This is a genomic window from Rhodococcus cercidiphylli (genome assembly GCF_033042225.1).
Lineage (GTDB): Bacteria > Actinomycetota > Actinomycetes > Mycobacteriales > Mycobacteriaceae > Rhodococcoides.
Window position 1 is genome coordinate 109436 of record NZ_JAWLKE010000006.1, and the last position, 56919, is coordinate 166354.

Annotated in this window: 58 protein-coding genes and 1 pseudogene (2 of these 59 only partly in view); 27 read left to right on the forward strand and 32 right to left on the reverse strand. The window is 65.8% G+C overall.

Annotated features, from left to right (window positions below; all coding sequences use genetic code 11):
* Nucleotides 1-246, reverse strand: the beginning of a protein-coding gene (locus R3P95_RS16365; RefSeq protein ID WP_037186611.1) for a DUF6474 family protein. 405 nt of this gene lie to the left of the window's left edge; the window shows 246 of its 651 coding nt (coding positions 1-246); it begins with the start codon at nucleotides 244-246; its stop codon lies off the left edge, out of view.
* A 107-nt stretch (nucleotides 247-353) separates the two neighbouring features.
* Between R3P95_RS16365 and R3P95_RS16370 the strand changes: the two genes are divergently transcribed.
* Nucleotides 354-1967 carry a TM0106 family RecB-like putative nuclease gene (locus tag R3P95_RS16370; RefSeq protein ID WP_394855431.1) on the forward strand — a complete coding sequence of 538 codons (1614 nt, stop codon included), beginning with the start codon at nucleotides 354-356 and terminating at the stop codon, nucleotides 1965-1967.
* A gap of 41 nt (nucleotides 1968-2008) precedes the next feature.
* Here R3P95_RS16370 and R3P95_RS16375 read toward each other — a convergent pair whose 3' ends face one another.
* The 9 genes from R3P95_RS16375 to R3P95_RS16415 form a co-directional block, all read right to left on the reverse strand.
* On the reverse strand, nucleotides 2009-2776 hold the full coding sequence (locus tag R3P95_RS16375) for an SDR family NAD(P)-dependent oxidoreductase (RefSeq protein WP_068045041.1): 768 nt from the start codon (nucleotides 2774-2776) through the stop codon (nucleotides 2009-2011).
* A 117-nt stretch (nucleotides 2777-2893) separates the two neighbouring features.
* Nucleotides 2894-3733, reverse strand: a complete 840-nt coding sequence (locus R3P95_RS16380; RefSeq protein WP_317548859.1) for a carbohydrate ABC transporter permease — start codon at nucleotides 3731-3733, stop codon at nucleotides 2894-2896.
* A complete protein-coding gene (locus tag R3P95_RS16385) occupies nucleotides 3730-4635 on the reverse strand; it encodes a carbohydrate ABC transporter permease (protein WP_068045035.1) in 906 nt (301 codons plus the stop codon). Before R3P95_RS16385 ends, R3P95_RS16380 begins: the two co-directional genes overlap by 4 nt.
* Nucleotides 4632-5927, reverse strand: a complete 1296-nt coding sequence (locus R3P95_RS16390) for an ABC transporter substrate-binding protein (RefSeq protein ID WP_149407690.1) — start codon at nucleotides 5925-5927, stop codon at nucleotides 4632-4634. The genes R3P95_RS16385 and R3P95_RS16390 overlap by 4 nt, the downstream gene beginning before the upstream one ends.
* Before the next feature lie 86 nt (nucleotides 5928-6013).
* The gene (locus tag R3P95_RS16395; protein ID WP_317548861.1) at nucleotides 6014-7030 is read right to left on the reverse strand and encodes a hypothetical protein; all 1017 of its coding nucleotides are present in this window, start codon (nucleotides 7028-7030) and stop codon (nucleotides 6014-6016) included.
* Nucleotides 7027-8211, reverse strand: a complete 1185-nt coding sequence (locus R3P95_RS16400) for a sensor histidine kinase (RefSeq protein ID WP_317548862.1) — start codon at nucleotides 8209-8211, stop codon at nucleotides 7027-7029. Before R3P95_RS16400 ends, R3P95_RS16395 begins: the two co-directional genes overlap by 4 nt.
* A gap of 33 nt (nucleotides 8212-8244) precedes the next feature.
* Entirely contained in the window at nucleotides 8245-8949 is a 705-nt protein-coding gene (locus R3P95_RS16405) for a TMEM165/GDT1 family protein (RefSeq protein ID WP_149407693.1), read from the reverse strand.
* Between the two features lie 208 nt (nucleotides 8950-9157).
* On the reverse strand, nucleotides 9158-9685 hold the full coding sequence (locus R3P95_RS16410) for a peptidase (RefSeq protein ID WP_094638518.1): 528 nt from the start codon (nucleotides 9683-9685) through the stop codon (nucleotides 9158-9160).
* A 202-nt stretch (nucleotides 9686-9887) separates the two neighbouring features.
* A complete protein-coding gene (locus R3P95_RS16415) occupies nucleotides 9888-10511 on the reverse strand; it encodes a superoxide dismutase (protein WP_045197953.1) in 624 nt (207 codons plus the stop codon).
* Between the two features lie 260 nt (nucleotides 10512-10771).
* Here R3P95_RS16415 and R3P95_RS16420 point away from each other — a divergent pair, with 260 nt between their 5' ends.
* The gene (locus R3P95_RS16420) at nucleotides 10772-11911 is read left to right on the forward strand and encodes an acyltransferase family protein (protein WP_068045010.1); all 1140 of its coding nucleotides are present in this window, start codon (nucleotides 10772-10774) and stop codon (nucleotides 11909-11911) included.
* Nucleotides 11912-12005: 94 nt separating this feature from the next.
* Here R3P95_RS16420 and R3P95_RS16425 read toward each other — a convergent pair whose 3' ends face one another.
* Nucleotides 12006-12932 (reverse strand): LLM class F420-dependent oxidoreductase, encoded by a 927-nt coding sequence (locus R3P95_RS16425; RefSeq protein ID WP_317549075.1) that lies wholly within the window; start codon nucleotides 12930-12932, stop codon nucleotides 12006-12008.
* 322 nt (nucleotides 12933-13254) lie between these two features.
* Between R3P95_RS16425 and R3P95_RS16430 the strand changes: the two genes are divergently transcribed.
* The 4 genes from R3P95_RS16430 to R3P95_RS16445 are packed head-to-tail and all read left to right on the forward strand — an operon-like array spanning nucleotide 13255 to nucleotide 16356.
* The gene (locus tag R3P95_RS16430) at nucleotides 13255-13605 is read left to right on the forward strand and encodes a rhodanese-like domain-containing protein (RefSeq protein WP_223145667.1); all 351 of its coding nucleotides are present in this window, start codon (nucleotides 13255-13257) and stop codon (nucleotides 13603-13605) included.
* A complete protein-coding gene (locus R3P95_RS16435) occupies nucleotides 13606-14664 on the forward strand; it encodes a DUF4328 domain-containing protein (RefSeq protein ID WP_317548863.1) in 1059 nt (352 codons plus the stop codon).
* Nucleotides 14661-15434 carry a glycerophosphodiester phosphodiesterase gene (locus R3P95_RS16440; RefSeq protein WP_068045617.1) on the forward strand — a complete coding sequence of 258 codons (774 nt, stop codon included), beginning with the start codon at nucleotides 14661-14663 and terminating at the stop codon, nucleotides 15432-15434. Before R3P95_RS16435 ends, R3P95_RS16440 begins: the two co-directional genes overlap by 4 nt.
* Before the next feature lie 10 nt (nucleotides 15435-15444).
* The gene (locus R3P95_RS16445; RefSeq protein ID WP_317548864.1) at nucleotides 15445-16356 is read left to right on the forward strand and encodes a DUF5926 family protein; all 912 of its coding nucleotides are present in this window, start codon (nucleotides 15445-15447) and stop codon (nucleotides 16354-16356) included.
* A gap of 91 nt (nucleotides 16357-16447) precedes the next feature.
* On the opposite strand, the gene R3P95_RS16450 is transcribed toward R3P95_RS16445, so the two are convergent.
* The 5 genes and pseudogenes from R3P95_RS16450 to R3P95_RS16470 form a co-directional block, all read right to left on the reverse strand.
* The gene (locus R3P95_RS16450) at nucleotides 16448-17002 is read right to left on the reverse strand and encodes a ferritin (protein ID WP_032396487.1); all 555 of its coding nucleotides are present in this window, start codon (nucleotides 17000-17002) and stop codon (nucleotides 16448-16450) included.
* A gap of 112 nt (nucleotides 17003-17114) precedes the next feature.
* Nucleotides 17115-17675 (reverse strand): annotated as a pseudogene (locus tag R3P95_RS16455) (ferritin).
* Between the two features lie 64 nt (nucleotides 17676-17739).
* Nucleotides 17740-18996, reverse strand: coding sequence for an LCP family protein (locus R3P95_RS16460; protein WP_394855434.1), 1257 nt, complete (start codon nucleotides 18994-18996; stop codon nucleotides 17740-17742).
* Between the two features lie 493 nt (nucleotides 18997-19489).
* Nucleotides 19490-20299 (reverse strand): CPBP family intramembrane glutamic endopeptidase, encoded by an 810-nt coding sequence (locus R3P95_RS16465; RefSeq protein ID WP_032396467.1) that lies wholly within the window; start codon nucleotides 20297-20299, stop codon nucleotides 19490-19492.
* Nucleotides 20300-20333: 34 nt separating this feature from the next.
* Nucleotides 20334-21104, reverse strand: a complete 771-nt coding sequence (locus R3P95_RS16470; RefSeq protein ID WP_317548867.1) for a DUF2470 domain-containing protein — start codon at nucleotides 21102-21104, stop codon at nucleotides 20334-20336.
* A 133-nt stretch (nucleotides 21105-21237) separates the two neighbouring features.
* Here R3P95_RS16470 and R3P95_RS16475 point away from each other — a divergent pair, with 133 nt between their 5' ends.
* Genes R3P95_RS16475 through R3P95_RS16485 form a run of 3 tightly spaced genes read left to right on the forward strand, consistent with a single transcriptional unit; the run spans nucleotide 21238 to nucleotide 23564 of the window.
* Nucleotides 21238-21945 carry a hypothetical protein gene (locus R3P95_RS16475; RefSeq protein ID WP_149407699.1) on the forward strand — a complete coding sequence of 236 codons (708 nt, stop codon included), beginning with the start codon at nucleotides 21238-21240 and terminating at the stop codon, nucleotides 21943-21945.
* A gap of 24 nt (nucleotides 21946-21969) precedes the next feature.
* On the forward strand, nucleotides 21970-22902 hold the full coding sequence (pheA, locus tag R3P95_RS16480) for a prephenate dehydratase (protein WP_149407700.1): 933 nt from the start codon (nucleotides 21970-21972) through the stop codon (nucleotides 22900-22902).
* Nucleotides 22899-23564: a histidine phosphatase family protein gene (locus tag R3P95_RS16485; protein ID WP_149407701.1), complete on the forward strand. Its 666-nt coding sequence runs from the start codon at nucleotides 22899-22901 to the stop codon at nucleotides 23562-23564. Before pheA ends, R3P95_RS16485 begins: the two co-directional genes overlap by 4 nt.
* On the opposite strand, the gene R3P95_RS16490 is transcribed toward R3P95_RS16485, so the two are convergent.
* From R3P95_RS16490 to R3P95_RS16505, 4 genes are all read right to left on the reverse strand, one after another.
* Nucleotides 23561-24385, reverse strand: a complete 825-nt coding sequence (locus R3P95_RS16490) for an ESX secretion-associated protein EspG (RefSeq protein ID WP_317548868.1) — start codon at nucleotides 24383-24385, stop codon at nucleotides 23561-23563. The two genes, R3P95_RS16485 and R3P95_RS16490, sit on opposite strands and share 4 nt — an antisense overlap.
* A complete protein-coding gene (locus R3P95_RS16495; protein ID WP_149407703.1) occupies nucleotides 24382-25563 on the reverse strand; it encodes a PPE domain-containing protein in 1182 nt (393 codons plus the stop codon). Before R3P95_RS16495 ends, R3P95_RS16490 begins: the two co-directional genes overlap by 4 nt.
* Before the next feature lie 76 nt (nucleotides 25564-25639).
* A complete protein-coding gene (locus tag R3P95_RS16500) occupies nucleotides 25640-25951 on the reverse strand; it encodes a PE family protein (RefSeq protein WP_032381057.1) in 312 nt (103 codons plus the stop codon).
* Between the two features lie 88 nt (nucleotides 25952-26039).
* Entirely contained in the window at nucleotides 26040-26606 is a 567-nt protein-coding gene (locus R3P95_RS16505; protein ID WP_317548869.1) for a histidine phosphatase family protein, read from the reverse strand.
* Nucleotides 26607-26867: 261 nt separating this feature from the next.
* On the opposite strand from R3P95_RS16505, the gene R3P95_RS16510 reads away from it, so the two are divergent.
* The gene (locus tag R3P95_RS16510) at nucleotides 26868-27062 is read left to right on the forward strand and encodes a CbtB domain-containing protein (protein WP_032396459.1); all 195 of its coding nucleotides are present in this window, start codon (nucleotides 26868-26870) and stop codon (nucleotides 27060-27062) included.
* A complete protein-coding gene (locus R3P95_RS16515) occupies nucleotides 27053-27844 on the forward strand; it encodes a CbtA family protein (protein ID WP_317548870.1) in 792 nt (263 codons plus the stop codon). The genes R3P95_RS16510 and R3P95_RS16515 overlap by 10 nt, the downstream gene beginning before the upstream one ends.
* A 166-nt stretch (nucleotides 27845-28010) precedes the next feature.
* Here R3P95_RS16515 and R3P95_RS16520 read toward each other — a convergent pair whose 3' ends face one another.
* Both R3P95_RS16520 and R3P95_RS16525 read right to left on the reverse strand, forming a co-directional pair.
* Nucleotides 28011-28343 carry a metallopeptidase family protein gene (locus tag R3P95_RS16520; RefSeq protein ID WP_082073870.1) on the reverse strand — a complete coding sequence of 111 codons (333 nt, stop codon included), beginning with the start codon at nucleotides 28341-28343 and terminating at the stop codon, nucleotides 28011-28013.
* Between the two features lie 13 nt (nucleotides 28344-28356).
* On the reverse strand, nucleotides 28357-29442 hold the full coding sequence (locus tag R3P95_RS16525) for a septum formation family protein (protein WP_317548871.1): 1086 nt from the start codon (nucleotides 29440-29442) through the stop codon (nucleotides 28357-28359).
* 34 nt (nucleotides 29443-29476) lie between these two features.
* Here R3P95_RS16525 and R3P95_RS16530 point away from each other — a divergent pair, with 34 nt between their 5' ends.
* Nucleotides 29477-29869 carry an ankyrin repeat domain-containing protein gene (locus R3P95_RS16530; RefSeq protein WP_317548872.1) on the forward strand — a complete coding sequence of 131 codons (393 nt, stop codon included), beginning with the start codon at nucleotides 29477-29479 and terminating at the stop codon, nucleotides 29867-29869.
* A gap of 11 nt (nucleotides 29870-29880) precedes the next feature.
* A complete protein-coding gene (gene serS / locus R3P95_RS16535) occupies nucleotides 29881-31134 on the forward strand; it encodes a serine--tRNA ligase (RefSeq protein ID WP_317548873.1) in 1254 nt (417 codons plus the stop codon).
* Between the two features lie 7 nt (nucleotides 31135-31141).
* Here serS and R3P95_RS16540 read toward each other — a convergent pair whose 3' ends face one another.
* The gene (locus R3P95_RS16540) at nucleotides 31142-32020 is read right to left on the reverse strand and encodes a hypothetical protein (protein ID WP_149407708.1); all 879 of its coding nucleotides are present in this window, start codon (nucleotides 32018-32020) and stop codon (nucleotides 31142-31144) included.
* 82 nt (nucleotides 32021-32102) lie between these two features.
* On the opposite strand from R3P95_RS16540, the gene R3P95_RS16545 reads away from it, so the two are divergent.
* Both R3P95_RS16545 and R3P95_RS16550 read left to right on the forward strand, forming a co-directional pair.
* Entirely contained in the window at nucleotides 32103-32843 is a 741-nt protein-coding gene (locus R3P95_RS16545; RefSeq protein WP_068045361.1) for a lysophospholipid acyltransferase family protein, read from the forward strand.
* A 9-nt stretch (nucleotides 32844-32852) separates the two neighbouring features.
* Entirely contained in the window at nucleotides 32853-33338 is a 486-nt protein-coding gene (locus R3P95_RS16550; protein WP_317548875.1) for a GNAT family N-acetyltransferase, read from the forward strand.
* Here R3P95_RS16550 and R3P95_RS16555 read toward each other — a convergent pair whose 3' ends face one another.
* Both R3P95_RS16555 and R3P95_RS16560 read right to left on the reverse strand, forming a co-directional pair.
* Complete coding sequence (locus tag R3P95_RS16555; RefSeq protein WP_317548876.1) at nucleotides 33339-34757, reverse strand: sensor histidine kinase; 1419 nt, start codon at nucleotides 34755-34757, stop codon at nucleotides 33339-33341.
* Nucleotides 34754-35437: a response regulator transcription factor gene (locus tag R3P95_RS16560; protein WP_068045007.1), complete on the reverse strand. Its 684-nt coding sequence runs from the start codon at nucleotides 35435-35437 to the stop codon at nucleotides 34754-34756. The genes R3P95_RS16555 and R3P95_RS16560 overlap by 4 nt, the downstream gene beginning before the upstream one ends.
* Before the next feature lie 127 nt (nucleotides 35438-35564).
* Here R3P95_RS16560 and R3P95_RS16565 point away from each other — a divergent pair, with 127 nt between their 5' ends.
* On the forward strand, nucleotides 35565-36152 hold the full coding sequence (locus R3P95_RS16565) for a hypothetical protein (protein WP_317548877.1): 588 nt from the start codon (nucleotides 35565-35567) through the stop codon (nucleotides 36150-36152).
* A gap of 72 nt (nucleotides 36153-36224) precedes the next feature.
* Here R3P95_RS16565 and R3P95_RS16570 read toward each other — a convergent pair whose 3' ends face one another.
* The 6 genes from R3P95_RS16570 to R3P95_RS16595 form a co-directional block, all read right to left on the reverse strand.
* On the reverse strand, nucleotides 36225-37685 hold the full coding sequence (locus R3P95_RS16570; RefSeq protein WP_317548878.1) for an HNH endonuclease signature motif containing protein: 1461 nt from the start codon (nucleotides 37683-37685) through the stop codon (nucleotides 36225-36227).
* Nucleotides 37686-37825: 140 nt separating this feature from the next.
* Nucleotides 37826-38401, reverse strand: a complete 576-nt coding sequence (locus R3P95_RS16575) for a DinB family protein (RefSeq protein ID WP_317548879.1) — start codon at nucleotides 38399-38401, stop codon at nucleotides 37826-37828.
* Between the two features lie 5 nt (nucleotides 38402-38406).
* On the reverse strand, nucleotides 38407-39150 hold the full coding sequence (locus R3P95_RS16580; RefSeq protein WP_149407714.1) for a CPBP family intramembrane glutamic endopeptidase: 744 nt from the start codon (nucleotides 39148-39150) through the stop codon (nucleotides 38407-38409).
* Between the two features lie 19 nt (nucleotides 39151-39169).
* Nucleotides 39170-40441 carry a YhgE/Pip domain-containing protein gene (locus R3P95_RS16585; protein WP_317549076.1) on the reverse strand — a complete coding sequence of 424 codons (1272 nt, stop codon included), beginning with the start codon at nucleotides 40439-40441 and terminating at the stop codon, nucleotides 39170-39172.
* Nucleotides 40442-40554: 113 nt separating this feature from the next.
* Nucleotides 40555-41067, reverse strand: a complete 513-nt coding sequence (gene msrA / locus R3P95_RS16590; RefSeq protein WP_068054290.1) for a peptide-methionine (S)-S-oxide reductase MsrA — start codon at nucleotides 41065-41067, stop codon at nucleotides 40555-40557.
* Between the two features lie 57 nt (nucleotides 41068-41124).
* Nucleotides 41125-42156, reverse strand: a complete 1032-nt coding sequence (locus R3P95_RS16595; RefSeq protein ID WP_068054293.1) for an NADP-dependent oxidoreductase — start codon at nucleotides 42154-42156, stop codon at nucleotides 41125-41127.
* A gap of 75 nt (nucleotides 42157-42231) precedes the next feature.
* Here R3P95_RS16595 and R3P95_RS16600 point away from each other — a divergent pair, with 75 nt between their 5' ends.
* Nucleotides 42232-43068 carry a Cof-type HAD-IIB family hydrolase gene (locus R3P95_RS16600; RefSeq protein WP_068054295.1) on the forward strand — a complete coding sequence of 279 codons (837 nt, stop codon included), beginning with the start codon at nucleotides 42232-42234 and terminating at the stop codon, nucleotides 43066-43068.
* 79 nt (nucleotides 43069-43147) lie between these two features.
* On the opposite strand, the gene R3P95_RS16605 is transcribed toward R3P95_RS16600, so the two are convergent.
* Nucleotides 43148-45370 carry an N-acetylmuramoyl-L-alanine amidase gene (locus R3P95_RS16605; protein WP_317548883.1) on the reverse strand — a complete coding sequence of 741 codons (2223 nt, stop codon included), beginning with the start codon at nucleotides 45368-45370 and terminating at the stop codon, nucleotides 43148-43150.
* Nucleotides 45371-45549: 179 nt separating this feature from the next.
* Here R3P95_RS16605 and cobM point away from each other — a divergent pair, with 179 nt between their 5' ends.
* The 10 genes from cobM to R3P95_RS16655 all read left to right on the forward strand — a co-directional run.
* Complete coding sequence (gene cobM / locus R3P95_RS16610; protein WP_317548884.1) at nucleotides 45550-46293, forward strand: precorrin-4 C(11)-methyltransferase; 744 nt, start codon at nucleotides 45550-45552, stop codon at nucleotides 46291-46293.
* Nucleotides 46290-47039: a precorrin-6A synthase (deacetylating) gene (gene cobF, locus R3P95_RS16615; protein WP_317548885.1), complete on the forward strand. Its 750-nt coding sequence runs from the start codon at nucleotides 46290-46292 to the stop codon at nucleotides 47037-47039. Before cobM ends, cobF begins: the two co-directional genes overlap by 4 nt.
* Nucleotides 47040-47106: 67 nt before the next feature.
* Nucleotides 47107-48336: a UDP-galactopyranose mutase gene (gene glf, locus R3P95_RS16620; RefSeq protein WP_317548886.1), complete on the forward strand. Its 1230-nt coding sequence runs from the start codon at nucleotides 47107-47109 to the stop codon at nucleotides 48334-48336.
* Nucleotides 48333-50240, forward strand: coding sequence for a glycosyltransferase (locus R3P95_RS16625; protein ID WP_317548887.1), 1908 nt, complete (start codon nucleotides 48333-48335; stop codon nucleotides 50238-50240). The genes glf and R3P95_RS16625 overlap by 4 nt, the downstream gene beginning before the upstream one ends.
* A complete protein-coding gene (locus R3P95_RS16630) occupies nucleotides 50218-50754 on the forward strand; it encodes a phosphatase PAP2 family protein (protein WP_052047296.1) in 537 nt (178 codons plus the stop codon). The genes R3P95_RS16625 and R3P95_RS16630 overlap by 23 nt, the downstream gene beginning before the upstream one ends.
* On the forward strand, nucleotides 50751-51656 hold the full coding sequence (locus tag R3P95_RS16635; protein WP_068054311.1) for a decaprenyl-phosphate phosphoribosyltransferase: 906 nt from the start codon (nucleotides 50751-50753) through the stop codon (nucleotides 51654-51656). Before R3P95_RS16630 ends, R3P95_RS16635 begins: the two co-directional genes overlap by 4 nt.
* Nucleotides 51634-53499 carry a flagellar motor control protein ZomB gene (gene zomB / locus R3P95_RS16640; RefSeq protein WP_317548888.1) on the forward strand — a complete coding sequence of 622 codons (1866 nt, stop codon included), beginning with the start codon at nucleotides 51634-51636 and terminating at the stop codon, nucleotides 53497-53499. Before R3P95_RS16635 ends, zomB begins: the two co-directional genes overlap by 23 nt.
* A 219-nt stretch (nucleotides 53500-53718) precedes the next feature.
* Complete coding sequence (locus tag R3P95_RS16645; RefSeq protein WP_176460222.1) at nucleotides 53719-54729, forward strand: alpha/beta hydrolase; 1011 nt, start codon at nucleotides 53719-53721, stop codon at nucleotides 54727-54729.
* A 336-nt stretch (nucleotides 54730-55065) separates the two neighbouring features.
* On the forward strand, nucleotides 55066-56079 hold the full coding sequence (locus R3P95_RS16650) for an alpha/beta hydrolase (RefSeq protein WP_068054320.1): 1014 nt from the start codon (nucleotides 55066-55068) through the stop codon (nucleotides 56077-56079).
* Between the two features lie 216 nt (nucleotides 56080-56295).
* Nucleotides 56296-56919, forward strand: partial view of an alpha/beta hydrolase-fold protein gene (locus R3P95_RS16655; protein ID WP_149407722.1) — the beginning only. 1278 nt of this gene lie beyond the right edge of the window; the window shows 624 of its 1902 coding nt (coding positions 1-624); it begins with the start codon at nucleotides 56296-56298; its stop codon lies beyond the right edge, outside the window.

A 56919-nucleotide genomic window follows, 5' to 3' on the forward strand; every position in this document is an offset into this window, starting at 1 on the left:
CACGCTGAGCGTTCCCTGTACCGCGGCCTTCTGCTGCGCCTTGAGAGCGGAGACCTGGGCCTTCTCGACGTTCTTCTGCGACTTCGCCTCCACCGCGCTGAGCTTGCGCTGTGCCTTGGCGATCGACTTCAACTGCTTGCGCTCGTTCTTCGCGCCCAGCTTCGCTTCGAGTGTTGCCTTGTGCTTGAGCGCCTTGGCCTCTGCCTTGCGAGTGGCTCGACCCTTACGCTTGCGGAACAAACCCATCGAAAAGGCTCCTGACGTGTGCTGCTAGGCGGGACAGTGCGTTACCCACACCCTATCGGGCGCTGATCTGTGCAGGCTGTCGGAGGGCTGACCTAGTGTCTAACAGTGTGAACGGTCAACGAGGCGCGGCAGCCACATCACCTGTGCCCGTGCTGCTCGATGCCGGATCGTTGACGCGGTGCAGGCATCGGCTCTATCTCGACACCGCGTATGGATCGTTGCTGCGCGGTGAACCCGAGAACCCAGGGGTGCGGCAGCGTCGAGAAGCAGCTCAGGCGCACCGCGAGAACGTCCGCGCGCAGCTGGCCGTGGACGATTCGATGCGGTGGATCGAGATCGACGAACCCACCGCCCGAGGGGCCGCCGACGCGACCGTCGCCGCCTGCCGGGCCGGCGTGGAACGCATCTGGAACGCGGTACTGCCCCTCGAACGCGATACCGGTCGACGCGGGCGGAGCGAATTGCTCATCCGTGACGCGGCGGGCGGATACATCCCGGTGATCGTGGTCAACCACAAGGTCACCGACCCCGGCCGTGGGGCGCGCACCACCCCGCTCGACCAGTGGTCTCCGGCGATCGACGAGACTCGAAAGGTGCGCAGTCAGCTGCGCGATCAACTCCGGCTCGCGCACCTGTATCGGATGCTCGCGCACGAGGGCCTGGCCACGGCCACACCCGTCGGCGGCGCAGTGGGCTACAAGGGTGAATGCATGCTGGTGCACGATCTCACGACGGTCCTCGACGAGTACGACACCCGCTTCGCGGACCGGCTCGCGGTGGCCCAGGGCGTCGCGTTCACCGTGCCCTCCCAGGTGAGCGAATGTCGTTCGTGTGCATGGTGGTTCGACTGCAAGCCGCAACTCGAAGCCGTTCGGGACGTGTCGCTTGTCGCCTCCGGGTCCCGCGCCGAGGTGTTGCGCAGCGCGGGCGTGCGCACCATCGACGAGTTGGCGCAGTGGACCGGCCCGGCCCCCGAGGAGTGGCCGTTCGGAAACTTCGACGACGCCGTGTCCGCCGCGCTGGCCTGGCGAGCGGACGTGCCGCTGCTCCGGCGCTCGGAGACCGTCTCGGTGCATCGCGCCGACGTCGAGGTGGACGTGGACATGGAGAGCTACCAGGAACACGGCGCGTATCTGTGGGGCACGCTGCTCACCGAGGCAGGCGGCCCGCCGCCGTCGTATCGGGGTTTCGTCACCTGGGATCCGCTACCGACCGTCGACGAGGGTCGCTCGTTCGCGGTGTTCTGGAACTGGTTGATGGATACCAGGGCCGACGCGGCTGCGCGCGGCAAAACCTTTGCCGCGTACTGCTATTCGCGGCAGGCGGAAGACAAGTGGCTGCTCGACTCGGCACGCCGTTTCGCGGACGTTCCCGGGGTTCCCACCGAGGCGCAGATTCGCGAGTTCATCGACAGCGAGCAGTGGGTGGACATCTACCAGGCCGTGAGCGATCAGTTCATCTGCCCGAACGGCAAGGGACTGAAGAAGATTGCGCCGGTCGCAGGATTCGCTTGGCGTGACGACGAAGCCGGCGGCGAGGCGTCGATGGGGTGGTACCGGGAAGCCGTCGGATACGACGCCGAGCCCGACCACACGCAGCGCGAGCGACTGCTCGTCTACAACGAGGACGACGTTCTGGCGACGAAAGTGTTGCGCGAGTGGATGTCCGACCGCGCCGAGAAGGAAATCCCGACGGTAGCGGATCTGCGCGCTCGCGCGTGACCCCGCCTCGATCGGCGGGGCCACGCGCCGGTGGTCAGAGGTTAACGCGGAGCCATGCGGATCGCGCCGTCCATGCGGATGGTCTCACCGTTGAGGTAGTCGTGCTCGGCGATCATCTGGACCAGCTGCGCGTACTCGCTGGGCTGAGCCAGGCGCGACGGGAACGGCACCGAGGCCTCGAGGCCCTGACGGTATTCCTCGGTGACGCCTGCCAGCATCGGGGTGTCGACGATGCCGGGGGCGATGGTGTTGACTCGAATGCCCACCTGGGCCAGGTCGCGAGCGGCGGTGATGGTCATCGCGTGTACTCCGCCCTTGGAAGCGGTGTAGGCGATCTGGCCGATCTGGCCCTCGAACGCCGCGACCGAGGCGGTGTTGATGACGACGCCGCGCTGGCCCGCATCGTCGACGGTCGACTGCGACTGCATCCGGTTCGCGGCCAGGCGCATCACGTTGAACGTGCCGAGCAGGTTGATGGTGATGACGGTGCGGAACAGCTCGAGATCGTGCGGCCCCTTCTTGGACAGAATGCGGCCCGCCCAGCCCACGCCCGCGCAGTTGACGACGATGCGCAGCGGCACACCGGATTCGACGATGGTGTCCAGTGCCGCCTCGACCTCGGCCTCGCTGGTGACGTCTGCCGGAATGAGAGTCACCCCGGCCGGGACGCTGTCTCCGGCCCGCTCGATGGACTGCGGCAGATCGAGACCGAAGACGGTGACGCCCGCGGCGGCCAGACGTGCGGCCGTTGCGGCTCCGAGGCCGGATGCCCCGCCGGTGACAAGTGCTGCTGTTCCTGAAATCTCCACGTCGTACGATCCCCTTCGCTCACGGTGGCGGGCCGCGGCACAGGCTGCGACCTCGTAGTCGCTTGCACCATAACCGGCGGGGCACCTCACCCGCCCTCAGGCACCCTGGAGTGGGGCCTACTTGATTCCGCTGCGCGCGAATCCGGCGATGAAGTATTTCTGGAAGAACAGAAACAGCAACGCCATCGGCACGACGTTGATCAGCGCGAACGCCATCGTGGCACCGTAATCGCTGTTGGCCTGGCCCTGCAGGTACAGCAGGCCGATGGGGAGGGTGAACAACTCGTTCTCCCGCAGTGCGATCAGCGGCCACGCGAAGTCGTTCCACGATTGCAGCAGGCTCATGAAGGCGAGGACGGCGATCAGTGGCCCGGACAGCGGCAGCACGACGCGTCGGAAGATCTGCCAATGCCCGGCACCGTCGAGTCGGGCCGCCTCGAGCAGCTCACGGGGAATGCCGAGCATGAACTGACGCGCGAGGAACAGCCCGAACGCCGTCGCCGAACTCGGCAGGATCACCGCCCAGTACGTGCCGTACAGACCGAGTCCGACGACGATGCGGAACAGCGCCACCATGATCACCTGCACGGGCAGTACCAACGTTGCCAGCGCGATGAAGAACAGCGGCGTCGAGAATCGGAACTTCAAGTGCGCGAACGCATATCCCGCGAGCAGACTTGTCACCACGGTGATGATCGTGACCACGACGGCAATGGCGATCGAGTTGCCCAGCCACGTCGCGACCGGGAACGAGTCGAACACGCGGGTGACGTTCTCCCACGTCACCTGGCGCGGCCACAGCCGTAGCTCACCCCCGCCCAGCAACTCCCCGCGAGTCGAGAACGCCACGGCCAGCATCCAATACAGCGGTGCGACGGTGATCAGGCCGATGACGGCGATGATCACGGTGCGCAGCACCAGTGCGCGGCGAGCCGACGCGTTTCTGGGCCCGCTCATTCGACCAGATCCTTCGTTCGGCTCGCGCGCCACTGCGCGGCGGCGAAGGTGAGGGCGAACAGGAACAGCACCATGCCGATCGATGCGGCATAGCCCTGATCGCGGGTGACGAAGCCCGTCTCGTAGGCGTAGGTGACAAGCACCGACGTCGCCCCGCCCGGTCCGCCGCCGGTGAGGACGAAGACCAGATCGAACACCTGGAACGAGTAGATGACGTTGAGCACCAGCAGGAAGAACGACGTGGGACCCAGCAGCGGCACCGTCACGTTGCGGAAGCGCTGAAATGCGTTCGCGCCGTCCAGCCGGGCCGCCTCGTACAGATCGGGACCGAGACCTTGGAGCCCGGCCAGGTAGATCAGCATGTTCAACCCGGTGCGCCACCACACCGTGGCGATGACGATCGACGCGAAAGCGGGCCCGGGAGAAGACTGCCAATCGATGGCAGGCAGCCCGAGGAAACCGATCAGATTGTTCAGCACGCCCGAGTTCTGGTCGAACACCAGAATGCCGATCAGGCCGGTCGCCACGCCCGAGACGGCCATCGGCAGGATCACCAGTGAGCGCCACAGCGGCCGCGCCGGCAACGCGGAGTTGAGGAGGACGGCCGCGATCAGACCGAACAGCATCGACAGCGGAGTGACCAACGCCGTGAACAGCAGGGTGTTGATCAGCGCCCGCCAGAACAGCGGATCATCCACCAGGCGTGCGTAATTGGCTGCCCCGACGAACTCACCTGCACCGAAGCCGTCTGTCTGCTGCAGGCTGACGACAAACGCGGCGACGAGAGGAACGAGGACGAACACGGCCAACAGTGCGTAACTGGGGGCCAGGAATCCGGCGGCCGCGAACGCTTCCTTCCTGGCCCCGGCGCGTTTGGTCTTCGCTCGTACTACAGCCGTCATGCGCCGGTGACCCCGGCGATTCCGCTCTGCAACGCCGAGACGGTGGCAGCGGCATCCTGCGAACCGGCGAACGCAAGATCGAGTTGTTCCTTCAGAACCGGAATGATCGCCGACATCGACGGCGACGCCACCTGAGCGGCATCCTGCGGCTGCACCGTAGTGGCCTGAGCTGCGAAGATCGGTGCCAGCTCCGACCGGATATCGAACTCGAGGTCGGAGTTGAGCAGATCGGTACGCGTCGGCAGCAACGAGGCGGCCCTGCAGAAGTTGCGCATCTGTTCCTGCTGGGTGACGAACTCGAGGAACGACGCCGCCAGTTCCGGCTGCGAGGTCTGCGACGTCGCGACAAGTGCGTTGCCGCCGAAGTCTCCGCCGCCCCGGCGATCTCGGGGAGCGTAGGTGGCCGTCCAATCGAAACTGGCCGTCGCATCGGCGTCGGGCAATTGGAACGCACCCGACCACACCATCGCCACCGATTGCGAGAACCACGCCTCGCTGGCGTAACTCGACGACGCGATGGTGTTGTTCGCCGGCACGTAGCCGTTCGAGAAGAAGGACGACGAGAATTCGACGGCTCGGCGCGCCTCGTCGGAGTCGATCAGTGGAGTCTTCTGGTCCTCGGCCAGGAAGGACCCGCCGGCCTGGAACAGCAGACTCAACCAGCGGGTGACACCGTTGCCCTGCCAGTTGTAGGCCCACGGGTACTTGTCGGCCGGCAGCGAGGAACGCAGTCGGTCGCCGATCGACGCCAGCTCGTCCCACGTCCAGGCGTCGTCCAGGCTTGTCGGAACCGAGTCGATACCGGCCTGCGACAACAGGTTTCGGTTCACCAGAATTGCCGAGGTGTCGGTGTGGTGCGGTAGGCCGTAGGGGATTCCGCCGTTCTGCACTGCGGCCCACGCTGTGGGCGTGAACTGATCCCGCGTGTCCGACGCCAACAGCGGCGACAGATCCAGCAGTTGGCCTCGGCCGGCATATGCACCGAACGTGTAATACGGGACGCGGAAGATGTCGGGTGGATTGCCCGCCTGCAGCTGGGCGTCGATGTTGGTGAACATCTGCTCGTACGGCACCGCGTTGAGTGTGATCGTCGACCCGGGATTGGCCGCCTCGAACGCGCTGATCGAGTCTCGGAAGCCGGCCAGCTCGGCATCGGTACCCCAGGTGGTGAACGTGAGTGTGCCCTCGGTCTGCTGCGACGGGCTGGATCTGACGAAGCCGCATCCGGCCAACAGCAACGGTACTGCGGCAGCACCGGATCCGATCAGAAACGAGCGACGATCGAGTGCCATGAAAGATCTCCGTTCACCGGCTGCAGCTGTACAGACCGACTGGTCCGCCGCAGAGTAGCCAGGGGAGCAGCGGTCCAAACCACTGTTCAGCGCCGGACGTGACCGGCTTCGTCGTACTCGACGCGGTGCGCACCGTCGCCCAGGTCGTCGAGCAGAATCGTCGCCGCCGCCGTCCGACCGGGCGGTAGAAGGCGGACCGTGACCGCGCCCGCCTCGGCGGCATCGAGAGCACCCGACGCGGCGGCCACGATGCGTTCACGCGCGTCGTCGTCGAGTACGTCCGGGGATCGGTCGTCGAGCATCATCACCTCCACCCCGCGGGCCCGAGCGGACCTGGCGGCGCGAGCGAGATCGGGTCGCACCAGACCTCGGGCGCGGAGGGAATCGCGGAGCTCGGCTTCGAGGAGTCGACACGCGAGGACTTCCTCCTCGGTGGGATCGGGGCCGTCGGCGATGCGCTGCAGCAGCGGCCGGGCCAACGCGTCGAGACTGGCCAGGCGAGCGTCGCGTTCCTCGAGCACGGCCGCCGCCGCGGCCTGGGACGCGATACGCACCGTCGACTGCTTGCGCAGCTCGAAAATTGCGGCGGCCAAGGGACGAATGGTGAAGGCGAAGAACGTCGCCATCAACAGCGGCGCGATGTTGATCGCGCTGAACGAGAGCCCGTACAGAAATCCCTGACCCGTCACCACCGCCCACCCGATGGCCACCGACATGGTCAGTGCCAGCCCGAGCCACGCGGCGAGTGTGCGACCGCGCACACACATGAAGGTGTAGATCACCAGCGGCATGCCCAAGGGCCACGTTTGCAGGCTTCCGGCAAGCGGTACCGGCACCACTGCGAAGACCAGCGCGGCTGCCACCGGACCCGATGCGGCCATCAGTGCGGTCGACCGCACGCTCGGCGGGTCACCCGGCGCTCGGAGCAACAGGATGACCGCAGCGGAGAGCACGAGCACCGCTACGTACTCGGGCCACACCGCGGACACCCCGGTCAGGGTCGAGGTTGCGCACACCAGGCACGCGAGGACGAAGAAACCGGCAACCCCGTACGATGCCGTCGACTTCATCGACAGCAAATCGCGAACGTCCTCGCCGTTCATCGCTTCCACCCCAATCGCACGGTGGTGCCTGCGGTGGAGGATTCGATCTCGGCCGACCCGCCGTCGAGTTGACGCATCCGGCCTTCGATGCTGACGGCGACGCCGAGTCGGTGGGGCGGCACCGAACGTCGATCGAAGCCGACGCCGTTGTCCTGAACGGTGACCTGCAACGTCGACGGTGCCAGCCGGGCGGAGACCGACCGTTCCGATGCCTGTGCGTGAATCAGACTGTTGCGCAGCGCTTCTGCCAGTGCCGCGGCGATGGCGCGTACCGTCTCGGCCGGATATTGCTCTGTCCGCTCGAGCGCGCCCTCGTGCACGGTGAAGTCGATCGACTCGTCGACTGTCGTTGCGGCAGAACGAAGCTGAGCCAAAGCCTCGTCGGCCGAGAACGTTTCCGAGACGGTGCCGGTGGTCAGGTCATCGAGATGCCGCAGAGCCGAGCGGGCTTGACGCGCCAGACTGGGCGTGCGGCCATGGCGGGCAACAGCGAGGAGAGAAGACATGACCTCGTCGTGGATCAACGCGTCGAACCGCTCGCGCTCGACCTCACGCGCGGTGGCCGCAGCCGCCCGGGCGGCGTCGTTCTGAGCCGAGGAGATCGTGGCGTCGAGAATGCGTCCGGTGCGCACCGCGGCGAGTGTCGCGGCAACGAACACCGTGCAGAACATCATCGCGAAGACTATGTCCGCGAACACATTGCTGCGGGGGAACGGTTCTCGCACAGCCTGATTGGTCAACTGCACGATGACGACAGATGTGGTCATGTGCGCGAACGCCGGAACTGAATGCCACACCGTCGCAGCGGCGAGTGCCGCCAGGCCGGGAAATGCCGCAAGAAATGTCCCGGCTTGATCGAACGTCTCGCCGTCCCAGGCAATCCACCACAGCACCGCCATGATCGGGAACGCCAACGCGGCGACGGAACCGGCAATGCGGATGACCCCGATGCTCGGGTGAAAGGTGGAGGCCGCGAACGCGAAACCGGTGCCGAACACGATGGCAACGGTGACCGGAGTCCACCATCCGGGAACGACGTTGCTGGTGCGTGCGATATCGGGGATCAACAGCAGCAGGTACGCCCCGTAGCCGACACCGACGAATCGGCCGATGATTCTGATCAGCCGGTCGGTCGAGTGGTGCGCCGCGTCGGTCGTACTCACCTGCTGCTCGTTGTTCATGCACCCCTCCCGGGAGAGGAGTGTAAACCAAGGTCAGGCGTGTTCGGTGCTGCTCTGCTGCGCCGATTCCCGCGCTGCCCTGATGCGGGAGCGTCGAACGAACACGGCGACGACGACGGCAGAGATCGCGACGACTGCTCCGGCAGCAATGTAGGGAGCTGCGGTGCCGGGCATCAGGCCCTCGAAGAACAGGACGGCACCGAAGACGAAGAACAGGATGGCCGCGCCATACTGGATCATGCGCTCCGGCAGGTGCTTTCCGAGTACCGCGCCGACCACGATGGCGAGAGCATCGGCCGCGACCATGCCGATGGTAGAGCCGATCCACACGCCCACCCAGTCGTTGTCGGCGGCGAGAGTGACGGTGGCCAGCATCGTCTTGTCGCCGAGCTCGGCCAGGAAGAACGCCGACGCGATCGCGAGGAATGCGGATTTGGTGACCCGGGAGGCCTTCGCGCCCTCGTCGTCGGACAGGGAGTCGCCGCGTAGCGTCCAGAGGCCGAAGATGACGAACGCGATACCGCCGACGATGGAGATCGCCTCGGTGGGGATCGATACACCGAGGAAGTGGCCGACCGCGACCGAGACCAGGTGCACCACGGTGGTGGCAACGGTGATGCCGCCGATGACGACGTACCACTTGTAGCGCAGGGCGAACGTCATGGCCATGAGCTGGGACTTGTCACCCAGCTCGGCGACGAAAATGACAGCGAAACTCAACAGTAATGCGGACAGCACAGCGGACTCCTCGGTCGTCGATAGGACCGAAGGTCTCGCCCACCGGAACTGGCCGGTTCAGGTGCCGGGTTGCATTCGAGCAACCAGTATGTCGACACGGTGATTGGGGGCTACTCCCCTTCGCTGCACACGACTGTAAGGGTGTCGTCGCGAAATGTCCAATGCGACAATAAGTTTGGGTTCCCGAAAATTCGTGTGCGGACAGCGGTCAGGATGCGAGGAGCATCGCCAAAACTGCGGTGTCGGGATCGCTGATGGGATCGAGACCGACCCGGCTGACCATCGAGGTCACGGTGCCGTCGGATTCGGCCTCCACCCAGGCCGCCCGATGGTCGAGTCCGAGATGCGGAAGGCCGGGGAGCAGAACGCAGCCGGACGCCGCGCCGACGCATTCCGGGAGCGTCGGTGTCGTCTCCGACGGTGGATGCAGCATCAGCAAGGCGGCAGGTTGATGCGCGGCGAACCGTCCGGGAGCCAACGCGAAGTCACCGATCACCGGACCCTCGGCGACGACCAAGCCGACCGTCCCCGGGGCGGGGTCGTCGGGCAATTCCTCACGCACCCCGAACACCGTCGACGTCGCCAACAGGCCCGGCATCGAGGCCACCCGCACAGCGAGGGCCAGAAACTGGGCCCATTCCTTGGTGGTGTCCGGCCAGCGGCCGGAAACAACGAATCCGCGCAGCAGACCGGCGGCATGAAACGGTGAAACACCGATGAGATCTCGCTCGTCCATCTCGATCGTTCCTCCCAGACAGGTACAGGGCTCGAAGCCGGGTACACGACGTTGGGTAGGAAGAGAATGACGCGAAAACGGCTGGCACACAAGATGGGGAGAGTGCCAGCGAACTCCCTTCGAAGCGTGAATGGACCACTGCACCCGTCTGAGCGGGGCAGTGGTCCATCGACGCTGTCGGTGAAGCGGGTGGTGCGAGGACCTACGGGAAGATCAGACCCGGGGTCTTCGACGTCGCGGCCTCGAAACGAGCCTGGACGTCGGCCCAGTTGACGACGTTCCAGAACGCCTTCACGTAATCGGCCTTGACGTTCTTGTACTGCAGGTAGAAGGCGTGCTCCCACATGTCGACCTGGAGCAGCGGGATGATGCCGAGCGGCACGTTGGCCTGCTGATCGTAGAGCTGGAAGGTGAGCAGCTTCTTGCCCAGCGAGTCGTAGCCCAGAACTGCCCAGCCGGAGCCCTGCAGGCCGTTGGCGGCAGCGGTGAACTGCGCGCGGAACTTGTCGAACGAACCGAACTGGTCGTCGATTGCGGCAGCGAGCTCACCCTCGGGCTTGTCGCCACCGTTGGGCGAGAGGTTCTTCCACCAGATGGAGTGGTTGACGTGGCCACCGAGGTGGAACGCGAGGTTCTTCTCCAGCAGGAAAATGGCTGCATGATCGTCGTTGTCACGCGCGGCGGCGAGCTTTTCGACCGCGGTGTTCGCGCCTGCGACGTAGGTCGCGTGATGCTTGGAATGGTGAAGCTCGTTGATCTCGCCCGAGATGTGCGGCTCGAGGGCGGAGTAATCGAAATCAAGGTCGGGCAAGGTGTACTCGGACACGTGGTTCCCTTCTCTAACGACGCCGTACCCATCGTGTGATGCGGGCACGTTCGTCCTACTGCGGATCTTTCGTAGGGTTCAACCCAATCTCATTCCTACCCCCAGTGCAACAGTTGTAACCGAGATGCTTTTCTCGGAATAAATTCGTGTGAACGAGACAAGCAAATAATTCGGCTGTGAATCTGCTCCGAATATCACGAATCAGTTGCGGAGCGGCGGCGGATTGGTCCTACAGATGAACGGAACCTAAACTCGCGGGTGTGGAAGGGGACCGACCGAGCCAGAATACGGTCGACAAGTCCGCCGCCACGCAGCCGGTCGACGCGCCCCGAGTCCAGATGGACGGTGCCGACCTCCTCCGCGTCATCGCCGTCCTCGCGGTGCTGTACTCACACATCTCGTTCTATCTGCTCGACGACATCGGCGGTGGCTGGTGGATGATCGACGTCGTCAACACCGTCCTCATCGAGGACGCGGGCCTCAACATGCACCTCTCGTTCGTCGGAGTCAGCATCTTCATGCTGCTCACCGGCCTGCTGATCACCCGATCCGCCATGCGGCAATCGCGTCGGGACTTCATGGTCGCGCGCCTCGCCCGCCTCGTCCCGGCGCTCTGGTTCGCCGTCGCCATGGCCGTCATCCTGGTCAAACTCGGCCTCAACGGAATGTTCAGCGGTCAACCCGGCATCACCAACGGCGAAGCGTTCCTCAGCTTCTTCCTCGGCGGCTTCTTCCTGCGACCGGAAGTCGCCGTTCTCGGCGTCACCTGGACCCTCGTCGTTCAGATCGTGTTCTATCTCTACTGCATCTCGATGCGCGGAACGTTGAACACCAGACCCATCGTGGTGCCACTCGTCGGAGCTGCACTGTGCGCCCTGGTGATCGTCTACAACCTCTACCTACCGCAGCCCTACACAGTCCCGTTCCTGACCAAGGTCGCGGGCGTACTCCCCACGCTGTTCCTCGGCCAGATCGCCTACCTCGGATGGGCGCGACTGATCACCTGGCGATGGGTCGTCGTCGGCGTCATCGCCCAGATCGAAGTGATTCGACTCGCCATCGAAGTCCACACCTTCTGGATGGGCGACACCTACCTCTGGACACTGCTCGTCGTCACCGGAACGGTCCTGATACTCGCCCGATACAACGGACCCATCACCCGCTGGCCCGTCATCCGATGGATCGGCACCCGGAGCTACGCGATCTACCTGATCCACACCCTCGTGCTCTACCGCATCTACGCAACAGTCGAACCGCACCTGGGCCCCAGCGCCGCCGTCCTGGCATTCCTGGCCGGCACCGCCGCACTCGCCGAAATCATGTACCGATGGATCGAACTGCCCGCGGCACGACATATCAGCACTCACTACGCCCGCCTGCGCGCCCGATCCGCCACCTGACCGAGCCCCCCTGGGTACTCAATGTGACATTCAGTGGACTTTTGGGCAGTCAATGTCACGTTGAGTGGACTCGGGGGGCGGGATTCGGCGGGGGTCAGAGCTGTGGGAGAACTTCGGATGCGACGAGTTCGAGGTGATCGAGGTCGGTGAGGTCCATGGTCTGCAGGTACACGCGGGTGGCTCCGACAGCTCCGAAGCGACCGATTTTGTCGACGAGTTCGGCGGGGCTTCCTGCGGCACCGTTCTCGCGTAGTTCGGATACCTCGCGGCCGATGGCGGCGGCGCGGCGTGCGATTTCTTCTTCGGTGCGGCCGCAGCAGAGGACGAGGGCGTTGGAGTAGACGAGGGAGTCCGGATCGCGATCGGCTGCTGTGCAGGCTGCGCGGACGCGACCGAACTGTGTCTCGGTGTCGGCCAGCGAGGCGAAGGGATTGTTGAACTCGTCGGCGTATTTCGCGGCGAGTGCCGGGGTGCGCTTCTTGCCTCCGCCGCCGATGACGATGGGCGGGTGAGGCGTCTGCACCGGCTTGGGGAGCGCGGGGGAGTCGCTGACGGGGTAGTGCGCGCCTGCGTGCGAGAAGGTCTCGCCGACGGGGGTGTCCCAGAGTCCGGTGATGACGGCGAGTTGCTCTTCGAGCCGGTCGAAACGCTCACCGAGCGGAGGAAAGGGGATGCCGTAGGCCTTGTGCTCGTCCTCGAACCAGCCGGCACCGAGGCCGAGGTCGACGCGACCGCCGCTCATGGCGTCGACCTGGGCGACGCTGATGGCCAGGGGCCCCGGGTAGCGGAAGGTCGCGGAGGTGACGAGGGTGCCGAGCCGAATGGTCGAGGTCTCGCGGGCCAGCCCGGCCAGGGTGATCCACGCGTCGGTGGGCCCTGGGCCGCCGTCACCGCTCATCGCGAGGTAGTGGTCGGATCGGAAGAATGCGCCGTAGCCGAACTCCTCGGCAGCTTTCGCGACGCGGAGCAGTTCGTCGTACGTGGCACCCTGTTGCGGTTCGGTGAAGACGCGTAGCTCGATGGACGGGAGGGGAGCCTGCGGAACGACCTGCGGTGGGTTAGTCATGTTCGCCAGCCTAAACAGCGGCTTCACGGCACCGCAGACGATGGCTGTGTCAAATCACCATCGATCCACAGGCCGAGTTGGTACTCGATACACCGGGGGACCGACTCGACGCTCTGACCTGTGGATAGAAACCGGCACAGACCCCGATTCTGTGGATCGATCTGTGGATACTGTGGATAACTTCTGTGACTGCAGTGACGTAGGTCATAGCGCGGTGGCGCTTCGGTCGCGAGGACACGGGTGGCAGCCCCGCGCGGACGCGTGACAAGATCGAGGTGTGTCGCATCCCGAGCAGTCGCCTGCCGTCACCGTCGATCGCCTGCCGGTGCCGTTCCCTACGACGGCCATCCTGCTCGACGTACGCGAAGACGACGAGTGGCAGGCCGGACACGCTCCGGGCGCCGTACACATCCCGATGGGCGACATTCCGTCCCGCGCCGGTGAGGTCGACAACCAATCCGAGGTGTACGTGGTCTGCAAAGCCGGTGGTCGCTCGGCTCGCGTCGTCGAATATCTCAACCGCGTGGGCTACGACGCGATCAACGTCGACGGTGGGATGCTCGCCTGGCAGGCCGCTGGTCGACCGATCCAGAGCGAGAACGACGCCCACGAAGCGAGAATCATCTAGATGTCGGCACCGCAGGGGCGCGCTCAGGCGTTCCAGGTCTGTGCCCGCTGCAGCACTCGCTGGGCTGTCGGCGCGCGGCCGGGCACCTGGTGCCCCCGCTGCCATGGCGTGCTGCTCTCGCCGGTCTCCACCAGGGCACCCGCGCAGGGCACCCGAAACTTCCGATGGGTAGCCCGTCCGGCGACCTCGTCGACGAAAGCCGCACGCCGCGGCCGATCCGCAACACCGACCCCGACGCCGCACTACGCCTCGACGCCCACCTGGGGATTGCGCGACATCCCGCGCGATCCCGAGGCCGATCGCCGCGTCGGTCGCGTCGAGCGGTACGCCGCGAACGCGCAGAACCTGGTCCTCGTCACCGCGATGTTGCTGGCGCTCGCCGCGTTCGCCGAAGTGTTCCGGTACGGCATCCTGCTGCACAACCGCGTGCGACTGATCTCGCCGATCACCCTCGCCGTGTCCGACGCGTTGGTCTATTTCGCCCAGGTCGGCGCGCTCGTCATCGGTCTGGCCGCGCTGATCACCTCGTCCTGCTGGCTGATCGACCAGCGCAGACTAGCCTTCACTGCCGCCGGCTCCACCGACCCGCGATCGGTGCGCCCGATGCTGCTGTTGTCGATGCTGCCTCTGGTCCGCATAGTGATGCCGGGGGTCTACCTCACCGAGGTGGTCCGTCTCCGCGGCGGTGCCGATGCCGACGTGCACCGCGAACTGACACTGGTTCGCATCTGGTGGGCTGTCTGGGCAGCGAGCAATGCACTGGTCATCGTCCAATTGCTGTGGAACCTGCGCGATTCACTTCAGGCCCGCGCCGACGGAGTTCTGCTGTCGGCATTCGTGGCCCTGGTGGCCGCGGTCTCGGCCGTCCTGACCCTGGCCGTGATGCGCCGACTCGAAGGCCGCACACTGCGCGGCTCCGCAATGTCGCGTCCGACCCGCTGGGTGATCGCCACCGGCACCGCGCCGAAGTCGAACCAGCCCGAGCAAAACCAGCCCGAACAGAAGCAGCCCGAAGAGAAGCAGCCCGAACACGAATCCGAGACGGTGACGGCGTCGTGAGTCCCGATCGCCGTGGGCCACTGGTCGTCGCGCATCGAGGTGCGTCGGCGGCGAAGAAGGAACACACTCTCGCGGCCTACGACCTCGCGCTGCGCGAGGGAGCGGACGGCGTCGAATGCGATGTGCGGCTCACCAGGGACGGCCACATCGTGTGCGTGCACGATCGCCGCGTCGATCGCACCTCGAACGGCACCGGCATCGTCAGCGAGATGGACTTCGCCGATCTGGCCCGACTGAACTACGGCGACGACGACGAACCCGCCGAACTTCTGACGTTGCACGACCTCATTGCTCTCGTCCTGGACTGGACCAGCAAGCCGGTCAAACTCTTCATCGAAACCAAGCATCCCGTGCGATACGGCTCGCTGATCGAAAGCACGGTGCTCGCCGAGCTGCACAAGTTCGGCATCGGCGCGCCCGCGTCGGCCGACCACTCGCGGGCGGTCATCATGTCGTTCGCGCCCTCGGCCGTCTGGCGCGTACGGCGGTCGGCTCCGATGCTTCCGACGGTGCTCCTCGGCGACAGCTCGCACTACCTCGGTGGGGGAGCGGCGACGACCGTCGGTGCCACTGCCGTCGGCCCGTCGATTCGTGCGCTACGCGAGCACCCGGCCATCATCGACCGCGCAGCCGCGTCCGGCCGGGCCAGCTACGTGTGGACCGTCGACGAGAAAGAGGACGTGGACCTGTGCCGCGAGCTCGGTGTCGGGTGGATCGCCACCAACCACCCCGGCCGAACGCGAGCCTGGCTGGAATCGAAGAACGTGTAGGTTTTCGGGCGTGGGTAAGAGCAAAAGAAACAGTGGACCGAAGCAGGACAGCAACCGAGCAGCGAAGCTCGCGCAGCGAGAAGCGGAACGCGCGAGCATCGAATCGGCGTCGGCTCGCCCGTTCGAAGGCCTCGCCGCCGAATGCGACCTGGTAGCGCTGCGCGAGTTCGTCCCGTCGGCGACGGCCACCGCGCCGATCACCGTGGACGGTCGCACCATCACGCTGGCCACGGTGCTACCCGGTGCCGTCGCGGCCCTGGTGCGCGAAGATGCCGATACCGTCGAGGGATTCGTCGGCCTTCAGGTGCAGAATCAGTCGAAAGACGTTGCGGCAGATATCAGTAGCGCGCTCGGCTGGGCATCCACCGCGTCCGCGGGCGAGTCGCTCGAAGCCGCGAAGATCACCGACAGCACGCCCGCGTTGACCGATGTGCTCGACGCCTCCGCGCTGCTCGAGATCACCGTTCATCAGGACTTCAACTGGTGGATTCCCGAAAGTGCCACTCCCGCAGCCGATGTGACTGCAACCGTGGAAAGCGCGAACCAGGCGATCATGCCCTCGGCGCGGATCGAGGCCGACGGCGTCGTCGCGGCCTGGTGGGTGGATGCAGGCGACAAGGCGCACATCCGCTGGGTTCGTCCGGAGAACGAAGACGATGTGATGCTCGCGTTGGCGCGCCTGCACGCCGCGGGTGATCTGAACTTGGGTGAGGGTTCGCGCTACGCCGGTTCGTTCCGCACGCACGGGGTGCTGGTGCCGGTGTTCGATCTCGATCCCGAGATGCACCCCACCGAATGGGCAGAGCCCACAAAGGAATTCGGCGAGAAACTGAGCGAGGCACTGGCTGTCGACGCTCCGCTCACGGCGGCTCAGTTGCGTTCGCGCGACGGCCTACGCGGCCGCCAGGTCACTCTGCGCTAGAACGCGAAACGGGTGGCCACTCGAGCAAGGAATCCTCGTTCGAGTGGCCACCCGTATGAGCGCGTCATCCGCGCAGAATTGCGGTGCGAATTTACAGCGATCCGCCGGCGACGGTGGGTGCGCCCGAGTCGGCGGTCACGCTGGTGTTCATCTCACGGGCGACGAACTGCTCGAGGTCGAACAGGTTGTGGCCCGCGCGATCGGCGATGTTGAGCAGCGTCTTCATGCTGGCAACTTCCTCGACCTGCTCCTTGAGGAACCACTGCATGAACTGCTCGCCGAGGTAGTCGCCCTCTTCGCGTGCGGTGCTCGCCAGAGCGATGATCTGCTCGGTGACGGTCTCCTCCTGTGCCAGCGCCAGGGCGATGGCCTCACGCGGATCGGTGAAGACGGATTTCGACGCGTCGACGCCGGTCAGCTCGACCGTGATGTCGCGATCGAGGAAGTACTGCACGATCATCATCGCGTGGTTGCGCTCTTCGACCGACTGCGCATAGAAGTGCTTGGCCAGCTGCGGCAGATCGACATTCGCGAAGTAGACCGCGGTGGCGATGTACTGCTGCGAGGCGTTGAACTCGTTGCGAATCTGGTCGCGGAGAAGTGCGTGGAACTTGGTGTGGCTGGTTTCTTTGATGTCTACGCTCATGCTCAGGACGATATGCCTGGTCAGAGGCGTTGTCATCCAAGTCGATCCTTATTGAGGCGAACGTTGCCTAATACAGTCGATCCTAAATGTCCGCTCTGAGCAGGGCTGCAAACTACGCTCTTCCGGCTTCTTTGGGGGCATTGGTGGCGCGGATCACCGTGGAACCGATCTCGCGAGCGACTTACTGCTCGATGTCGAACAGGTTCGATCCAGCTCGGCGGACGATGTTGAGCAGGCTCTGCATCGCCGCCACCTCCTCGACCTGCTCGGTGAGGAACCAGTGGGTGAACTGCTCGCCGATGTAGTCGCCCTCGGCCCGGGCAGCACGCGCCAACGCGCTGATCTGCTCGGTCACCGTCGACTCCTGGGCCAACGCCAGTTCCACCGGTTCGACGACCGACTGGAATCCCGTCACCACGTCGTCGATGCCCGACGCATCGACCTCGAGCCGATTGTCGATGAGGAAGCGGATCATCATCATCGCGTGCCGACGCTCTTCGGCGGACTGAGCGTAGAAACGCGTGGCCAGCTGCGGCAGATCGTTGCGGTCGAACCACACGGCGATCGCGACGTACTGCTGCGATGCAGTGAACTCGTGCCGCACCTGGGCGCGCAGCAGATCGTGGAACGACGTACCGGGTGTTGCGGCGGGCTGGGCAGACGGCGGTGTCATGGTCCACAACCTACAACCCAGGGTCGTTCCGCAGGCTCCACTCCCTCCTACCGGCCCAGGTTCGTCAGGGCCCGCCGGTCAGCAGTTCCGGAGGTATTTCGCGATCCTGCGCGATGGCGTCGAAGAACGCCGGAGCGCGAGTGTCGTCCCACAGCAGTACGTTTCCGACGTCGGAGTCCTGGAATCCGCCGACGGGAACCGTCGTGGTCACCGGACCGCTGCGCATCGCCCAGGCGAGTGCGGCGAGGTTCCAGATGTGATCTCCCTCGTCGACGCTCAACGACGACGCGGTATCGGACACCAGCGGCCACAACTTGAACGGGTTGAGGAAAGTCGAAGCGCTGGTTGCCTTTTCCAGGAGGGCGGACATGAACGCGCGTTGATTGTTCATCCGGTCGATGTCGGCCAATGCCGTCGCGCGGGATCGCACGAATCCGAGCGCCTCGGCTCCGGTGAGATCCTGGCAGCCGGCGGCGATGTTGATGCCCGCCAACGGATCGTCGATCGCATTCTGCACGCACACGTTGACTCCACCGACCGCGTCGACGATCCCGGCGAAGCCGCCGAATCCGATCTCCGCGTAATGATCGATGTGCACACCGGTTGCACCCTCGACCGTCTGGACCAGCAGCGGCGGCCCGCCGAATGCGAAGGCCGCGTTGAGCTTGTCCTGGCCGTTGCCCGGAATCGACACGTACGAATCGCGCGGCAGGCTGACCATCGTGGGCGCGCCGCTGCCCTCGGGGATGTGGATGAGAATGATTGTGTCGGTGCGGCTCGGGCCCACCTCGCCGCCGGTCGCGAGCGCGGCTTCCTGCTCCGGCGTCAGGCCGGCTCGCGAATCCGACCCGACGAGAAGCCAGTTGGTGCCGGGGGTGTCGCCGATGCGCCCGGGATACGAGGTGAGGGCGTCCACGCGCGTCAACGAGCTGTCGACGTAGTAGACGACGCCGCCGATTCCCAGCACCAGGACCAGCAACACGATCAGGAAGCGTCGACCCCAGCGTCTGCGCTTGCGCGGCTTCGCGACCTTCGGTGGCCGAGAGTCACGTTGCGGCCGAACGGGTTCGGGTCGACGCAGAGCCCGCTGCGCCGGTGCTGCCGGTTTCCTGCGCTCCTCGGTGAACGGCTCCGGTTGCTGACGCGGGGCGTACCCGGTGCGGCCCGGTGGAACTTCCTGGGAACGCGAGTACTGACGCGTCGATTCGGATGGCGAAGGTGTGTCGGACTTCGCCGATCCGGGTTCGGGAGCCTGCGACCACGCCTGCTGTGCGGCGGCCGAGCACGCCGGACCGGCAGTGGGCCTGCCGTCGCGGCGGATGAACTCGGTGCCCTCCGGCGGCGGACCCTGTGGGCTGGGACGGTGTTGTGCCAGACGCTCGGGCGGAGGTCCCGGACGACGCGGGGGCCCGGGTTCGTACTGACGTGGGCCCCGATCCGGTGGAGGCTGACCGGGACGATATCCGCGTGGGGGTGGCGGCTGTCGGCCGGGCGGCACCTGGCCTGGGGGCGGCTGCGGTGGTCGCGATTGGCTCGGCGGTTGCGGGCCTCGTGGTTGTTGGCCGGGTGGTTGCCGGCCGGGTGGTGGTTGACGAGGCGGTGGTTGAGAAGGCGGTGGTTGGCGCGGCGGTTGGCCACCGGTCGGGCGAGGTGCGGGTCCTGGCGCTGGGTCCGGTCGACTGTGACGACTCCGTTCTGATCGGTCGGGCGGCGTTCGCCGTTCCGGCGCGCCGTGCCGTCCGTAGCGATCGTCGTCGTTCACGGGTCGACTGTAACCGTCGCCACGGAAACACCCGGGTTCTTCGCGTGCCGATTCACGGGAGCCACGACAGATGTTCGCGCAGGAGGGCGTACCCGACGAAGGCCACGATGTCGATCAGAGCGTGTGCGATCAGCAGTGGCCACAGTCTGCCGGTGCGCTGCCAGTAGCGGCCGAACACCAGACCCATGAGGAAGTTTCCGACCCCACCGCCCACGCCCTGATAGAAGTGATAGCTGCCGCGCAGCAGCGACGAGCACAGCAAGGACGCGTTCTCGCTGAGGCCGAGTCGGCGCAGACGAGAGATCAGGTATGCCACGACGATGATCTCCTCGGCACCGGAGTTGGCCAGCGCGTACAGAATCAGTGCCGGGACGCGCCACCAGTGATCGTCGAGGGCGCTGGGAACGACGTTGAGGTTGAATCCGAGGGCGTTGCCAACGAGGTACAGCGCCAGGCCGGGCAATCCGATCAGTGCGGCCAATCCGACGCCGTGACCGAGGTCGATCTTCAGCCGCGGCCTGGCCAACCCGATCGCTCGGGGTGCCAGATCGGCTCGCCACAGCAGGTACAACCCCAGAGCTCCCCAGGCGCACAGACGCAGAATGCTCAGCAGCTGGAACAGCAGATCGATGAGGCTGAAGCTCGATCGCGACGAGTTCAGCGCCACGGTCTGATCGGACAGGGCAGCGGTCTGCAGCGCGTCCTCGACGAGCGAGAGGATGCTGCTCATACCGCTCAGCCCGAATGTGACCAGCAGGACGATCGCGATCTCGACCTTGATGGTGGTGCGTTCGCGAGCATCGGGCGGTGGAGCCGTGCTCGCGGGCGGCGGTGGCGTCAACCAGCTCTTGAAGTCGATCACCGCACGAGTCTGCCCTGTTTCGTCGGATGGGGTGTCAGCCCCGGGCGCGTAGTCCGTTCAGAAACGGGCAACCGGCGAGAACGCGCAGCGCGCGACTGAGCGAGAGGACGTCCTGGACGGGCTGGGCGAATCCCAGCCGGACGTCGTTGTCGCCGCATTCTCCTTCGATCCGCAGCCGAATGCCGTATCGATCGATGCCGAGCGGCCGGATTCGGCCCTGCCGCATCGACGGCGGGAGGCGTCGGGCCAATTGGGCGAGCAGGTCCGGGTGGTCGGAGTCGAGGTGCTCGAGCCAGCTGGTCTCCATCTCCCAGAAGGGATCGGGTTCGGCTGCCAGCAGCGTGTCGACGTCGACGGGCTCTGCTCCGGTGCTGTCGGCGACCACGGCGGAGGTGACGATCAGCCGCATCAGCGAGGTGGTATGCCCGACGTCGAGGAGAGCGGGATGCGGATGTTCGGCGGCCACCGCTCCGGCCATCGGGCGCATCAGCGAGTCCGGGACCGGGCGTAGATCGCCGCGAAGCCACACCAGCGAACGCACCGGTTCACGCAGCGCGAGCGGCGCGTGATCGGTGAGTTCGAGGACGGCGGGGATGCCGGCACGGGAGGACTGCCAGGTGTGCGCGCCGTCGAGGGAGTCGGTGCGGACGGCCAGGATCATCTCGCCGTTGGGTCGCAGGTGATGCAGGGACGTGATCACCGGGTCGCTGCCGTCGATGGCCAGGGCGGCGCCCTCGGCGCGCATGCAGGCACTGCGTACGCGTTCGGCGGTGGTCGGTCCGGTGGTGGTGGTTGCGCCGAGCATGGGCTCCTCCGATGCGATCGGTCAGGCGAGTAGGTGAGGCAAACCTAAGTTAGCGTGGTGTGGCGAGGATCGCAAGAGCATCCGCGGGAGTGGAGCCCGCGGAACGACCCAGACTCGGGTCTACCGTGAAGGCGTGCCGATTCCGCTGACCCTCGGTGTGCCCCACCGACCCGACCCGAACGCGCTCGTCCACGAGCTGCTGCAGCCGATATGCGCCGACGCCCCCTCGCTGGCCGCAGCTCCGCGTGGAGCCGAGTACGGACCGCCCGTCGTCCGGGCATCGACCCTGCTCGCGCTGTCCGACTCGGACGACCACGGACGCATCGTGGTGCACCTCGACATCGACCCCGACGAGCTCCGAGCAGGGAGGACCTGCGGCTACGAGGCCGTCCGGTTCGACGTCGACGCCCCGGCCGAGCACCTCGCCGACGCGCTCGGGCTGCGATTGCCCTCGCCGCTGGTCGTCTTCCCGATGTTCGACGCGATCGACGTGGCCGAAACCGCGGAGGCCGTCGTCCTCGCCCACCGGACCCCGGGCATCCGCGTCGGCGACACCCCTCGGCGCATAGCAGACGTACTCGCCGTGGTCTCGCACGCCGATGTGGGCCTCGTCGCCCGCGCCGACTCCGGCGACGAGGTGCTCGCGATTCTCGCCGCGACGGTGGCGTCACTGCGCGGGGACGACATCGCCGCGGCGCTTGCTGCCCCGAACGTCGCCGCACTGCGGGCCCTCATCCCCGAAGCCGCCGAGGCGGTGCGCGAGGTGCTGCTCGGAATCGAGATCGCCGACGCCGCCGGTGCCCGCGCCCGGCTCGTCGACGTCGGTTTGATCGCTTCGTAGACGTCGACAACGTAACCTCGAGGCGTGCCTCGCATCGCTTACTTCGGCCCATCGGGAACGTTCACGGAGATGGCGCTGGCGCAGTTCGAAAGGCTCGGGACCTTCGGCGCGGTCGGTCTTGACGGTGCGGTGGAGCGGGTGTCGGCGTCGAACCCGCCCGCTGCGCTCGAGGCCGTGCGATCGGGTGCGGCCGACGCGGCCGTGGTCCCCATCGAAAGCTCCATCGAGGGAGCGGTCCCACCGACGCTCGACGCACTGTCGGAGGGCCGCCGGTTGCAGATCGTCGCCGAGACGGAAATCGAGGTGGCCTTCACCATTCTCGGTGGTCCCGGTGTCACCCTCGACTCGGCCCGCACGATCAGCGCCTATCCGATCGCGCTCAATCAGGTGCGCCAGTGGCTGCAGACCGCCATGCCCGACGCCGTGGTGCAGTCCGCGTCGTCCAATGCCGGTGCGGCAGAGGATGTTGCGGCCGGAATGGTCGATGCTGCGGTGTCGACGCGGCTCGCCGGTGAGCGCTTGAAGTTGTCGCAGTTGGCCGACGGGGTCATCGATGTGGAGGGGGCGCGGACTCGCTTCGTGCTGGTGACGGCGCCGCAGTCGGTGCCTGCGCGCACCGGTGCGGACCGAACGTCGGTGGTCCTCGAGCCGCCGAACGATCCGGGTACGCTGCCGGCAGCGTTGGCCGAGTTCGGAATTCGCAACATCGACCTGACCTTCATCGAATCACGGCCCACCCGTTCACGATTCGGAACGTACCGGTTCTTCATCGACTGTGCCGGGCACATCGACGACCCGCTCGTCGCGGAGATGTTGGCCGCATTCCACCGCAAGATGCCCCTCCGCTTCCTCGGATCCTGGCCCACCGCAACAGGAACGGGCGGTTCGGTGCCGCCGCCGATCGACGAACACGTGCAGTGGGTCGCAGACATTCGTGCCGGACGCGGTGATCTGTGATGGGCAAATTGATTCTGGTTCGGCACGGTCAGACGACAGCGAACGTCGCAAAGATACTGGACACCTCGCCGCCGGGAGCCGAGCTCACCGAGCTGGGGCACCAGCAGGCCGACGCCTATGCGCAGACCTGGATCGGACGCCCGCCCGCGGTGCTGGTGTCCTCGGTTGCGTTGCGTGCCAAGCAGACTGCGGGGTACATCGAACGAGCGACCGGGGTTCCCCTGGTGGTGACCGAGGGAATTCAGGAGACCTTCGCCGGAGATCTGGAGGACCGCGACGATGCGGATGCGCACCGGGAGTTCACCGATATCTTCAGTCGCTGGCACGCCGGAGATCTGGCGGCGACCGTGCCCGGCGGCGACAGCGGACATTCGGTGTTGGATCGTTACGTCCCGGTGCTCGAGGGCCTCCGCGCGCAGTATCTGAGTGACGAGACAGCGGGCGACGTCGTTGTCGTCAGCCACGGTGCCGCAATCCGACTGGTTGCAGCGGTACTGGCAGGCGTCGAGGGCACGTTCGCTGCCGACAATCACCTCGACAACACGCACACCGTCGAGCTGCTGCCGCTGCCCGACGGAGGATGGTCCTGCGCCAGGTGGGGCACGTTCCTGCCGCCGTTCGAGGGCAAGGGCAGCAACAAGGCGGACAACCCGATCAGCTAGTTCAGATGCTCACCGGCCGATGCGATCAGCCCGGTCAGGGCAGCGGTCACTCTGCGATCCGTCGCCCCGGTCAGTGAGCTCCACGACGTGCCGTCGGCGGCGAGGGTCGAGGTGGCGAGAATGCGTCCGGCTCTGGTGTCGAACAGGGCCACGGGTCTCCCGGCCACGTGACGGGTGCCGTGCCTGCGGGCGACGGCGGTGATCTCGGTTCTGCCGGCGCAGGTGGCCATCGCCGACGCCAGAGCCGCGGCGCGCTCGTGCGCTATGCCGATACCGCGCAGCCGAGACGCGGTTGCTCCGACGTCGGTCGGTGCCGCGTCGAGAGCTTCGGCCAGCAGATCGGTTGGCGCGTTGATGCTGCCCGGGTCGAACGACGCGGCCGAGTCGATCGACGACGCGAGGTCCCGGGCCGGATCCCCGTGGATGGCGCGGATGGTGACCACGTCGTCTCGCCGCACCGCCGACACCGTCAGCCGATCGTCGGATGCAACGCAGATCCGAGCGGTCGGAACGGGCTCTAGGTTCTCGACGTCGAAGACACGAGCCGAGACGTACCAGTCAGGTTGTTCGAGAACTCGCATCCACTGCTCGAGATCTTCGTGTATGTGGCCGTCGGTGATCAGGCCGGCGTTGTTCAGTGCGGTGCGCCCGTGCTCGAGCGCGCGATCTCGGGCACCGACGTCGTCGAAGCGCGGGAACACGTCCAGGACCACGGGTAGTTCGGCGATCGACAGTTCCTCGACGAGGAAGTCCATCTCGTCCACGCCGAGTGAGGCGATCGGCAGTGTGTGGCCCACCGGCACGGTTCCCAAGTCGATCAACGGCCGTTCCTGCTGGTGTCCGTGTGGGGCAGGGTCGGGTCCGCGCCGATGACGGACGGCGCGACGGTCCGGCCGTCGGAGAAGTGCTCGAATTGCTTGAGGTAGTCCGGGGTCTCGTGTTCGTCGTCCTCGGCCTGCCCGCGCGTGCCGGAGGCAGGAGCGCCTGCCGCGCCCGTTCCGCGCTGAGCGAGGCCGGCATCGGCCGAGGTGGGTGCGCCGAACGCGGACGGACCGCTCTGGCCTGCACCGGCCTGCATCGAGCCACCACCGGCGGGACCCAACGCGGAACCGGGCATTCCGACGCCACCGCCGATGCCACCGAGCCCGGCAGCTCCACCTGCCCCGCCGAACGACACCGGACGCGTGGACGCCGGACCGACAGCGGGAGATGTCGAACCACCGGGTGCGAATCCACCACCGGCCCCGACGCCACCGGACAACGCACTCGACCCGATGGTGGACGCAGCGGTGGCGACGGTCGAGACGCCGGTACTGGCGATGGAGGTGGCAGCACTACCGATCTGACCGGCCGCCGCCGCGACGCCGGGGTTCTGGGTCGCGGCCATCAGGCCGCCGATCGCGGCCTGGACCGGGGATGTCATCAGCGCGCCGTTGGCGAACTTGCCGAGGCCGCTCCCGGAATCGGAGACGATGGCCGGCGGCTGATCGAACGTGGTCTGGACTATGCGGTGCGAGGAGACCAGCTCGAAGCCCTCCATCACCAGCGCCGCGCGGATGTCGAGCAGTCGATCGGCCACCTCGGCAGCCTCGTAGCTGCCGTTCATCACGCCGCCCGTCGAGGCGGCGGTGACCTTGGCGGCCTGCACGGCTCCGATTTCGACGAGCGAGGGCATGGTCGCCAACGCGACACCGTACGAGGTTCCTGCGGCCGGGGCCTCGACCGAGAGCGCCGCCGCCTTGACTGCCGTGGCGGCGGTCCAGGTCGCGAAACGGCCGAGCGCAGCCTGAGCCAGCAGTGCCGACTCGCCCTCCCAGCCTGCGGTCAGAGCCGCGGTGACAGCGGCAATGCTCGCCGATGCCTCGGTGAACGCCGCAGCGACCGAACCCCACGCGCCGCCGGCGACGTGCAACGGCACCGGTCCCGGCCCGAGCAATCGCGTCGAGTTTCCCGTCGCCGTGCGTGGCAGCCACACCACACCTGTCACTCCGAGCGTCATCCTCTGGCCCCCATGATGTTCGAGCTTCGTGTCGTTTCGAGCGTTGTGTCTTGGCGTTGCGGTCGAGTGCGGTGCGTCAGATTCCGGGTAGGCCGGGTAGGCCCCCGGCCGTGTCGTCGTCGGTGGCCACGTAGTCCGCAGCCTGTTTCCGCAGTTCCTCGGCCGCTCGGTGCAACTCCGAAATACCCTGCGCTGCAGCAGGTCCGAAGGTATCGGCCGCGGTGCCGAAGAATCGTTCGGTGAGCAGCGAGACCTCGTCGGTACCGGGCGGCAGTGGCCGCACGGGGATTGCCGTTGCAGTGACAGCAGCCTGCAAGCGAGCGGCGACCGCATCGAGTTCGGAGGCAGCGAGCTGCAGGGCCACCGGATCCACCTTGATGACGGTCATGAGCCACGCTCCCTGATCGAAGAACTTTGCGCTGTCGGTAGGTAAGACGCCGCCGTGTTCGGTTCGGTTCCCTCCACGCGAGAAAAATTCAGACGAACTTCTGGGCCACCGCGCCGACAGTCCAGACGCCGCCTCGATGGCTGACGGACGTGCGCGTGAGCGGGGAAACGTCGACCCGCCAAAACGAGCGGATCGGGGCGTCCAACACCAGCACCACCACGGCTCGGACGACGGCAGGAGAGGTCACCGCCAGAGTGCGTCCGGGCGTCGATCCAACATCGCTCAGCCACGTCTCGACGCGAGAGAACAACGCGTCGAGGGATTCTCCGCCCGGAGGAACGAACGCCGGATCGCTCGGCCAGGCCATCGCGTCGGCGTCGGGCAGATCGGTCATCTCGAGACCGGACCACCGGCCGTAGTCGATGTCGGCCAACGCGGGCTCGACGGAGATCTCTGTTCCGAACACCTGCGCGGTCGAGATCGAGCGGGCTTCCGGGCCGGACAGGACACGGTTGGCGCGGGGAAAATCGGTCACCGCGGCGAGATCGCGCAGGCCCGCGTCGTCGAGTGGTTCGTCGCCGGGAAACCGGCCGGTGCGCATCGCGTCGGTTCGCGCGTGAGCGACCAACATCAGTCGGGTCACGGACGCGGTCACTGCGTCATTGTGGCACCGCAGCTTTGTGGCATCGAGCTGCAGTCGGACGGGACAGCGATTGACACACAGTCCGGAGCGATGCCACAGTTCGCTGGTAATACGCGATGTACGCAGGTAATCCGGTGAAAATCCGGAGCGGTTGCGCCACTGTGATCGACGTCGGCGAAATGCCCGAATTCGAGAGTCAGAAAACTCGTTCATCGCATGGCCGTCCCCGTTTTCGAGCGGGGACTACGGGACGCACAATCCCAGGAGGACACCATGGCAATCATTCACGCTCCCAGTAATACGACGGAGTCGGCTGCTCTTGCCGTCATCGTCGCCGCAACGATTCTGCTCGCTTTCGTCGTGCTCTACCTCGTCGGTTTCGATCAGGGCGCGATCTCCCGCAGTGGCATGTACATGCACGAGTTGATGCACGACGGCCGCCATCTGCTGGGCCTGCCATGCCACTGACCGACACCCACGGCCCGACGCTGCAGGGCACATTCGTCCAACTACTGGTGCGAGGTCTGCTCGCCGGACTTCTCGCAGGCCTGCTCGCCGGAGCAGTCGCCTACGTTGTCGGTGAACCGCACATCGACTCGGCCATCGCCATCGAGGAAGCGGCCGGAGCCGACGCTCATCACGCCGAGACCGATGCGGCCGCGCACTCCCACGGCGAGGACGCACTGGTCAGTCGAGACGGACAACGCGTCGGACTGTTCCTCGCTACCGGACTCGCCGGCCTGGCGCTCGGCGCGATCTTCGCCTCGGCGCTGCACTACGGGCGACGCTTCACCGCACTGCCGGGTTCGATTCTCGCGCTCGTCGGAGCCGGTGCCGGATGGTTGGCCATCGAAGCGGTGCCCTTCTTCAAGTACCCGGCCAACCCACCGGCCGTCGGAGATCCCGAGACCATCACCCAACGCACCTGGCTGTGGTTGGCGTCGGTGATTCTCGGTCTGCTGGCGGTCGCGGTGGCCGTCTACGCGGCGAAGGCGGTGGCATCGCAGCATTCGGTGGCGATTCGCGTCGGAGCGCCGTTGCTGGCGTTCCTGGTTGTGGTCGGCATCGGTTATGCGCTGCTGCCCACCGTCAACGAGGTGGGCGCGGACTTCCCGGCAACCCTGCTGTGGGAATTCCGACTGTCTTCCCTGGCCACCCAGGCAACCCTGTGGCTGGCCTTGGGATTGGGATTCGCATTCCTCACCGATCGCGCTGCTCGACCCACTCGCCGAGAGACAGTCGCGGCGTAGCCCGGCTCCGCGTCAATGGACCATTGCACGGCTGAGACGTATGCAAAGTGCCATCGACGCGGGGTGGTCGGGTCACGCCGGGGCGGGTGGATGGACCCTTGCACTGCCCAGACGTATGCAAGGGTCCATTCACGCGTTCGGGGGGGCGGGCGACGAGTGAGTGCCGTCAGCCGAATCCCAGTTGATGCAGTCGCTCGTCGTCGATGCCGAAGTGATGTCCGATTTCGTGGGCGACGGTGATCGCAATTTCCCGTCGCGCCTCGTTTTCGTCGTCGACCATCTCGAGGATCGGTTTGCGGTAGATCGTGATGACGTCCGGTAGGTGCCCGCTGTACTCGTAGCGTTCGGTGAGCGCGATGCCCTCGTACAGTCCGAGGATGTCCTCGGTCGGGTGCTCTTCCTCGACGAGAACGACCACGTTGTTCATGAAGTCGGTGAGCTCACGCGGCAGAGTGTCGAGGGCGTCGGACACTGCTTCCTCGAAGTCGACGCGCGTCATGTGCGTGGGAATGTCACCCTCCGGTGGTGATCGGTGCGGCACCGGGCAGCGGTGTCGGCAGTGCGCGGCCGTCGGGAGCGGAGGGCGGCGGGACGGGGGCTGCACCGTTGATGAGAATGTCGCCCTTGGCGGTGCCGACGATGGTCGCGAAACCGCCGGAATCGAGTTCGGCACCCACCGAGCACGTCACCTGGCGACTTCCGGCCAGCCAACTCGCGACGTCGATGGTGTCCCAGAACAGGGTCAGCGTCTTGTCGCGCAACGCGGTGTCCGAGCCGAGGTAACCGTTGACCGCGTCGGTGCACGTCCGCTCGAGGTACGCATCCTGGTCGCCCTCCGACGGGTGCCCGCCGGGGAACTGCTGCGTCAGGTTGATCACCGACGCCACCTCGTACGCGTGCGGAGCGGAGCAGTCCACCGGATCGGCCGGCACGTTCTGGTTGATGCCGATGCAGGTTCCGGTAGGCCAGACCTTCGACTGGTCCTGATCGAGAATCGACCCGGTCATCTCCATCAACGCGCCGGTGTTCGACGGCATCTGCACACCACAGCGCAGCGTCCGCTCACCCTTGGCCCATCCGGCCTGGCTGGGGAACATCAGCCCAACGCCGAAGCGTCCGTTCGGATCGAATTCGGCACCGACGTAGTCGTCGACGGCGGCCGCGCAGTGTTCGTCGCGCAACTCGCTGAACCGGATGGAACCGGGATACGCCGCGGCAGGGCCGAACTCGACGCCGGGGTAGACGCTCATGTCGATGTCACGAGCCACCTCGAAGCGATGGGGATCGGCGCACGAGACCTCGGCGAGGTCCTGCCGATCGGTCTCGGGATCGTCGGTGGGCGTCCACTGCAGGCAGGCACCAGGGTCGGCGGCACCGAAGGAGGACGCCGAAACGGGCCCGTCGGTCGCAGGCCCACTGGCCGTCGCGTGGGTGGTGATCTTCTCGGGTGTCGAGAACCCGTCGGAGAGAAAAACCGTCGCCCCGGCGGCCAGCACCGCACCGACCGCAACCATGGCGAGTCCACGTCGAGCTGTGGTTGCAGACAGTGTTCGCCGAGACTTCTCGCTCGTCGGGGGGTCTGTTTCGTATCCGGACATCGCCCTCCATCATGCCCGAGTATGTTCGGTCCTCATGAGCGACCCAACGGGTGACGACGACCTCAGCGAGCTCGCCGGCCGACTGTTCGCGATGGCCCGCACCGGTGACGGCTCCGCTCTGGCGAGTTACGTGGACGCGGGCGTCCCGGTGAATCTGCACAACGAATCAGGCGACACGCTGGTCATGCTCGCCGCGTATCACGGGCACGCCGACGCCGTGCGTGCGCTGGTCGAGCGTGGTGCCGATGTGAACAAGCCCAACGACAAAGGGCAGACCCCACTCGCGGGCGCGGTCTTCAAAGGTGAGGACGAGGTGGTGCGCGTGCTCGTCGACGGTGGAGCCGATCCGCACGGCGGCCACCCGTCGGCCATCGATGCCGCCACGATGTTCGGACGCGAGGACTATCTGGGGTTGCTCGGCAAGTAAGGTTCGTTCTCGTGATCGACCTGAAATTCCTTCGCGAGAATCCCGACGCAGTGCGCGCCTCGCAGCGCACCCGAGGCGAGGACCCCGCTCTCGTCGACGCACTTCTGGGTGCCGACGCATCCCGCCGGGCCGCGGTGCTTGCCGGCGATCAGCTGCGTGCCGAGCAGAAGGCGCTGGGAAAGCAGGTCGGTAAGGCCTCCGCCGAGGACCGTCCTGCTCTGCTCGCCGGGGCATCGGAACTCGCCGCCAAGGTCAAGGCCGCCCAGGCCGCCGAAGCCGAGGCCGACGCAGCCCTCGACGCGGCCCATCGCGCGATCTCCAACATCGTTCAGGACGGCACGCCCGCAGGCGGCGAGGACGACTTCGTGCTGCTCGAGACCGTCGGGCAGATCCCGGAGTTCGATTTCGAGCCGAAGGATCACCTCGAACTCGGCGAGTCGCTGAACCTGATCGACATGGAGCGCGGTGCCAAGGTCTCGGGCTCGCGCTTCTACTTCATGACCGGTTACGGCGCGCTGCTCCAGCAGGGTCTGCTGCAGCTGGCCGCGCAGAAGGCCGTCAAGAACGGCTTCACGATGATGATCCCGCCGGTGCTGGTGCGGCCGGAGATCATGTCGGGAACCGGGTTCCTCGGCGCGCACGCAGACGAGATCTATCGCCTCGAAGCCGACGACCTCTACCTCGTCGGAACCTCGGAAGTCGCTCTCGCGGGCTATCACTCGGGCGAGATCATCGATCTCGCCGACGGCCCGAAGCGGTACGCCGGTTGGTCGTCGTGCTTCCGCCGCGAAGCGGGCAGTTATGGCAAGGACACCCGCGGCATCATCCGAGTCCATCAGTTCGACAAGATCGAGATGTTCTCCTACATCAAGCCCGAGGATGCAGCGGCCGAACACCTGAAGCTGCTCGAGTACGAAAAGGAGATGCTCGCCGCGGTCGAGTTGCCCTACCGCGTCATCGACACCGCAGGCGGCGACCTCGGCTCCTCGGCCGCTCGCAAATTCGACTGCGAGGCATGGGTTCCCACCCAGAAGGCCTACCGTGAGCTGACCTCGACCTCGAACTGCACGACGTTCCAGGCCCGACGCCTCGGCGTGCGGTACCGCGACGAGAACGGCAAGCCCCAGACCGCAGCGACGCTCAACGGCACCCTCGCCACGACCCGCTGGATCGTCGCGATCCTCGAGAACCACCAGCAGGCCGACGGCACCGTCCGCGTCCCGGAAGCCTTGGTGCCTTTCGTCGGGACGGATGTCTTGAAGTAGAACCGGTTCAGGCGATGTCGCCGATGCAGTAACCCTCGCCGCCGACGGCCAGCACGAACGTGCGGTTCTGGTACGCCCCGGACGCGTCGATGATGTCTGCGTTGACCTGGGTGTAGATGCCGTTCTGCCCGGTGACGAACACGCTGTCGGGATCGAACGAGGTGATGCCGGGCAGGATGTTCGGATTCTGCACCAGCGGCGGGGCAGTGGGAACGCCGGTGCCGAGGGCATCCCAGGTCTGACGGCCGTCGCACACGAGTGGGTAAGTCTCTTCCACGTCGCTGGGGTTCACCGGAATCCCGGCCAGACGCCCCAGGTAGCGATCGACGGTGTAGACGGCGTCGGCCGCGTCGAACACGGGGGCGGTGCCGGTGGGGTAGACGGTGGGGCACGCATAGCCGGATGCGATCTCGCTGCGCTTGACGCTGACCGTGGCGATGGGCCCGGTCCATGTGACGGCGTACTGGCCGTCGACGCCGCGGGTGGCAACGGCAGCGAGGATGGCCTCGGTGTCGACGTACATCGCCGGGATCTCGGTGGGCGGAACCGTCCAGCACCGCGCCGTGACGACGCCGATTCCGCCGCCGATGAGATCGCCCACGAACGGTCGCAACGCCATCGCGGCGTCCGGGTTTCCGGGAACCTCGCCGACGGGTGGGCCGGGCGGGATCGGTGGGGTCGTGGTGGTGGTCGGGGCTGCCGTGGTCGGAGTTGCCGCCTGTGAGTCGTCGCTCGGTGTCTCGGTGGTGCTGCTGGCCGAGCCGGGTTGCTCCGCCGGGATTCCGACTGCCGAATCGCAGGCTCCGACCAGAGCGAGTATTGCGATCAGCGGCAACGCGGTTCGGGTCACTCGCTTCCGTCGCAGTGGTGCCGCTCTGTTCTTCACTCGATCTCTCCCCGTTGATCTACCGGACCGCAATCGTGCGGACCTTCTCTCCTACCCCGTCCACCGACTACGCTAACGGACTGTGGAACCCGTCTACCGATCAGTCATCGGCATCGCTCGTGCAGTGTTCGCGTTCGAGGGCCTGAAATTCGATGTCAAGGGCGAGGAACACATCCCTGCCACCGGCGGAGCCGTCATCGCCGTCAACCACACCGGATACATGGACTTCACCTACGCCGGGCTGCCGCCGCGACGGGTGAAGCGCTACATCCGGTTCATGGCGAAGAAGGAAGTCTTCGACAACAAGATCTCCGGCCCGATCATGCGCTCGCTACGGCACATCCCAGTCGATCGTGGAGCCGGCGCCGAGTCGTACAAGTCGGCCGTGGAGAGCCTGCGCAACGGCGAGCTCGTGGGCGTGTATCCCGAGGCGACCATCAGCCGCAGCTTCGAGATCAAGGAATTCAAGTCCGGCGCTGCACGCATGGCCATCGAGGCAGGCGTGCCGATCATCCCGACGGTGATCTGGGGCGCGCAGCGCGTGTGGACCAAGGGATACCCGAAGCGGTTGGGCCGCACCAACACTCCTATCTCGATCGCTGTCGGTGAGCCGCTGCCTCCGGTCGGTCCGCCGAACGAGCTGACCGAGAAACTGCGTACGGTGATGCAGAAGATGCTGCTGGAACTGCAGGAGAACTACCACCACGAGCCGGGCGCGTACTGGGTTCCGGCACGATTGGGCGGCAGCGCACCGACTCTCGAAGAAGCGGACAAGCTCGACGCCCAAGACCTCGCGGCCCGTGCCGCGAAGCGGGCCGAGTAGAACTGTGCGATGAACCTCCGCGGTGAACGGGTCGTGTTGCGGCCCGTCACCACCGAGGATGTGCCGGAGCTCCGCCGAATACTGCACACCCCCGAGGTGCACGCGCGGTGGGGCGACGAGGACGCCGACGAGAACTGGCCGTTCGACAACCCCGAAGAGCATCGATTGGTCGTCGAAATCGACCGCGCGACAGTGGGATTGATCCAGTACGGTGAAGAGACCGATCCGATGTACCGGCATGCGTCGATCGACATCTTCCTGGACCCGGCGGTGCACGGTCGCGGCGTCGGAAAGGACGCCGTGGGCACGCTGGTGCGATACCTGACAGTCGACCTGGGTCATCACCGCTTGGTGATAGATCCGGCCGCCGACAACGCGGTAGCGATTGCCTGTTACAGCGCAGTCGGTTTCGAGCCCGTCGGGATCATGCGGAAGTACGAGAAGGGCCCGACCGGCTGGCACGACAGCCTGCTGATGGACCTGATCGTCGAGTAGCTACCGATCTACTCTCGGCAGTGTCAGGCGGAATCTCGCGCCTGTAGGCCCTGCGGCACAGACGAGTTCGCCTCCGTGTGCTCGCGCCAACGTGCGCGCGATCGACAACCCGAGCCCGACGCCGCCGGAGGAACGGTCACGCGCGGAGTTGAGTCGAACGAGCCGCTCGAAGATGCGCTCACGGTCCGCCTCGTCGACCCCGGGACCGTCGTCGTCGACGGTGACGAACGCCTGTGAGTCGGCCCCTGTCTGCACTCGGATTCTCCCGCCGGGCGGAGTGAACCGAGCGGCGTTGTCGAGGACGTTCGACAGAATTTGCTCGACGCGGCCCACGTCCACCCTGACCGGTACCGATTGCGATGCGTCCACCTCGAACCGGACCTCCGGCGACAGCAGTGCCGCGCGCTCGACGGTGCGTCGGACCACATCGGTGAGGTCTGCATCGGTCAGCTCGAGCTCCGAAGTGTTCTCTGCGCGAACGGAATCGAGCATGTCACCCACCAGGCGCGACGCTCTGACAGATTCGCCGACGAGGAGTTCGCTCCACCTGCCGACCCGATCGGGGCGGTGCTCGGCGTCGCGTTGCAACGACTGAGCCAGCGCCGAGATCCCGGCCACCGGGGTGCGCAATTCATGGGCCGCGTCGGCCAGGAATCGGCGCATGTCCTCCTCTGCTCGACGCGCCGACTGCGCTGCAGCAGCCTCTTTGCTCTCGGCGTTCTCGAGGGCGTCGAGCATCTCGTCGACGGCCGATGCAGTTTGCCCCAGGTCGGTGTTCGGCTTGGATGGAAGCAGCCGTCTACCTCTGTCGCCGTTGGTGATTCGGCGCGCAACCGATGTCATCGAGTCGAGGGGTGACAGTGCGCGCCGCACCGCATAGGTGAGCGCGGCCGCGGCCAACAACAGCGTCACGGCTCCGGCGACCACCATGAGAAGTCGCAGTTGCTGCCGAACATCGGCGATGGCCGTGGTGTCACCCAGCAGCGAGAGCGTTGATCCGTCCGGTAGTGGCTCGGTGATCTCCAGTGAATCCGAGGGTGGGGCAGGGGGATTGGGCGGACCAGGGGGAGCGGGAGCGTCGGAGGGGCCAGGAGGCGGTGTGGCCGGCCCGGGTCTGTCGTCCCGAGATCGGGCCTCGCCGCCCGGCACACCGTAGACCGTGCCGTCGGACGTGGTGACCCGAACTCGAATGGCATCGCCCTGCAACGCCTGCACCAGATCCTCGGAGCCGACGCCGCTCTCGACCAGTTCGACTGCGCGGTCCGCTCGATCGGTCAGTCGCGCATCGAGATCACGGCGGAGCTGCTGTCCCAGAACGACATCCACCGAAAAACCCACCACGACGAGCAGAACCGCGAACAGTACGACGACGGTGGCGACCACGCGCTTGCGCAACGAGGGCGTCGGCGTGTGATTCACTGCGGCGCTCGCAGTGCATAACCGAGGCCACGGACAGTGTGAATCAACCGCGGGCCATGGGTCTCCATCTTGCGACGCAACGCACTGATGTGGACTTCCACCAGGTTGGCGTCGTACGCGCCGTAGCCCCACACCGATTCGAGGATGGACGTTTTCGAGACCGTGCGACCACGTTGCGCGACGAGGAAGGTCGCCAGCCGGAGTTCGGTCGCCGTCAGGTCGAGCACCTGACCGGCGCGAGTGACGACGCCGGCGGATTCGTCGACCAGTAGATCGCCCACTTGAATCGCGTCCGAGGATCTGCCGCGTCTACGCAGCACCGATCGCGCTCGGGCAACCACCTCGTCGAGTTGAAACGGCTTGACCACGTAGTCGTCGGCACCGTCGCTCAAACCGCGCAGTCGGTCCTGCAGCTGGTCCTTCGCGGTGACCATGATGATCCCCGCATCACTGCTCTGGCGGACGACGTCGATGAGCGCGAACCCGTCCCGCGCACCGGGCAGCATGACGTCGAGGATCACCACGTCCGGGCGGAAGCCTGCCATCGTGGTTTCGAAGCCGTCGCCGTCGGGCAAGGACGCGGCGGTGAATCCCGCGTCCTCGAATGCGGCCACCAGCGCTTCCCGGATGGGCAGCGAGTCCTCCACCACCATCACCCGGGGAGCGGAACTGTATGTCATTCCTCGATTGTCACTCACCAGCTGAAGTGATCCTGAAGATACGCGCGGCTTCAGGGTGACTTCAGCTAGCGGCGGCAGGGTCGGTGACAGAACGAAACGAACGAGACAGTCCGAACAAGGAGTGAACGTGAACGATCAGACCCAGCCGATCCCGGCGGCATCGAACCCGGCCGAGCCCGCTGCTCCCCAGCAGAACAAGCCGAAGCGATGGAAGGGCCGTGTGCCACTGGTGGCAACAGCGGCCGCGGGACTCGCAGTAGGGGCGCTTGTCGCATCGGCAGTCTTTGCTGCCACCGGGCCGGACGTCTCGCCCGGAGTGTCCACGGTCGCGTCGTCGTCGACGCTCGGGGAGCGGACCGACGGCGGTGGCGGGTCGGATGTACCTTCGGTGCCGGCCGCTCCGGACTCCGCTGACGGATCGACGGTTCCCAGCCCGTCCGACGGTGCTACCCCGCCTGCTCCGGGTAATGGCGAAACCCCGCCTGCTCCGCCCGCGGGTGGTCCGGGCAAGGGTGGACCGGGAGAGGGCGGCCCCGGTCCGGGTGGTCCGGGTAAGGGTGGACCGGGTGCCCTGTGCGCACCGGAAGACGGTGCGACGCCGCCTGCTCCGCCGACTCCGGGTGCTGAGGGGGACGATGCGACTGCGCCTGCACCCCCGGCTCCGGCCGATGGCGCTACTCCTCCCGCACCACCTGTCGCTCCTTCTGGTTCCTGATCCAATCTCGTCCAGCCCCGCACCGTGTACTCGGTGCGGGGCTGGTGTTGTTGTGTGGACGGTGTGCTCGGTTCAGGCGATGTGGGGGCCTGCTCGGGCGTGGGATGGTCTGGGTTGTCGATACGGATCCACAGTTGCTGGTGGGATGATCCCCCGCAAGCGGGAGGTGCCCCCACAGGGGTGGTTGTCGGTGCCTATGAACACTTCCCAATCGGAGTGGTGCATGAGGCGGTGGTGGAATCCGCAGAGTAGGACGAGGTTGTTCATGTCGGTGGGGCCGCCGTCGCCCCAGTGCCGGATGTGGTGTCCTTCGGTCCAGGCGGCGGGTTTTCCGCAGCCGGGGAAGGCGCAGCCGTGATCGCGGGCGGTGAGGGCTTTTCGTTGTTTGGCGGTGACGGTGCGGGCGGTGCGGGCGAGGTTGAGTGGGTTGCCGTTCTCGTCCATCACGATCGCGGTCAGGACACAATCACACGCCAACTGGCGGGAGGTGTTGCGGGAGAGCGGCCCCATCCACGGCAGCCACCCCACCGAAGCGCCGTCGCCGAACAAGTCGCGATACGCGCCGCGATCAGCTGCGACTCCGCCTTCACCGCGACCGCCACTGCCACTGCCGTTTTCGTTGTCCGGTTCGGTTGCTGCGTCAGTGTCGATGGGGCCACCGGTGTTGATGTCGACGGGGTCTGCTGTGTCGGTGTCGGATTCTGTTGCTGCGCGTGAGGTTTCGTCATCGGTGATGTCGTCTTCGCCGCCGCAGTTCTGGAGGTCGGCGAGATCGCGCAGAGTGATGTTCAGGTTCAGGTGCTGGCGTTCACCGCCTTCGATGGGGCGATCACTGGAGGCGAGGTATTGGTCGAGGATGTGGCCGAAGGCGTCGGCTCTGCGCTTGGCGGGACTGCGATCGTCTGTGATTTTGAGTGTCCCGGTTCCGTCGGCGGCGGGGCGGGGTTCGGTCAACGGGGAGAGGGCAATGAGCAGCTTCTCGCCGGTGATCGCATCGAAGTCTCCTTTGAGCACCAGCCGCCCGTTGAGGGTTGTGGAGGCGAAGAGTTCGTTGCGGTCGGTGTTCTCGGCGGGTGGTTTCTTGGTGCCGAAGCTGTCTTCGAGTCTGGTGATCGCTGCTCGGATGCGGCCGGTGCGTGCGTCGGGTCCTGTCGCAGATTTGATCAAGGCGGCGCGGGCCATATTGCGACCCTCTTCCGGGAGGTTTTCCGGTGGGGTTTCGGCGAAGGTGAGGATCAGGGCGGCGTGATCGACGGTCATGACACCGGTGTTGACGGCGGCGGCGATGTCGGGAAATGCAGCAATGCCGCGGGCGAGAGCGACGATCTTGGTGGCTTTGGACGGTGAGAGCAGGGTGGTGGAGGTCAGCCATCCGGCGGGTCCGGGGAATCCGAGTTTCTCCCGGCTGACGCGGGTGTCGATCTCGGCGACGAGAGCGATCCGGCGGGCTTCCAACAGCTGGATTCGGTGGGAGACCGCGGCAGATTCGGCGAGCAGTTCGCTCTCGCTCAGTTGCCAGATCTCCGTGGTCATGGAAGCCAGTGTATCGAACGCGCGTTCGACTGACAACCGTAGTGCAATCGAAAACTATTGCCCTGCATAAGGATTCGAGATCCGGAACCTGTCGGAGGCGTGTGATAGGCGTTGGTGGAACCTGACGTCAGGCGATGCGCTCAGTCAGCTTCTTTGGCAACGGTTTCCAGCTCGGCTCGATATGCGGCCCACCAGGCTTCGTTGCCGTCGGTCATGTTCTCGTTGCCGAGTCGTAGGCCTACGGAGTTGTCGATGAGTTCGCGCACTATGTCCGCATGCCCAGCGTGCCGGTTGGTTTCGGCCACGAGGTGCACGAGCACGCGGTGCAGGGTTACTTCCTGCTTCTCGACGGGCCAGTGCAGGACGCGTCCGACGGTGTCGAGGTCGTTCGTCTCGATGGTCCTGTCTGCGTGCTTCCAGGCCTCGCGGTACAGGGCGACAATGGATTCGGTCGATTCGTCGGCAGCGGCCCACATGTCGGAGTTCAGGCGGGCCATGGCCGCTGCCTCCAATTCCGCGAACCGAGCTGGAAACTCACGTCCGAAGGTGGGGCCGAAATAGCCGTATTCGACGATCGACAGGTGCTTGATCAAACCCAACAGGTTCGTACCGGTCGGCGTCATCGGCCGTCGTCTCTGGTATTCGGTGAGGCCGTCGAGCTTCCACAGCATGTTCTCGCGGGCGATTTGCAGGTACTGGTGCAGCTCGTCCTTCATGCCGTTCAGCTCACCGACGCGTGCCAGACGAGTGCTGCGGCGAGTGCGCCGAGTCCGTTCAGCGACCAGTGCAGGGCGATGGGCGCGATCAAACTGCCGCTACGACTACGCAGCCACGTGAACACGACACCCGCCGCCGCAGTCGCCACCACGGCCAGCGCTATGCCGACGATCTGCCCGAACAGCCCGCCGCCGAGAAATCCGCTCAGCCCCACGTTGCCCGCCGTCAGTCCCAGCGACGATGCGATGTGCCACAGACCGAACAGCAGAGACCCTGCAGCGAACACACCCCGAGCCCCATAGATGCGGCCCAAGGTGCCGTGCAGCACCCCGCGGAACGCGAGCTCCTCCGGGATGACGGTCTGCAGCGGAATGACGATCATCGATGCGACGATGGCGGCGGAGACGGTTGCGTATCGATCGGCCATGAAGAACGGGCGGGTCAGTGGCAGCAACGCGCCGATCGCGACGACAGTGAGGACGACCCCGACGGCTCCGACTGCGTACAGGGATCCGGTCCTCCACTGCTTCGGAGACAGTCCCAGTTCGGCCCATCCCAGACCGCGTCGGTTCGCCAGGACGACCAGCAGGACAGCGGCGATCGGAACCGTCGCGATACTGGCCCACACCGTGGTGAAGTGCGCGATGAGGTTGGTGCCCACGAGTACGAGGACGACGATGGCGACGTCGAGGTAGGCGTGGAAGGCACGTCGGGGTTCAACGCTCCCGGCTGGATTCACAGCAAGCATTGGATCGAGTGTACTGGCGTCAGCTGTGAGCACCCGATGAATCGAGGCTTCGGTCGAGGCCTCTGCCGTCGTAGATGCGGGTGAACACCACGCCGAACACGAGTCCGATGAGCAGCCCGAGAGACGTCATGCCCACCGAGTGCAGCAGCCCTGCGTCGAGTGAGGCATTGAAATACAGGATCGAGCGGGTGCCGAGGAAGATCTGATGCATCGGCTCGAACTGCGCGAGCCAGGTGAAGATCGGCGGACTCGCTTCGAGGGGGATGGTGCCGCCCGATGACGGCAACGCCAGGATGATGAACACGATCAGATTGATCAGCAATCCGGCCGTGCCGAACGCAGACATCACCGCCAACGCCGTGATGCCCACCGCGGTGATCGCGAATGCGCCGTACGTCCACAGGGTCCATGCATGGGTGATCGGCATGCCGAGCAGATGGCTGATCAGCAGATACAGGGCAGACACCAGCATGGCGAGAACGACCATCACGAGCCATTTCACGAGCAGCGTCTGGAAGCGGTTGATCAGGGTCGGTCCGCGGTGGATGTACTTGGGACCGATCTCTGTGGGTGTGAACCCGAGTAGTCCGTCGACGAGTGCGCTGACGATGGTCGCTCCGGTGAAGCCGGCCAGGACGAGCAAGAGCGCGTAGTAGAAGGCGGACAAGCCACCGCCGGTGCCGTCGGGCAGAGGATCGTATTGGGCAACGATCACATCGATCGGTTGTGCGAGGGTGAGGGCACTCGCACCGGCGAGCTGAGTATCGCCGAGCTGCTGGCGCACCTGTTCGGTGATCTGTTGTCCCACAGTTTCATTGACCGACTCGAATGCCGGTGACGCCACTCCGGTCACGAGCGACGTCCCGAAACTGCCGGCACGTGGGTTGGTATAGACCGTGATGATCGGCTTCTCGACGTCCCCGGGAATCACACTCGCCTGAGCGAGGATTCCCATCCTCTTGGTGAAATCGCTCGGGATGACGATGGAACCGTAGGCCTCGGCCGTCGACAGCAGTGATTGTGCCTGCGCCGGACCGACTTCCCGGAAGTCGACCTTCTCCGAATCGACGTTCTGCAGCAGACCGTCGACGATGTCGTTGCCGATGTTGCGCTGCTCGCCTGCGAGGGTGTCGCCCTCGTCCTGGTTCACGATCGCAATGGGGAGGTCGTGCAGATTGTTCCTGGGGTCGAGCACACCGCCCAGGTACAGCGCGGCGAGGAACGACATCAGTGCCGACACCACCAGGATGGGCGCGAGCCAGAAACGCGGCGAACGAAGGACGTCGGCCATCGACCGAGGAGTTCTGTCGGAGGTCACCGGATCAGTGTCGCAAGTCCGGCCCCCACGTGCGCGTTTATTCGTAGCAGGCTACGAGTAAACGCGCACGTGCGGCGCAGCCGCTCCTAGGCGTTGGCCCGACGCGGCAGCTTCCACTCCGGACGCACCCAGTGGCAGGTGTAGCCCTCGGGATACTTCTGCAGGTAGTCCTGGTGCTCGGGCTCGGCCTCCCAGAAATCTCCGGCCGGGGTCACCTCGGTGACGACCTTGCCGGGCCACAGTCCCGACGCGTCGACGTCGGCGATGGTGTCCTCGGCGACGCGCTTCTGCTCGTCGTTCAGGTAGAAGATCGCCGAGCGGTAGCTGGCTCCGATGTCGTTGCCCTGACGGTTCTTGGTGGTGGGGTCGTGGATCTGGAAGAAGAACTCCAGCAGATCGCGGTATGTCGTCTGGGTGGGGTCGTAGACGACCTCGAGGCCCTCGGCGTGATTGCCGTGGTTGCGGTACGTCGCATTGGGGACCTCGCCGCCGGTGTAGCCGACGCGGGTCGAGATCACTCCAGGGAGCTTGCGGACGAGCTCTTCGGCTCCCCAGAAGCATCCTCCGGCGAGAATGGCGGTTTCGGTGGCTGCAGACATCGTTGCTCTCCTAGTTCTTTATCGGTCGATACGTGGGGTTCAACGAACGAGGCGGCGTCATAATTCCGAGTCGTGGGTGCGTTCACCGACCTCGAGAACCAGCTTGCCGGTGTTCGCCCCGTCGAACAGCAGGTTCAGGGTCGATCCGAAAGCGGGGATGCCGCCGATCTCGATCTGCTCGCGTGCGGTCATCTTACCGCTGGTGAGCAGTTCGGACAGCGCGTCGATGCCCTCCTGGTAGCGATCGAGGTAGTCGAAGATGATGAACCCCGTCATCGATGCCCGATTGATCAGTAGCGACAGGTAATGCGCCGGGCCGGGCTGCGGGTCCGTCGCGTTGTAGCCGGAGATGGCTCCGCACAACACCACTCGCGCTCCCTTGCGCAGTCGGGAGAGTGCCGCGTCGAGAATTTCGCCGCCGACGTTGTCGAAATACACGTCGATGCCCTTGGGCGCAGCCGCCTTCAGGCCCTTGTACACCGACTCGTTCTTGTAATCGATCGCCGCGTCGAAGCCCAGTTCTTCGGTGAGCCACGCGCACTTCTCGGGTCCACCGGCAATGCCGATCACAGTGGCTCCCTTGGCTTTCGCGATCTGCCCCGCGATACTGCCCACGGCACCGGCGGCTCCGGAGATCACCACGGTATCGCCTTCGGCGAGCTTGCCGACGTCCATCAGACCGAAATAGGCCGTGAGCCCGGGGAATCCGAGTGCCCCGAGCCAGGTGGGAGCAGGCGCGATGGATTCGTCGACCTTCTGCACCCCCGTGCCGTCCGACAGGGCATGCTCGGTGACGCCGAACGAACCCGAAACGATCTCTCCGACTGCATAATCGGGATGGTGGGATTCCAGCACCCGGCCCACGGCGTGCGCCCGCATCACCTCGCCGATGCCGACGGGCGGCACGTACGAGCGCGCATCGTTGAGCCAGCCGCGCATGGCCGGGTCGAGAGAGACATAGTCGACGGTGACGACGAATTCTCCGTCACCGGGGGTGGGAATCGGTTCCTCGGTGAGGTTCCACGTCGATTCGTCGGGACGTCCCACCGGGCGCTGGGCCAGCCGGATCTGACGGTTCACAGATGTCATCTACCGTTCCTTCCACATCGAAGACGTGCATGTCGAAAACAGGGCACTTCGACACTAGGGCAGAATGACGTCACGATGACCAACGCGCCGAACACCACCCGCCTCGCCCCCCGACTCGTCGCAAGCGACGTCGACGGCACCTTGCTCGACCAGCACGAACGTGTCACCGAGCGCACCAAGCGCGCCGTCTCGGCCGTCGTGGCCGACGGAGTTCCGTTCGTGCTGTCCACCGGCAGGCCGCCGCGGTGGATCCACCCCGTCGTCGATCAGCTGGGATACGCGCCGATGTCGGTGTGCGCCAACGGTGCGGTGATCTACGACGCCGCCAACGATCGCGTGCTCAGCGCCGAGACGCTGTCGGTCGAGACGCTGCAGTGGTTGGCCGACGTCGCGTATCGCGCGCTGCCCGGCTGCGGACTGGCCGCCGAGCGAGTGGGCCGGACGGCGCACGACTCGGCGACGCCGCAGTTCGTCAGCTCCCCGGGATACGAGCACGCCTGGCTGAACCCGGACAACGTCGAGATGACCGAGGACGACGTGGTCGACGTTCCGGCCGTCAAACTGCTGATCCGGTTGTCCGGTTCCACCAGCGGACACATGGCCGACATCCTGTCCCCGCTGATTTCAGGTCGAGCAGACCTGACGTTCTCCACCGACAACGGACTCATCGAGCTGTCGGCACCGGGCATCACCAAGGCATCGGGCCTGGCCAAGGTCGCCGAGACGCTGTCGGTGGACGTGCAGGACATCGTGGCCTTCGGCGATATGCCCAACGACGTGCCGATGCTGTCGATGGTGGGTCTGGGCGTCGCGATGGGCAACGCGCATCCCGCTGCCGTCGCGGCGGCGAACGAAGTGACCGTCACCAACGCAGAAGATGGAGTGGCACAGGTTCTCGAACGCTGGTGGTGACCCTCAGGTCTCCCGGTGTATCCGAACACGACAAGGGCCGAGTCACCACGGTGACTCGGCCCTTGTCGACTGTCGGAACTCAGCCCGCGGGTGCGGGCTCCGGTGCGGGAGCAGGCTCAGGTGCAGGAGCCGGTTCCACCGGTGCTGCGACGGGGTTCTGCATCTCCGCGTTGTAGGTGTCGTTGTACGTCTTGATCACCGTGGTGACGATTCCGGTGAGCTCGTTGAAGATCAGCGAACCGTTCTCGAAGTCGGTACGGAAGCCCTCCGGCACCCGGAACTCGTCCGTGATCGGCAGGCCGAGGATGCCGTCCACGCCACCCTGCTGCACGTACTGCTGGAAGATCTTGCCGATCACGGCCACGGCCTGACCGGCCATGTTGGTGATGATCTCGCCGTTGGCGAACTGCGCCTTCTCACGGCCGCCGCTCACCTGCACCAGACCGCTCACCGGAACGCCGAGCGAGCCGGTTTCTCCGCCCGAAGCCAACCACTTCTGTGCGACGGGACTGGTGGCCGCCAGTCGCTGCAGTTCGGCGACCAGAGCCGGGATGTTCTCGCCCAGAGTGGAACTGGCGTCGGTGCCCGGGCGTGACGGTGCCGGGTCGGTCACCGCGGTATCGGGAGCGTCGGGTGATGCCGGAGTGGCATCTCCGCCACCGCCGAGGTTTGCCGCAGCGATGTCGCGGATCTCCCCGAGTCGTGCGTATCCGGCGTCACCGGGGCATTCGGTGTTGCCGACATCGCGGTGACCGAAGATCACCGGCAGGTCGACGCTCTGGCCGCGGCCGACGAACGTGAAATCCGTTCCCTCCGAGGTCATCGTGGTGGTGCCCTTCGGGTCGAGACCGGCCTTGCCGAGTCGCCATCCGAGGAACTTGCCGACCGAATCGATGGTCTCCTGCGAGGGGTCCTCGTTGGAGTAGTCGCCCATCATGGCGATGCCCATCGTGTTCTCGTTGAACCCGCCCGAGTGTGCGCCCTGGACCGGCTTGTCCAAGCCGCCCGCGCGGCCCTCGAAGATCTGGCCGTACTTGTCGACGAGGACGTTGTAGCCGATGTCGCACCAGCCGAGTGTCTGCGCGTGGTACGCGTAGATGGCGCGGACGATCTCGGCCGATTCGGACTTGGAGTAGTCGTTGCTGCCTGCGGTGTGGTGCACGGTGGCACCGCCGAGGAAGTCGTCGACAGTCGGTGTGGCGCAACGGATCGACTCGTCGGCACCCCACTGAGCGCGGGTGATGACCTTGGGACCTGCGTCACCGGCGACGGGCGTGGCGATGTCGTTCAATGCCGAGTCGACCGGCGACGTCCCGGGGGTGATGAGCACGGCACTGATGTCATTGACGGCCGCCGCCAACTGATCCGCCGTGCCTTCCGGCGCGGCCTCGGGCTGGGCGGGATCTGCTGCAGGTGCCGGGGCTGCAGGTGCCGGCGCCGCGGGATCGACCGGTGCCGGATCCTGTTGACGCAGAGGCGTGCTCGACGACGCCGGGGTGTAGCCCAACGGTTGTTCCGCAGCAGCGGGCGCCTCGGCCGGAGCGTCGGCAGCAGGCAGCTCGACGACCGGAACCTCGGGAACCGGTGCAGTCGCGAAGCTTTCGGGAGCGGCACTGCTCGTCAGCGGCGTCAGCAGCACCTGCACTGCATTGGTCAGTCCGACGAAGATCGGCTCGGTGCCCTGCTTTTCCGCAGCGGGAACGGCGTCGCTCGCAGTGGTATCCACCGGCGCAGTCTCGAGCCACGGGCCCCAGGATCCGTCCTCTAGCTGGCGGCGAACCTGAGCGGTCGCACCGTCGAGCTGCTCGGAGGTCAGGGCCACCATGCTGAAGGGAGTGTCCTGCTTGATCTCCTTGACGGCGGCACCGAGCGGCGGGCCGGTCGGATCGGCAGCTTCCGGATTCACGGGCAGGGGACTGACCGGCGCGGATGCATCGACCCGGGGAACGGGTGCCTGTGCTGTCGCGTTGCCCGGCGCGGGCGTGGTCAGGCCCGGGATGTCGGGGATCTCGATCGGCGGGATCACGATGGAATCCGGCAGCGGTAGGTACTTCAGATCGGAGAGCCGCAGATCCGGCAACGGCAGTCCGGTGAGTTCCTGCAACGGAATGACGATGTCCGGTGCGGAGCTCAGCGCGGTCTCGACGATCTTGGTCGGCACGGTGACCGGGGTTGTCTCGTTGGCCGGTCGAACTCCGGTTGTCGTGCTGTCGGTGAGGCCTGCGACCGCAAAGGGGGTTGCGACGGCCAGTAGTGCGACAGCACCGAGAACGATCGACGGCTTCGTTCGACGGTTCGGCAAGGCGGTACTCCCTGGTTGTTGGTAGGTACGCGTCGTAGGATCCAGCTACTGAACAACATGAATCACATCAGCAACATGAGTCCCATCAGACACAAGGCTAAACCTTAGCTTGACAGTTAGCCATCGGCGGGAAGTTCGAGTGGCGCGGCGCGTCGGACGCGTCACCTACGCTTTCCGCTGTGACTGTGCACTTCATCGGAGCCGGACCGGGCGCTGCCGACCTGCTCACGCTGCGAGCGGTCGAGCTCTTGCGATCGAGCCCGGTCTGCGTCTACGCCGGCACCTACATCGACGACGCGATCCTCGAACATTGCTCCGCAGGCACCCGGCTGGTCGACACCGCGAAACTCGACCTCGACGCCATCACGGACGAGCTGGTCGCCGCCCACGAGCGCGGGGAGGATGTCGCGCGGCTGTGCTCGGGGGACCCGTCCCTCTACTCCGCGCTGGCGGAGATGTCCGCTCGACTCGACGCCGCAGGCGTGCCCTGGGACGTCACCCCTGGCGTTCCGGCCTACGCGGCCGCAGCCGCCGCATTGGGCGTCGAGCTGACGGTTCCGGAAGTGACGCAGTCGGTGGTGCTCACGCGCGCACAGGCCCGCTCGACGGCGATGCCCGATACCGAGGCGCTGAAGAACTTCGCCGCCACCAGGGCGACGCTCGCGCTGCACCTGGCGATCACCCGCACCCGCATCATCGCCGACGAACTGACCGAGTTCTACGGTCCCGAGTGCCCCGCCACGGTCGTCTTCCACGCCAGCAAGCCGGACGAGCTGATCCTGCGCGGCACTTTGGCCGACATCGCCGACCAGGTCGAGGCCGCCGACCTGCGACAGGCGGCGGTGATTCTGGTGGGGCCAGCCCTGGCTCGACGCGTCGTCACCGAATCCCACCTGTACGACGCGTGCCGGGACCGCTCGTGAGAATCCATCTGATCGGCATCGGCGGTGGCCACCCGGATCAGGTGACCGTCCAGGCCGTCGAGAAACTGCGGGCCGTGGACGTGTTCGTCGTCGCGGACAAGGGTGCATCCGTCGGCGATCTCGCAACAGCCAGGCAGGAGATCCTCGAACGCCACCACGGCGGCAGCTACCGGGTGATCGAGGTGCCCGACCCGCCACGCGATCGATCGCCCCGGCAGTACGAGACCGCTGTCCTCGATTGGCACGACGCCCGCGCCCGCGCCTACGCCGATGTGCTCGACGCCCTCGCCGAAGGCACCGTCGTCGGATTCCTCGTCTGGGGAGACCCCGCGCTCTACGACAGCACGATCCGCGTCGTCGAGCGGCTGGCCGCGTTGCGCGGCGACATCGAGTTCGATGTCACACCCGGTATCTCCAGCGTGTCGATGCTGGCGGCGAGTCACCGCCTCGTGCTCAACCGCATCGGCGGGCCGATCGTCATCACCACCGGCCGCAACCTGGCAGGCGATGTCGCCACCGGCCTCGACAACCTCGTGGTCATGCTCGACGGCAATCTGGCCTGCAGCGCGCTGACCGGCGCAGGGTGGGGCATCCACTGGGGTGCCAACCTGGGGACGGCGGACGAGAAGCTGGTGGCGGGTCCGCTCGACGACGTGCTGGGCGAGATCCGCCGCGCCCGCGAGGAGGTCAAGTCCCGGCACGGCTGGGTGATGGACACCTACCTGCTTCGACGCCTGCCCGGTTGACCTCCGACCGGCCGACCGACGCCTGGCGGGGCAGAGCGGTCACGATCGTCGGATACCCTGGTTGCCCGTGACTGCTGTAAGCCCCGAGACCACCTCTTCCGACGCCTCCGTGACCGGCCGATACGACCTCATCGTCGTCGGATCCGGGTTCTTCGGACTGACCGTGGCGGAGCGGGCGGCGTCCCAGTTGGGCAAGCGTGTCCTCGTGCTGGATCGGCGGCACCACCTGGGCGGCAACGCGTACTCCGAGGCCGAGCCCGAGACGGGTATCGAGATCCACAAGTACGGCGCGCATCTGTTCCACACCTCGAACAAGCGGGTCTGGGACTACGTCAACCAGTTCACCGATTTCACGAGCTACCAGCACCGTGTCTTCGCCCTGCACAAGGGCCAGTCGTATCAGTTCCCGATGGGCCTGGGCCTGATCTCGCAGTTCTTCGGCAAGTACTTCTCGCCGGCCGAGGCGCGGGCACTCATCGAAGAGCAGTCCGACGAGTTCGACTCGAAGGACGCGCAGAACTTCGAGGAGAAGGCGATCTCGTTGATCGGGCGCCCGCTGTACGAGGCGTTCATCAAGGATTACACCGCCAAGCAGTGGCAGACCGATCCGAAGAATCTGCCCGCGGGCAACATCACCCGGTTGCCGGTGCGGTACACGTTCGACAACCGCTACTTCAACGACACCTACGAGGGACTGCCGGTCGACGGCTACACCGCGTGGCTCGAGAAGATGGCCGCCGACGAGAAGATCGAGGTCCGGCTGAACACGGACTGGTTCGACGTCAAGGCCGAGCTCGTGACCGAGAGCCCCGACGCTCCCATCGTCTACACCGGCCCGCTGGACCGCTACTTCGACTACTCCGAGGGCGAACTGGGCTGGCGGACAATCGATTTCGAGACCGAGGTGCTCCCGACGGGTGACTTCCAGGGCACCCCGGTGATGAACTACAACGACGGCGACGTGCCGTTCATCCGGATCCACGAGTTCCGTCACTTCCACCCCGAGCGCCAGTACCCGACCGACAAGACGGTCATCATGCGCGAGTTCTCCCGCTTCGCCGAGAGCGGCGACGAGCCGTACTACCCGATCAACACTCCCGACGATCGGCAGAAGCTCGAGGCCTACCGCGACCGCGCCAAGGCCGAGGCCGCCGCGAACGGAGTGCTGTTCGGTGGCCGACTCGGCACCTACCAGTACCTGGACATGCACATGGCCATCGCGAGCGCGCTGAACATGTACGAGAACACCCTGGCCCCGCACTTCGAGACCGGTGCACCCCTGGCAGGCGACAAGTGACCGCCAAGCACCTCCTCGAGGACGGCATCGCCGACGCCGCGCCGGTTCTCGGCAAGTCACTGTTGCAGCGAGTATTGCTGCCGCGCTCGGGTGAACCGCTCGACGTGCGCACGCTGTACCTCGAAGAAGCGCTCACCAACGCCAAACGGGCACACTCGCTCTCGCGGACCTCGGTCACGATCGGCTCCGAGTCCGAGGTGTCGTTCTGTACCTACTTCAACGCGTTCCCGGCCAGCTACTGGCGGCGCTACAGCGTCCTGAAGTCCGTGGTGCTGCGCGTCGAGGTCTCCGGACACTGCCGAATCGACGTCTACCGGTCCAAGGCCGATGCGTCGCGCATCCACGTCGAGGGCCGCGAGGCCGTGGACGGCGATGCAGCACAGGAGTTCCTGATCGACCTCGGTCCGTTCGAGGACGGCGGCTGGATCTGGTTCGACATCACCTCCGATTCCGAGGTGGTGCTCGAGAGCGCGGGTTGGTACGCGCCGATCGACGCGCCGGGCGAGGCCACCGTCGCGGTCGGCATCCCCACGTTCAATCGCCCGACCGACGCCGTCAAAGCCCTTGTGGCTCTTGGCTCGGATCCGTTGGTTCTCGACGTGATCGAGGCCGTCATCATGCCCGATCAGGGCACCCGCAAGGCCAAGGACGAGCCCGGATTCGACGAGGCCGCAGCTGCCCTCGGCGGCCGACTCGCCATCCACGATCAGGCCAACCTCGGCGGGTCCGGCGGATACAGCCGCATCATGTACGAGGCACTGAACAACACTGCCTGCCAACACATCCTGTTCATGGACGACGACATCGAGATCGAGCCAGACTCGATCCTGCGGGCGCTGGCCATGTCGCGATTCGCCAAGGTCCCCACGCTCGTCGGTGGCCAGATGCTCAACCTGCAGGCGCGCAGCCACCTGCACGTCATGGGCGAAGTGATCGATCGCGGCAACTTCATGTGGACCGGCGCACAGAACGTGGAGTACGACCACGACTTCTCCGAGGACCCGCTGCGCACCAGCAAGCTGCTGCACCGCCGCATCGACGTCGACTACAACGGCTGGTGGATGTGCATGATTCCGCGCGTCGTCGCCGAGGAACTGGGGCAGCCGCTACCGCTGTTCATCAAGTGGGACGACGCCGAATACGGCTTGCGCGCACGGGAAGCCGGCTACCCGACGGTGACACTGCCGGGTGCGGCCATCTGGCACATGGCGTGGAGCGACAAGGACGACGCCATCGACTGGCAGGCGTACTTCCATCTGCGCAATCGCCTCGTGGTCGCATCGCTGCACATGCCGGGCGACGGCAAGGGCCTGGTGCTCGACACGATCAAGGCCACGGTCAAGCATCTGCTGTGTCTCGAATACTCGACGGTCGCCATTCAGAACCTCGCGATCCGCGACTTCCTGGCCGGCCCCGAGCACATCCTCGAGATCCTGCCCACCGCGCTGCCGACCGTGCACGCGCTGCGCAAGGAATTTCCCGACGCCGTCGTCGTCGGCAGTTCCACGGAGCTGCCCCTCGCGTCCGGTGAGGAAGTGGGATCCGTCGGGCTGCCGACCAACCCGCTCGCCAAGATCAGCCGGTTGGCAAAAGGCTTGCTGCACAACGCAAAGCCCGCGCACACCCAGCATCACGACCGCCCACAGCTCAACGTCCCGACTCTCGACGCGCGCTGGTTCCTGCTCTCTCAGGTCGACGGCGTCACCGTCACCACCGCCGACGGCCGGGGCGTCGTCTACCGCAAGCGAGACCGCGCTCAGGCCGCGGCGTTGCTCAAGGAAGCACTGTCGCTGCGCAAGCAGTTGGCGGCCGAATTCCCCGCCCTCAAGGCTCGGTATCGCGATGCCGTGCCGCACCTGACCAGTAAGGAAACGTGGGAACGTGTCTTTCGTTACCAGGCGTAAGGGCCAGACCGAGGCCCCGACGGAAGTCAGGATCCTCGAGAAGGTGCAGAGCACCGTCGGCAGTGCCCCCGGCGCGATCACCGTCGCCCGTGGCATGTCGCACTTCGGCGAACACGCACTCGGCTGGGTCGCGATCGCCGGTATCGGTGCTGCGCTGGACAAGCCGCGTCGGCGTCAGTGGGCCTCGGTGGCAGTCGGGGCAGTGGGCTCCCACGCCGCGTCGATCGTCATCAAGCGAATCGTGCGTCGGCCACGTCCCCACGATCCGGCCGTGCGCATCAACGTCTCGACGCCCAGCAAGCTGAGCTTTCCGTCCTCGCATGCGACATCCACCACAGCCGCCGCGGTTCTCCTCGGCCGGGTGACCGGGCTACCGTTACCGGCGGTCCTCGTCCCACCCATGCTGCTCTCGCGCTTGGTGCTCGGAGTCCATTACCCCACCGATGTGCTGGCAGGATCGGCACTCGGCGCGTTGACGGCTGCGGCCGTCGTGAAGTTCGAAGGAGACAAATGAGCGAGGATGCCGCACCCGTAGGCGCGCCGCCGAAGAACCTGGCGGACGGCATCGTCAAGGCGCTTCGTCCGCGTCAGTGGGTCAAGAACGTCCTGGTGCTCGCTGCACCGCTGGCCGCGGGCTCGGTCACCGACCCCGACGTGCTGCTGTCCGTCGCGCTCGCATTCGTCGTGTTCTGCTTCGCCGCATCCGGGGTCTACCTTGTCAACGACGCCCTCGATGTCGAGGCCGACCGCGCACACCCCACCAAGCGGTTCCGGCCGATCGCCGCGGGCGTGCTGCCCGTCAACATCGCCTACGCGATGGCCGTGGTGTCCTTCGCCCTCGCCATCGGTCTTTCGTTCCTCGCGAACTGGAAGCTGGCGCTGGTCATCGGCGTCTACATCGTGATCCAGCTGGCCTACTGCTTCGGTCTCAAGCACCAGGCCGTGCTCGACATCTGCATCGTGTCCTCGGGCTTCCTGTTGCGCGCGATCGCCGGTGGCGTCGCCGCCTCGATCCCGCTGTCGCAGTGGTTCCTGTTGATCATGGCGTTCGGATCGCTCTTCATGGCTGCCGGTAAGCGCTACGCCGAGCTGCAGCTCGCCGAACGCACCGGAGCGAAGATCCGCAAATCGCTCGAGAACTACACCACCACGTACCTGCGATTCGTCTGGACGCTGTCGGCAACGGCCGTCGTCATCTGTTACGGCCTGTGGGCGTTCCAGGAAGACGCGGGCACGGACGCCAACTGGTTCGCGATCTCGATGATTCCGTTTACCATCGCAATCCTGCGATACGCAGTGGATGTCGATGGCGGCGAGGCAGGCGAACCCGAAGAGATCGCGTTGGGAGACAGGGTTCTGCAGCTACTCGCCATAGCGTGGATCGGAGTGGTTGGTGTCGCTGTCTACCTCGCCTGACCAGCGAGACGCGCGAGAAGAGAACTCCGCTCGGGCATCGATCACCCGGCCCGTCTTCTGGATCGGGACCGTGGTCACCGGGGCGTTGTTCCTCTGGGGTGCGTGGGAGCGCCGCTGGATCGCCGACGACGGGCTGATCGTGCTGCGCACCGTCCGCAACCTGCTGGCCGGCAACGGACCGGTGTTCAACGCGGGCGAACGAGTCGAGACCAACACCAGCACCATCTGGACATACCTCGTCTACGCAGGCAGTTGGCTGAGCGAGGGACGCCTCGAGTACGTCGTCCTGACGATCGCGCTCGTACTGTCCACGGCGGCCGTCGTCATCGCGATGATCGGCACGTTCGCGCTGCGAGGGCGTACTGCATCGAAGACCCTGTTCCTGCCCGCAGGCGTCCTGGTCTACATCGCGGTTCCTCCTGCCCGCGACTTCGCGACGTCCGGCCTCGAGACCTGCCTGGTCATCTTCTGGCTGGCGATGCTGTGGCTGCTGATGGTTCGCTGGGGCCAGCGCCGGAGCGGTGGCGTCGAGCTGTTGCTGCTGGCGTTCTTTGCCGGCCTCGGCCCGCTGGTGCGTCCGGAACTGTCCATCGTGGCGGTGCTCGCGCTGGCGATGATCTTCCTGGCCCCGCAGAGTTGGTTGTCCAGGCTCCGAGTGTTCGTATTCGCCGGAGCCGTGCCGGTGCTCTACCAGATCTGGCGCATGGGCTACTACGGCCTGCCTTACCCCAACACCGCGGTGTCGAAGGATGCCGGTGGAGCCAAGTGGTCGCAGGGGTTCGAGTACCTGTCCAACCTCGTGGGCCCGTACCTGCTGTGGCTGCCACTCGTACTGCTCGTCGTCGGTGCCGTTCTGTCGGCCTCCCGTGTGCGGTTGTCCCTGCCCCGCACCGTCGGCGGCTGGCTCGCAGCGCTACGGACGCCGACCGCCGTGGTCGTCTTCGTGGTGATCAGTGGCCTTCTGCTGGCTTTGTACGCGATTCGCGTCGGCGGCGATTTCATGCACGGCCGGACATTGTTGCCGGCATTGTTCACGCTTTTGTTGCCGATTTCGGTGCTGCCGGTCGCCCTTCCGAAACGATGGTCTGCAGACCGCGCCACCGCGATATTTTTCGCCGATCTTTTCGTCTGGGGCGGCATCGTGGTCTGGGCCGTCGTGGCCGCCAATACGACGGGTATGCCGCAGGGTTCGATCGTCGGCCGCAATGGAATCGTCGACGAGCGGGCGTTCTACTCGCTCAACACCGGGCACGCCCACCCGATCCTGGCCTCGGACTACCTCGACTACCCGCGGATGCGTGGGATGGTCGAGGCGATCGAGGACACTCCGGACGGCGGCCTGCTGTTGCCGTCGGCGCAGTTCACCTACTGGGATGTCGTTCCCCCGCCGCTCCCCATCCCGGAGGGTGGCTTCGGTCACACCGTCTTCTTCCTGAACCTCGGAATGACCAGCATGAACGTCGGCCTCGACGTGCGGGTCATCGACCAGATGGGGCTGGCGTACCCGTTGGCGTCGCACACCGAGCGGCTCGAGAACGGCCGGATCGGACACGACAAGAACCTGTATCCGGACTGGGTGGTGGCCGATCTCGGCCTCGTCGCCGTCCATCCGTACCTGCCCTGGTACATGGACGAGGACTGGGTCACCGAGGCTCAGGTTGCGCTGACCTGCCCCGACACCCAGGAACTGCTCACCTCGTATCGAGCTCCGTTGACGAAGGAATTGTTCGTCCGGAATGTCAAGCGTTCGCTCTTCTACGCCGGATATCGGTTCGATCGGGTGCCGAAGTACGAAATACAACGATGTGATCTTCCGGCCCCGAAATTGAAGGCGGACAATTAGGTGTCCGAACACGAAAAGGTCACCGGGTTGCGCCGAATTGGTGTCGACGCCAAGATGAGCTATCTCGATCATGTAACGGGGGTCGTCCTTCGCGCGATAAGTGCGGAGGATGTGTATGCGTCCGACCTGTGTGGTCGGGCGGCAAACATGATGGACTTGCGAGATCAAGCGTTGATTGCGTAACCGATGTGACGACGAAGCAGCTGAGAGGTCGAGTGCATGCTGGGTAGAAGGAAGAGCCGGTCCGAGGACAAGCGGGGTGGGTCCTGGGGACGCCGCGCCGCCACGTCCATGCTGATGGCAGTGGTCCTACCACTGGGATTGGCTGTAGCCGGCGGTGGCGCGACTGCAAACGCGGCCTTCGACGGCAATGCCATCGACGTATGGACGGACTCGTCGATGGGTCCGATCAAGAGTCGCGTCTGGCGCGCCGCGGACGGTAACACCGACCGCGTCGTCTACCTCCTCGACGGGCTGCGGGCCACCACCGACATCTCCGGTTGGGAGCACGAGACCGACGCCGGTGCCGTATTGGCCGGGTACAACATCAACGTCGTCCAGCCGGTCGGCGGGCAGTCGAGCTTCTACTCCGACTGGTACGCACCGTCGAACTTCAACGGCCAGCAGACCACGTACAAGTGGGAGACCTTCCTGACGCAGAACCTGCGTGAGAACCTGCGCGCCAACTGGGGCTTCAACCCCAACCGCAACGGTGTCATCGGTATCTCGATGGGCGGATCGGCTGCTCTGACGCTCGCCGCCTACCACCCGGACCAGTTCAGCTACGCGGGCTCGCTGTCCGGCTACCTGAACATCTCTGCTCCCGGCATGCGTGAAGCGATGCGTCTGGCGTTGCTCGACTCGGGCCGCTACAACATCGACGCGATGTGGGGACCGCCGTGGGATCCGGCGTGGCTGCGCAACGACCCGTTCGTCTTCGCGCCTCGTCTGCGCGACAACGGAACCCGCGTGTGGGTGTTCGCAGGTAGCGGTCTGCCCGGCGGACTCGATCGCCCGCAGAGCTTCATCGACTACTACAACACCGCCAACGGCATGGGCCTCGAGGCCATCGCGTTGGCGAACAGCCGGGCGTTCCAGATCCGGATGGCGAGCATCGGCGCCAACAACGTCACGTATGCGTTCCCGGCCGTCGGTACCCACCAGTGGGGTTACTGGGGCGAGCAGATCCGCATCATGGCACCGGACCTGAGCGCCAACATCGGTGGCTGACCGGTCACACTTCGTTTCGGTCGTTTCGGTCGTTTCGCCCGCTTTTCGGCCCTTCGTGAAACTTCACGACTTTTCAGGCCTGTTCAGCGGGGGCCGAGCAGGATAGTCTCCTGTTTCAAGGAAACGTCGAGGTGAAACTGGGACGCTGATCACAGTTTTGCCTTGGAACCGCTCGATGGAATAACCTCCATCGAGCGGTTCGCCTGTTTTCACAGCAGAACCTCAGTTTTTCGGGACCACATCGTCCCTGGCCTCGAGGGGCCACCCAGAAAGCCCTGTTCGATTGCCGGGGGCCGCATGTCGCGGAGACCGCGTAGATGAGAGAGAGCACGATTCATGCGATTTGCCGGCCTCAGCAGAACCCCGAAGGCGTCTTCACGCTGGCGTCAGCGCCTGCTCGGCGTCGGTGCTGCCGCGCTCGTCCTTCCCATCGCAGCCGGTGTCGTCGGTGGAGCGGTAGCTGTTGCAGCGCCTGCTCCCGTCGTGCACCAGACGCCTGCCGGTGGCCGTGAGGACCTGATCGTTCCGTCCGAGATGGGCCCCATCAAGGTTCAGGTCCAGTGGGCGGCCCGCGGTGGCAACGCTGCTCTCTACCTGCTCGACGGACTGCGCGCCCGCGACGATCGCAACGCCTGGACGTTCGAGACCAACGCGCAGGATCAGTTCGCCAACGACAACGTGACCCTGGTCATGCCCGTCGGCGGTCAGTCGAGCTTCTACAGCGACTGGTACACCTCGTCGAACTTCAACGGCCAGGAAGTCACCTACAAGTGGGAGACGTTCCTCACCCAGGAGCTGCCCGCGTTCCTCGAGAACTACGGTGTCTCGCGCAGCAACAACGGTGTACTCGGACTGTCCATGGGTGGTTCGGCCGCTCTGACGCTCGCCGCGTACCACCGCGATCAGTTCAAGTTCGCCGGTTCGCTCTCGGGCTACCTCAACATCTCCGCGCCCGGCATGCGTGAGGCCATCCGCGTCGCCATGCTCGATGCCGGACGCTTCAACGTCGACTCCATGTGGGGACCGCCCTGGAACCCGGCGTGGCTGCGTAACGACCCGTTCGTCTTCGCACCGAGGCTCGAGGGCATGTCCCTGTACATCTCGGCCGCCAGTGGTCTGCCCGGCGAGTTCGATCGACCGGCCGCGCCGATCGATTTCTACAACACCGCCAACGGCATGGCTCTCGAGGCCCTCTCGCTCGCCAACACCCGTGCATTCCAGATCCGCATGAACACCCTCGGCATCCCGGCCACCTACAGCTTCCCGTCCAACGGCATTCACGCATGGCCGTACTGGGGAGCCGAGCTGTGGAAGGCTCGCGGCCAGATCCTGGAAGCCCTGAACGCCTGACGTTCACCATCTTCATGTTCTCCGGAAGTGCCGCCCGCGTCCCTACGCCGGGCGGCATTTCCGTTCCACCGGATCGTTAGCGGCACCTCTGTTCACAATTGCACCACCAGTCACAGCGCGTCTGCTTCTCGTCGGCAGCGGGCACGTGTAGAAAGACATACGAAGCATGTCTCGATAGGAGACCTTCGAATGTCACGTCGAAAGAGAGTCACCATCATGCGCACTGAGCTTGTTCGGTTCGGTCGGACTACATCGGCCGGTACACGGGCTCGGCGAGCGGCAGCAGCATTGACCGTCGCTTCCGCGCTGATGATCCCCTTCGCGACGACGACCGTTGCCTCCGCTGCCCCCGTCGCCAGGACGGCCCCTGTTGCGCTGGCCGGCCCCGCCTACACACAGACATCCGGTGCCACCGTCACTTCGGTGGACTGGCTCTCCGATCGTCGCGTCGCGCTGTGGATCCAGTCGCCCTCGATGGGAACGCCCATCCAGGTTCAGCTGCTGCTCGCGCGTGACTGGAACATCAACCCTCAGGCGACGTTCCCGCAGGTGTACATGCTCGACGGCCTGCGCGCGACCGACCAGGAGAACGGCTGGACGGCCGAGACCGACGCCGAGTCGTACTTCGCCGACAAGAACGTCAACGTGGTCCTGCCCATCGGCGGCCAATCCAGCTTCTACTCCGACTGGGTCGATCAGGACAACGGCAAGAACTACCAGTGGGAGACGTTCCTGACCGAGGAGCTCCCGCCGATTCTCGAGCGCGACTGGCGCAGCACCGACAACCGCGGCGTCGTCGGACTGTCGATGGGCGGCACGTCCGCGATGTTCCTTGCCGCG

What these genes read in the sequence shown, in the direction of transcription:
- R3P95_RS16380 (WP_317548859.1), bottom strand. Translation starts at nt 3,733, where the DNA reads ATGAGCGGGCCCAGAAACGCGTCGGCTCGCCGCGCACTGGTGCTGCGC.
- R3P95_RS16385 (WP_068045035.1), bottom strand. Translation starts at nt 4,635, where the DNA reads ATGACGGCTGTAGTACGAGCGAAGACCAAACGCGCCGGGGCCAGGAAG.
- R3P95_RS16390 (WP_149407690.1), bottom strand. Translation starts at nt 5,927, where the DNA reads ATGGCACTCGATCGTCGCTCGTTTCTGATCGGATCCGGTGCTGCCGCA.
- R3P95_RS16395 (WP_317548861.1), bottom strand. Translation starts at nt 7,030, where the DNA reads ATGAACGGCGAGGACGTTCGCGATTTGCTGTCGATGAAGTCGACGGCA.
- R3P95_RS16400 (WP_317548862.1), bottom strand. Translation starts at nt 8,211, where the DNA reads ATGAACAACGAGCAGCAGGTGAGTACGACCGACGCGGCGCACCACTCG.
- R3P95_RS16410 (WP_094638518.1), bottom strand. Translation starts at nt 9,685, where the DNA reads ATGGACGAGCGAGATCTCATCGGTGTTTCACCGTTTCATGCCGCCGGT.
- R3P95_RS16435 (WP_317548863.1), top strand. Translation starts at nt 13,606, where the DNA reads ATGTCGGCACCGCAGGGGCGCGCTCAGGCGTTCCAGGTCTGTGCCCGC.
- R3P95_RS16450 (WP_032396487.1), bottom strand. Translation starts at nt 17,002, where the DNA reads ATGAGCGTAGACATCAAAGAAACCAGCCACACCAAGTTCCACGCACTT.
- R3P95_RS16470 (WP_317548867.1), bottom strand. Translation starts at nt 21,104, where the DNA reads ATGCTCGGCGCAACCACCACCACCGGACCGACCACCGCCGAACGCGTA.
- R3P95_RS16495 (WP_149407703.1), bottom strand. Translation starts at nt 25,563, where the DNA reads ATGACGCTCGGAGTGACAGGTGTGGTGTGGCTGCCACGCACGGCGACG.
- R3P95_RS16500 (WP_032381057.1), bottom strand. Translation starts at nt 25,951, where the DNA reads ATGACCGTCATCAAGGTGGATCCGGTGGCCCTGCAGCTCGCTGCCTCC.
- R3P95_RS16510 (WP_032396459.1), top strand. Translation starts at nt 26,868, where the DNA reads ATGGCAATCATTCACGCTCCCAGTAATACGACGGAGTCGGCTGCTCTT.
- R3P95_RS16515 (WP_317548870.1), top strand. Translation starts at nt 27,053, where the DNA reads ATGCCACTGACCGACACCCACGGCCCGACGCTGCAGGGCACATTCGTC.
- R3P95_RS16520 (WP_082073870.1), bottom strand. Translation starts at nt 28,343, where the DNA reads ATGACGCGCGTCGACTTCGAGGAAGCAGTGTCCGACGCCCTCGACACT.
- R3P95_RS16525 (WP_317548871.1), bottom strand. Translation starts at nt 29,442, where the DNA reads ATGTCCGGATACGAAACAGACCCCCCGACGAGCGAGAAGTCTCGGCGA.
- R3P95_RS16530 (WP_317548872.1), top strand. Translation starts at nt 29,477, where the DNA reads ATGAGCGACCCAACGGGTGACGACGACCTCAGCGAGCTCGCCGGCCGA.
- R3P95_RS16550 (WP_317548875.1), top strand. Translation starts at nt 32,853, where the DNA reads ATGAACCTCCGCGGTGAACGGGTCGTGTTGCGGCCCGTCACCACCGAG.
- R3P95_RS16560 (WP_068045007.1), bottom strand. Translation starts at nt 35,437, where the DNA reads ATGACATACAGTTCCGCTCCCCGGGTGATGGTGGTGGAGGACTCGCTG.
- R3P95_RS16570 (WP_317548878.1), bottom strand. Translation starts at nt 37,685, where the DNA reads ATGACCACGGAGATCTGGCAACTGAGCGAGAGCGAACTGCTCGCCGAA.
- R3P95_RS16575 (WP_317548879.1), bottom strand. Translation starts at nt 38,401, where the DNA reads ATGAAGGACGAGCTGCACCAGTACCTGCAAATCGCCCGCGAGAACATG.
- R3P95_RS16580 (WP_149407714.1), bottom strand. Translation starts at nt 39,150, where the DNA reads ATGCTTGCTGTGAATCCAGCCGGGAGCGTTGAACCCCGACGTGCCTTC.
- R3P95_RS16585 (WP_317549076.1), bottom strand. Translation starts at nt 40,441, where the DNA reads ATGGCCGACGTCCTTCGTTCGCCGCGTTTCTGGCTCGCGCCCATCCTG.
- msrA (WP_068054290.1), bottom strand. Translation starts at nt 41,067, where the DNA reads ATGTCTGCAGCCACCGAAACCGCCATTCTCGCCGGAGGATGCTTCTGG.
- R3P95_RS16595 (WP_068054293.1), bottom strand. Translation starts at nt 42,156, where the DNA reads ATGACATCTGTGAACCGTCAGATCCGGCTGGCCCAGCGCCCGGTGGGA.
- R3P95_RS16600 (WP_068054295.1), top strand. Translation starts at nt 42,232, where the DNA reads ATGACCAACGCGCCGAACACCACCCGCCTCGCCCCCCGACTCGTCGCA.
- R3P95_RS16635 (WP_068054311.1), top strand. Translation starts at nt 50,751, where the DNA reads ATGAGCGAGGATGCCGCACCCGTAGGCGCGCCGCCGAAGAACCTGGCG.
- R3P95_RS16645 (WP_176460222.1), top strand. Translation starts at nt 53,719, where the DNA reads ATGCTGGGTAGAAGGAAGAGCCGGTCCGAGGACAAGCGGGGTGGGTCC.
- R3P95_RS16650 (WP_068054320.1), top strand. Translation starts at nt 55,066, where the DNA reads ATGCGATTTGCCGGCCTCAGCAGAACCCCGAAGGCGTCTTCACGCTGG.